The following is a 57,112-nucleotide window of genomic DNA, read 5'->3' on the forward strand; positions in this document are numbered from 1 at the left end:
CTCACTGCGCAGCAGCTGCAGGGCTTCGACGCGGTGGTGCACCTGGCGGCGATCTCCAACGATGCGATGGGTAAGCGTTTCGAGCTGGTCACCGATGCGATCAACTGCCGCGCCAGCGTGGCGGTGGCGCAGGCGGCCGCGCAGGCCGGCGTGGGGCACTTCGTGTTCGCCTCCAGCTGCAGCGTGTACGGCGCCGCCGCCGATGGCACGCCACGGTCGGAAACCAGCGCCATCGCACCGCTGACGGCGTATGCGCATTCCAAGATCGATACCGAGCGTGCGCTCGCACAGCTGGACACCGACATGGTGATCACCTGCCTGCGCTTTGCCACCGCCTGCGGTGCCTCACCGCGTCTGCGGCTGGATCTGGTGCTCAACGATTTCGTCGCCGGCGCGGTGGCCAACGGCACCGTGGAGGTGTTGTCCGATGGCTCGCCCTGGCGGCCGTTGATCCATGTGCGCGACATGGCGCGCGCCATCGACTGGGCAGTGAGCCGTACACCCGCGGCCGGCGGGCAGTTCCTGTTCGTCAATGCCGGGTCGGAGCGATGGAACGTGCAGATCCGCGATCTGGCCCATGCAGTCGGCGTGGCGATTCCCAGTGCGCACGTTGCAATCTCCACCAGCGCGCCGACCGACAACCGCTCCTATCGCGTGGACTTCTCCCTGTTCGAACGCCTGGCGCCGGAACATCAGCCGCAGGAAACCCTGCGTTCGACCATCACCGAGCTGCGCGACGACCTGCAGCGCGCCGGGTTCAACGATGGCGACTTCCGCCAGCGGTCGGACTTCATTCGTCTGCGCATCCTGCAGCAGCTGGTCGACACGGGCGCCCTGGCACCGGATCTGAGGGTGGCGGCATGATCTTCCACCCCACCCCGCTGGCAGGCGCGTTCGTGATCGAGCCGCAGCAGCGTGGCGATGAACGCGGCTGGTTCGCACGCGTGTTCTGCACCCAGGAGATGGCGCAGGCCGGCCTGGTCGATCAGTTCGTGCAGGTCAACAACTCGTTCAATGCGCAGGCCGGCACCCTGCGCGGCATGCATTACCAACTGCCGCCCGCCGCCGAGGTCAAGATCGTGCGCTGCATCCGTGGTGCACTATGGGATGCGATCGTGGACCTGCGCCCGGATTCACGCACGTATCTGCAGTGGTACGGCATTGAATTGACTGCCGACAATCGCCTGGCCCTCTACGTGCCGCGCGGCTTTGCGCATGGCTTCATCACCCTGCAGCCGCAGACCGAGGCGTTGTATTTCGCCAGTGCGATGTACACGCCGCAGGCCGAGCGCGGCTTGCGCTGGAACGATCCGCGCCTGGGCGTGCAGTGGCCGCTCGAACCACAGCTGGTGTCCGACAAGGATGCCGCCTGGCCGGACTTCAACGAACACCAACACGGCATCCCCACCCTTGCCGGACTCACCCAGCGGGAGCGCGCATGAACATCGATCGTCTATTGCAGGCCCGTGCTGTCGAAGGCCGCCCATTGCGTGTCGGCCTGTACGGCGCCGGCTTCATGGCACGCGGCATCGTCAACCAGATCGCGCACTCGGTGCCGGGCATGCAGGTGTCGGCGATCTGCAACCGCAGCGTGGACAAGGCACTGGAGGCCTACCGCCAGGCCGGCCAGCACGCGCGCGTGGTGGATGGCGCCGGCGAGTTGAAGCGCCAGATCGCTGCCGGCATTCCTGCGGTGACCGACGACCCCGCACTGTTGTACGAATGCGATGGGCTGGATTGCCTGATCGATGCCACCGGGGCCATCGACTACGGCGCGCGCATCAGCCTGGGCGCCATCGCCCATGGCCGCCACATGGTCACGATGAATGCCGAACTCGACGGCACCGTCGGCCCGCTGCTCAAACGCAAGGCCGACGCGGCCGGGGTGATCTTCAGCGCCTGCGATGGCGACCAGCCCGGCGTGCAGATGAACCTGTACCGGTTCGTACGCTCGATCGGTCTGACGCCGCTGCTGTGCGGCAACATCAAGGGCCTGCAGGACCCGTATCGCACACCGGCCACACAGGCCGGTTTCGCCGCGAAGTGGGGCCAGGACCCGCATATGGTCACCAGTTTTGCCGACGGCACCAAGATCAGCTTCGAGCAGGCGATCGTGGCCAATGGCACCGGCATGTCGATCCTGCAGCGCGGCATGACCGGCCATGAGCATCGCGCACATGTCGACGAACTGACCCGGCGCTACGACATCGAGGCCCTGCGTGCGGTCGGCGGGGCGGTGGATTACGTGGTCGGCGCCCTGCCCTCGCCCGGCGTGTTCGTGCTGGCCAGCCACGACGATGCCAGGCAGCAGCATTACCTCAATCTCTACAAGCTCGGCGAAGGCCCGCTGTACAGCTTCTACACGCCGTACCACCTGTGCCACTTCGAGGTGCCGCTGTCGGTGGCGCGGGTGGTGCTGCTGGGCGATGCAGTGCTGCAACCCCTGGGCGCGCCGTTGGTGGAAGTGATTGCCACCGCCAAGCGCGACCTGGCCATCGGCGAAACCATCGACGGGCTCGGCGGCTACATGAGCTACGGCCAGTGTGAGCGCGCCGACGTCACCGCAAACGCAAGGCTGCTGCCGATGGGCGTGGCCGAAGGCTGTGTGCTCCGCCATGCGGTGCCCAAGGACCAGGTGCTGACCTACGACGATGTGCAGTTGCCGGCCAATCGCCTGATCGATCGCCTGCGTGCCGAGCAGGCCAGCGTCTTCGCCGACGCTGCGGAACTGGCTGCCTGAGCGCGCAGACAGCGGCCTGCGGCCGCGTGCCGATGCCGCAGCCGACGGCCGCGCTGCCTGCCCGTCCCACCATCGGCGTGCTGCAGGCCGGGCGTGCGCTGGCCGCCACGATGGTGGTGCTCAGCCACAGCGTGCTGCCCACCACGCACCTGGTGCAGCCGTTACCGGCATGGCTGGCCGCAGCGCTGGCGCACGGCTACCTGGGCGTGGATTTCTTCTTCGTGCTGTCGGGCTTCATCATCTACTACGTCAACCATGCCGGTGCGGGCACGCCGGGCTGGAGCCGCGATTACGCCGGCAGCCGTCTCAGCCGCATCTATCTGCCGTACTGGCCGGTGGGGATCGCGCTGGCGCTGGCCTATACGTTGCGGCCCAGCCTGGATGATGGCGACACCGGCTGGTCATGGCTTGCCACGCTGACCCTGCTGCCGGTCGGCGGGCAGTCCGCATTGGGCGTGGCGTGGACGCTGGGTTACGAGCTGGTGTTCTACGCACTGGCGTGGCTGTTCTTCCGCAGCGGGCATCCGCTGCGCTGCGCGCTGCTCTGGGCGAGCCTGACGCTGCTGCATGCCGCCGTTGGCGCGCCGTTCGCGCAGCCGGTGGAGCTGTCCTGGCGGGCGTTGCTGCTGCATCCCATCACGCTGGAATTCGTGTTCGGCATGCTGGCGGCACGCGCGGTCTTGAGCGCTGCACCGTGGATGGTGTGGGTCAGCCATGCAGTTGCGGTGGTCGCGTCCGCGTGCTTCGTGCTCGATGGCATGCAACGCGTGCATTCGCCGCTGTTCGGCCTGGCGATCGCCGGAGCAGTGGTCGGCCTAGTGCGCGCGGAGTGGCGTGGCTGGCTACGTATCGGCCCGGTGCTGCTGTTGCTCGGCAATGCGTCGTATGCGATCTACCTGGTGCACATGCCGCTGATGTCGCTGGTGGCACGCACCACGCGGCGGATGGGGCCGCTGGCCACCTGGCCGGTGAACCTGCTGCTCAGCGTGGGCGCCGCACTGCTGCTCGGCGTGCTCTATCACCTGTGCTACGAGCGCATCGCGTTGCGGCATGCGCGCCGCCTTCTGCGTTGAAACGTCACGATGCCGCCGCGCGTGGATTGGCGCTCGCGGCGGTCCGCAGATCGCGCTCAGCCCACTGCCTGCTCCAGCACCCTGCCGACGCGATCGTCGCACTGCGCTGCCGCCTCGGATAAGGCAGCGCCCACCAGCAGCAGGGTCGGCAAACCGGGCAGCATTGCCGCAGCGGTAATCCCCAGCTCGCCCAGCGTGGTGAGCCGGCGTTGCTGCTCGGGCCGGGTGGCGGCCTGCACGATGGCCGCCGGCGTGCTGGCCGGCAGATGCACCAGCAAGGCGCTGGCCAAGGCCTCGGCACGCCGCAGGCCCATGTAGATGCCCAGCGTCGTGCCGCTGGCGGCCAGTGCGCCCCAGTTCGGTTCGCCGTGATCGTGCGTATGCGCGGTGACGAAGGTGATGCCATGGCAATGGCTGCGATGGGTCAGCGACACCTCCAGCGCGGATGCCGCGGCGAATGCGGCACTGACGCCGTTGATGATCTGCACGCCCACACCGGCGCGGCGCAGGAAGCTGATCTCCTCGCCGGCGCGCCCGAACAGCAGCGCATCGCCGCCTTTGACGCGCACCACGCGCAAGCCCTGCAAGGCGTAGCGTCGCATCAGTCGGCAGATGAAATCCTGCGGCGTCGAGCGGCAACCGCCACGCTTGCCGACCCGGATCACCCGCGCCTGTGGCGCGAGGTCGACGATCTGCGGGTTGGCCAGATCGTCCAGCAGCACCACTTGCGCGGCCGCCAGCGCCTTGACCGCCTTGACGGTGAGCAGGTCCAGATCGCCGGGGCCGGCGGACAACAACACCACATCACGTACGCAGGAAGGAAGGACTGACATGAGAAGGTCTCGCAGGATGTGGAGGTCAGGAATGCCGCTCAGGCGTGCCGTGGTTGCCGGCACAGCCGGGTGAGTTGCGGGACACAGGAGCCGCAGACCGTGCCGCAGCCCAGGCGTTGCTTGAGCTGGGGCAGATCGGCACCGTCGTCGATGGCGGCATGGATCGCAGCAGTCGAGACCTGCATGCAGCTGCAGACGATCGGGTCGCTGGGCGCGCCCTGCGTCTGCGCAAATACCGCCAGCCGCGGACCACGCCACGGCAGGCCCGCCAATGCGGTGCGCAGTAATGCCTGGTTGGCCTCGCTGGGCTGCGCCGCGGTGAGCAGCAGGCCGTCGATATGGCTGTGGCCATCCTGCATGCGCCAGCCCACACGACGCATCAGCCCGCGGCGCAGGTCGCGGTACTCCAGCACGTCGGCGCCGGCCGGCAGCTGCAGTGCCGCAACCAGACGGTCGAGCCAGCCGGCATCCGGGGCGCGCTCGCAGGCCGCATGCAAAACTGCCCAGTGCCCGCCGGCCCCCGCCAGCGGCTCGGCATGCAGCCGCAGCGATGCATAGCCGCAATCGCGCAACAGCGGCTGCAGCGCCTGTTGCAGGGCCAGCGCATCGCCGCGCCGCGCCGCCAGCAGATGCCAGCCGAACACCGCCTTCTCCACCCGCACCGCCGCATGCTTGAGCTCGGGCTGCTGCGAGCGCGCGTCCACCGCCGGGCTGCTGACTTCGTTGATGCCGCCGCTGGACAGGTGCTGCCCGCTCCAATGCATCGCGGCGAACACGGTGCCCGAGCGCAGCTCGTCGGAGAGTTCCAGCGGCAGCACCAGCGCACCGCGCTTGCTGGCGATCTGCACCAGCTCGCCAGCGACCAGGCCGCGTCGCGTCGCATCGTCCGGATGCATGCGCAAGGCCGGTTCGGGGCTATGCGCAAACGCCGCCGGTACGCGTCCGCTGCGCGACATGCCATGCCATTGGTCGCGCAGCCGTCCGGTCAGCAGCCGCATCGGGAAACGTGCCGAGGTCGGCTCGGCCACCTTGCGATACGGCGTGGCGTGGAAGCGCGCGCGCCCGTTGCCGGTGGCGAACACGCCATCGGTATAGCGCCGTGCCTGCCCGTGTGCGGCGCCGGCAGGGAATGGCCACTGCTGCGGCCCGCCATCCAGCAGCGGGTAGTCCAGCCCGCCGATATCCAGGTCACGGCCCACCGTCAACGCGCGATGCTCGTCGAAGATCTGCGCGGCGCTGTCGAACCCGAACAGGCCTGCGCCGCTCGCTGGTGCAAGACGCGCCTCGAGCCGGCGCGCCACTTCACTGGCGATCCACCAGTCCGCGCGCGCCTGGCCCGGCGCGTCCACCGCCTTGCGCACGCGGGTGATGCGACGCTCGGAGTTGGTCACGCTGCCGTCCTTCTCGCCCCAGCTGGTGGCCGGCAACAGCACGTCCGCATATGGCACGGTGTCGGTGCCGGAGAACGCGTCCTGCACGATCACCAGCTCGGCCTGTTCCAGTGCGGCGCGAATGCCATCCACCTCCGGCATCGAATGCACGGGGTTGGTACACACGATCCACACCGCCTTCAGGCTGCCGGCACGCAGGCGCTCGAACAACTGCACGGCCGGTGTGCCGGCCGTGGCACTCAGCCGGCCGGCCGGCAGATGCCACAGGCGTTCCAGTTCCGCACGGTCCTCGGCATTGCCGATCTCGCGATGCGCCGCCAGCATCGTCGCCATGCCGCCGACCTCGCGCCCACCCATCGCATTGGGCTGGCCGGTCAGCGAAAACGGGCCCGCCCCCGGCTTGCCGATCTGCCCGGTCGCCAGATGCAGGTTGATCAGCGCCAGGTTCTTGTCGGTGCCCTGCGCGGACTGATTCAGGCCCATGCAGTACAGCGACAAGGCCGCCGGGCTGCGCCCGAACCACTCGGCCGCCTGCACCAGGTCCTCATGCGAGATACCGCAGATCTCGGCGCTCATGCGCGGGGTGTATTCGCGCAGCAGGTGCTTGAGTGCGTCGAAGTCCTCGGTATGGGCCGCAACGAAACGCGCATCCACCAGACCCTCCCAGATCAGGTGATGCAGCATGCCGTTGAACAGCGCAACGTCGGTTCCGGGCTCGATTGCCAGGTGCAGGTCGGCCATGGCCGCGGTGTCGGTGCGACGCGGGTCGATCACGATCCAGCGAATCCCGGGATTGCGCGCGCGTGCATCTTCCAGGCGGTGAAACAGCACCGGATGCGCATACGCCATGTTGCTGCCGGCAAACAGCACGGTCTGCGCCAGCTCCAGATCCTCGTAGCAGGTCGGCGGACCGTCGGCGCCCAGCGCGAGCTTGTAGGCGGTGACCGCGCTGGACATGCACAGGCGCGAATTGGTGTCGATGTTGTTGGTGCCGAGCAGGCCCTTGGCGAGCTTGTTGAAGATGTAATAGTCCTCGGTCAACAACTGGCCCGAGAGATAGAACGCCACCGCATCCGGGCCATGCTGCTCGATGATCGCCGCCAGCTTGCCGGTGACGTGGTCGAGCGCCTGATCCCAGCTCACTACCGCCCGCGGCGCCTGCCGATGACGACGCAGTTCGGGCGCGAGTACCCGCCCCTGGGTGCTGGCGACGGTCTGCGGCAAGGCCAGGCCCTTGCTGCACAAGCGGCCATGATTGGCCGGATGCAGCGGGTCGCCTTCGATCCCGACGATGCGTTCGCCAGTGGCATCGTGCTCGCTGTGGATCAGCACCCCGCAGCCCACGCCGCAGTAGCAGCAGGTCGAACGCGTGATGCGATGCATCGGCGAGGATGGCTGCGGCGGCACCGCCTCACCGGTCAAGGCTCGCTGCTGGCCGTCGCTCATGCGGCTGGCTCGGCGATGGCATCCGGCAGCGATACCGGCTGCAACACGATCCACACCGCATCGGCCTCCACCTTGACCGGGTAGCGCGGCGCGCAGCCCACATCCGGTGCACAGGCCTGGCCGCTCTGCAGGGCGATCGCCCAGCCGTGCAACGGGCAGGTCACCGTTTCGCCGGCCACGATGCCTTGCGACAACGGCCCGCCCTTGTGCGGGCAGCGGTCGCGCAACGCAAACACCTGGTCGCTGGCGGTGCGGAACAAGGCGATCGGTGCAATGCCGTCGACTTCGAGCACGCGCGCGCCCAATGCAGGCAGGTCCTGCAGCGCGCACACGCGGATCCAGGCGGTCTGCTGCATGTTCATTCCTCCACCGTCGCGGCCGGCGCGGCGATGCGCAGCGGTTGGTACTCCTGCCGACGTTCGCCGGCGATACGCGCCTTCCACGGGTCGACCAGGCCTTCCAGCGAATACAGCAGGCGCTCGTACAAGGCACGCCGGTTGGCCGCGTCGTCCACCACTTGTGCGCGGATGTAATCCAGCCCCACCCGTGCGATGTAGTGCACGGTGCGATCCAGGTAATACGCCTGCTCGCGATACAGCTGCAAAAACGCACCGGTGTATTCGCGCACGTCCTCGGCGGTGCTCACCTTGACCAGGAAGCGGGCCACCTCGGTCTTGATGCCGCCATTGCCACCGACGTGCAGCTCCCACCCCGAGTCCACCGCGATGATGCCGACATCCTTGATGCCGGATTCGGCGCAGTTGCGCGGGCAACCGGACACCGCCAGCTTCACCTTGTGCGGGCTCCACATATTGGCCAGCATGGTTTCCAGGTCGATGCCCATCTGCGTGCTGTTCTGGGTGCCGAAACGGCAGAACTCGCTGCCCACGCAGGTCTTCACCGTGCGGATCGACTTGCCGTAGGCGTGGCCGGAGGGCATGCCCAGATCGCGCCACACATCCACCAGGTCTTCCTTCCGGACCCCGAGCAGATCGATACGCTGGCCACCGGTCACCTTGACCATCGGCACGGCGTACTTGTCGGCGACATCGGCAATACGGCGCAGCTCGCCCGCATTGGTCACCCCGCCCTTCATCTGCGGAATCACCGAGAAGGTGCCGTCCTTCTGGATGTTGGCGTGCGCACGCTCGTTGATGAAGCGCGACTGCGGATCGTCGATGGCCTCGTGCGGCCAGCTCGACAACATGTAGTAGTTGATCGCCGGCCGGCAGGTCGCGCAACCATTGGGCGTGCGCCATTCCATGAAGGCGTAGGCCTGCGCATGGGTCAGCAACCTGTGCTCGCGAATGGCGCGACGCACCTCGCCATGGCTCAGATCGGTGCAGGCGCAGACGGCCTTGGTTTTCGGCGTTTCCTGGAAGTTGGAACCCAGGCAGTTCATCAGGATCTGCTCGACCAGCCCCGTGCACGAGCCGCAGGAACTGGCCGCCTTGGTGTGCTTCTTCACCTCATCGACGGTGAACAGCCCCTGCTCGCTGATGGCCTTGACAATCGTGCCCTTGCACACGCCGTTGCAGCCGCAGACCTCGTCGCTGTCGGCCATCGCACTGGCGCGGTCCTGCCCGCCGGTGCCGGCATCTCCGAGTGCGCTCTCGCCGAAGATCAACTGGTCGCGCTGCGCCTGGATCGGCGTGCCGTCCTTGAGCAGCTTGAAGTACCAGCCGCCATCGCTGGTGTCGCCGTACAGGCAGGCGCCGACCAGCACATCGTCGCGGATCACCAGCTTCTTGTAGACCCCGCCGGCCGGATCGGACAGCACGATCTCCTCGCAGCCATCGCCGCCCATGAAATCGCCGGCCGAAAACAGGTCGATCCCGGTGACCTTGAGCTTGGTCGAGGCCACCGAACCGCGGTAGATGCCGATGCCGAACTGCGCCAGGTGGTTCGCGCACACCTTGGCCTGCTCGAACAACGGTGCCACCAGGCCATACGCAATGCCACGGTGGTTTGCGCACTCGCCCACCGCATACACGCGCGGATCGAAGCTCTGCAGACTGTCGTTGACCACGATGCCGCGCGAGCAATGGATGCCGGCTTCCTCGGCCAGGCGCGTATTCGGGCGGATGCCCGCCGCCATCACCACCAGGTCGGCCGGGATCTCGCTGCCATCGGCAAACTTCACCCCGACCACCTCGCCCTGCGCATTGCCCAGCAAGGCACTGGTTGCGGTACTCAGCTTGAACTCCAGCCCGCGCGCGCGCAGCGCCTGCTGCAGCAGGTTGCCGGCCACCGGGTCGAGCTGGCGCTCCAGCAACCACCCGGCCAGATGCACCACGGTCACGTCCATCCCGCGCAGCTTCAAGCCATTGGCCGCTTCCAGGCCGAGCAGGCCGCCACCGATCACCACCGCATGCTGCTTGCTGCGCGCGGTCTCGATCATCGTGCGCGTGTCCTGGATATCGCGGTAGCCGATCACACCGTTCAAATCGTTGCCGGGGATCGGCAACACGAACGGCACCGAACCGGTGGCGATTAACAAGCGGTCGTAGTCGGCCTCTGTGCCATCGGCGGCGATCACGCGGCGACGCACCCGATCGATGCGCGTGACTTCCTTGTTCAAGTGCAACTGGATGCCGTTGTCCCGATACCACTGCAATGGATTGAGCACGATGTCGTCGAACTCCTGCTCGCCGGCCAGCACCGGCGACAGCAGGATGCGGTTGTAGTTGGGGTGCGGCTCGGCCCCGAACACGGTGATCTGGTACATGCCCGGCATCAGCTTGAGCAGTTCCTCCACGGTGCGGATGCCGGCCATGCCATTGCCGATGACGACGAGTCTGGGTTGCTTCATTGCCTGGTTTCCTGTCGACATGTCAGACCCGCGCCGCGCCGGCGCTGGACCATTCGCTACGCCACTGCGTCTTGACCCCGGCCAGCAACGCCCAACCACCGAGTGCGAACGCAGCGAACACCCACATGCCGATCGCGTAGCTGCCGGTGTGCTGCTTGAGCACGCCCAGGCCCGCAGCCAGCGCAAACCCGCCGATGCCGCCGGCCATGCCGATCAAGCCGGTCATCACGCCGATGTCCTGCGCAAACCGCTGCGGTACCAGCTGGAACACCGCGCCATTGCCGGCGCCCAGGCACAACAAGGTCAGCACGAACAAGGCCAGCGTCACCATCGCACCGCCCGCACCGACACCTGCGATGCCCACCAGCGCAGCCACCAGGAGATAGACGGTGAGCAAGGCACGCGTGCCACCAACGCGGTCCGCAATCACACCGCCCAACGGACGCATCACCGACCCCGCCAATACGCAGGCAGCCGTCGCCCAGCCCGCAGTGCGCGCATCGAAGCCGAACTGGTCGTGGAAGTAGCCCGGCAACGCGCTGGCAAACCCGGAGAAACCGCCAAAGGTCACCGAATAGAAAAACATGAAACGCCAGGCATCGCGGTTGCCCACCAGCACGCGGCCGTAGTCGGACCAGCGCTTGCGTGCGACCGGTGCAGGCGCCTCCTTCGCAATCAAGACAAACACGATCAGCGTCAGCAGCAACGGGATGCATGCCAGTCCGAATACATTCTGGTAACCGAACGCCAACGCCAGCATCGGTGCGAACAACGCCGCCAATACGGTGCCGGAATTGCCCGCACCGGCAATGCCCATCGCCGTGCCCTGATGCTCGGGCGGATACCAGCGCGAGGCCAGCGGCAGCGCAACCGCGAACGAGGCGCCGGCAATGCCGAGCAACACGCCCAGCAGCAACACCTGCCCCATGCTGTGCACGCCGAACTGCCAGGCACCAAACAACGACGCGATCACCGCAAGCTGTGCGGCAACGCCCGCACGCTTGGCGCCGATACGATCGGCCAGCATGCCCAGCGCCAGCCGCAACACGGCGCCGCACAGGATCGGCACCGCCACCATCAGGGCGCGCTGCTGCGTATCCAGTCCCAGCGATTGCGCAATCGGCACCTGCAGCGGACCGAGCAGATACCACACCATGAAGCTCAGGTCGAAATACAGGAAGGATGCGAACAAGGTGGGCGTGTGCCCGGATCGCCAGAACGAGCGCTGCATAGAGACCTCTTCGAATGCGATGGCCAAAAAAAAACGGCGCCCCTCCGGTAAAACCGGAAGGACGCCGTTGTCCTGGATGCGTGCGGATCGCCGTTGATCCGCTGCATCGTGTGTGTGTTGTTGCAGGTACGCCGTTGCACCTGCACGTGAGTGCCAAGCAATCAACGTGCCAACTTGCGCACCCGGGCATCATGCCGCTGCAAGTCACTGGAAAATGGTGGCTTTCTTGCAATGCCTGCAGTTCGCCAACGATCTGTCGAGGAACGGATGCAGCGTGCCGTTCCCGGCTTTCGTGCGCCGATGCACCAATAGCGTGCGTCGGTTGGTGCGCGCCCTGCCCCATCGCATGGCTAAGAGCGCCGAATACATCTGGTGCACTACAAGGGCGCGGTGTCCTTATTAGATGCAGTCAAATGTTCAGGTCAAAGCTTGGCTAGTCGAGGGCGCGATGCCCTCACCGCTTGCGGGACATGCCGTGAATCCATCCCTGGACGCTCGGTGGCGGCCTCCATGCCGCCACACGGTCCCGCAACCGGCGAGGACACCGCGCCAGACAGTTGGTCGGCGCTTAGTTGAAAAGCTGTCTGTATTGTGGCGTGCATCAGACATGGAGCCGATGCTTCATGATCGAACGAGGCGCATCCAGCACTGCTCTTGCCATGCACACCGACCCTCTCCACTGGCCCTTGCCCGCTCACCGTCGCGGGACCCTGAGCGGCATGGATGCCGCGCCGGAGCCTACAAGGACGTACTTGCGCGTGTCCCGCGATGGTGAGCGGGCAAGGGCCCTGCAACCAAGCGGCAGACCACATGCCTCGCGCCGTTGCCATTGCAGTTGCCGTTGTAATTTTTTGCCGCTGCTTCCGCTTCCGCCCGATCCAATGCATCCAGCCAATGCACTCCGGCCTGGCTAACCGCACGACCCTCATGTCAGCCACGCTCAGCGCGAATCGAACAACCGATTGCTGCGGTGATCGCCCTCCGGCACGGCCACGCCGATGCGTGCGGCCGCGCGCCGATAGCTGTCCAGTCGATGGATGTCGCGCAGCCGCGCGATGTCGTCTTCTTGGATGTCATGCCAACCCCAGCGTTGAAACTGGGTCAGGAACCACTCGCCGTCCGATAGCCATGGCATGTTGACCGCGCCATCGCGGTGAAAGGCCAGCGCCGTCCCATCGTTCGCATATGCCTTCGCATCGGCATCGGCCTCGGCATCCAGGCAGGCCGCCAGATGCGCAGCCGACACACCGATATGCTGCGGCTCGGCCAGCCACTGCGCACATTGCGCGCGATTTGCCGGGTCCGCATCCAGCCAGCGGCAGGCCTCCAGCACGCAGGCGGTCAGGCGTTCGGTCAACTCGGGTTGCAGCGCGGCGAATTCGCGCCGGCAGGCCAGCACTTTTTCCGGATGGCCAGCCCACAGCTCGCCACTGCGGATCACGCGTCGACCGCTGCCCTGCGCCTGCGCAACCGCCGCCCATGGCTCACCGGAGCAATAGCCATCGACCAGGCCACTGGCCAAGGCGTCCGGCATCTGCGGCGGCGGGATGCTGAGCACGTCCACTTCGCGCATCGGGTCCACGCCGCGTGCGGCCAGCCAGTAGTACAGCCATAACGCATGCGTGCCGGTGGGGAAGGTCTGCGCGAACACGGCGCGGCGACCCAGGCTGGCCAGCGCCTGTGGCAAGGTCTGCCCGTCGGCCAAGGCCTGTGCGAGCGCAGGTGCCAACGTGATCGCCTGGCCGTTGTGGTTGAGCGTCAGCAACAGCGCCATCGGGCACTGCGGCCCGGCAATGCCCAGGTCGATCGCATAGACCAGGCTGGCCAGGGTGTGCGCTGCATCGACCTCGCCCGCCAGCAGACGGTCGCGTACGCCGGCCCAGGACGCCTGCCGTTGCAAGTGCAACTGCAGCCCATGCACGTGATCCAGGCCCAGTCGTTGCGCCGCGACCAGGGGCGCGCAATCGATCAGCGGCATGTAGGCCACGCGCAGTACGGGGAGGTCGGCTTGGCTCATGTGGTCATCCCAGCAACTCGGCCATGGCCACGATGCGTCGCGCCACTTCGGCCAGTTTGACGCCCTGCTTCATCGCCTGCTGGCGCAGCGCCGCGTAGGCGTCGGCCTCGCTCAGGCCGCGTTTTTCCATCAACAGGCCCTTGGCGCGATCGATCAGCTTGCGGTCCTGCAGCGCCTGCTGCACATCGTCCAGGCGCTTGCGCATGCTGCTTTCCTGCGCAAACCGCGCAAGCGCCACCTGCACGATCGGCGCCAACCGCGCCGGCGCCAGGCCATCGACCACATAGGCAGTGACACCAGCGCCGACGGCCGCATGGATCAAGGCATCGTCGCCATCGCCGGAAAACATCACCACCGGGCGCGGCGCGTGGGCATGCAGCATCGACAGTTGCTCCAGGGTGTCGCGCGAGGGCGAGTCGACATCGATCACCACCACGTCCGGCTGCTGACTCTGTACCGCATGCAGCAAGGCACCGACCGATGCCACATCGTCGAGCACCGTGTAGCCGGCGCGCGTCAATGCCTGACGCAGTTCGCCGATCGGCTTTTCGGTATCGTTGACCAGCAGGACACGCATTGGCGGCAGCGAGGCGTGGACGTGGCCTGATGGTGCCATGCAACATGCCGTCGATGCGAGCCATCCTTTCGGAGTACGTCTGATGCCGTTGTTCCCGTTGTTCGCAAACCTGCAGGCGCGCGCCGTGCTGGTCATCGGCGGTGGCGAAGTCGCCACGCGCAAGGTGCTGGCGCTGCTCAAGGCCGGTGCGCACATCCGCCTGTACGCGCATGCGCTCTCGCCCGAACTGGCAGAGCTGATGCAGGCCGGCCGTTTCGAACAATTGGGCGGCCAGTTCGATCCCGCCTGGATCGATGACGTGTGGCTGGTGGTCGCCGCCACCGACGATGGCGCGTTGAATCAACGTGTCGCCGCTGCCGCCGGTGCGCGTCAGCGCCTGGTCAACGTGGTGGACGATGCGGAGCTGTCGACCTATCAGGTGCCGGCCATCGTGGACCGCGATCCGCTGGTCATCGCCATTTCCTCCGCCGGTGCCGCACCGATGCTGGCACGCCGCCTGCGCGAACGGCTTGAGCGCGAACTGGATGTCTCGGTCGGTCGCTTCGCCGGCCTGTTTGCGCGTCACCGCGAGCGCATCCGCAGCCAGTTCCCCGACATGAACCGGCGCCGGCGCTGGTTCGACCGCGTCATCGACGGCAACGTGCCGCTGCTGCTGCAGGCCGGCAACGACGACGCGGCCGAAAGCGCCTTCATCGCCGCACTGGACGATGCCGGCGCGGTGCCGGCACGTGGCAGCGTGCAACTGGTCGGCACCGGCCCGGGCGATCCCGGCCTGCTCACCCTCAAGGCGCTGCGCGCGATGAATCTGGCCGACGTCCTGCTGATCGGCGACGACATCCCCGAGGCAGTGCTGGAACTGGCAAGGCGTGATGCCTCACGCCGCGGCTTGCCGCACGATGCCGCGGCACAGCACGATGTCTTGCTGGAACTGGCCACCGAAGGCCTGCACGTGGTCGCATTGCGCAGCGGCGCCGGTTACAGCGATACCGATGCTGCCGCAATCCAGGCCGCGCTGCAGGCACGTGGCCTGGCGTGCGAGCGTGTGCCCGGCATTGCTGCGCGGCTTGAAGCCGGCGCATAAGCGGTGCGCGCGCGCGGCCACCGCCACCTCAGGCTTTCGGAAAGCGCTTGCGCGCACTGTCGCGCACATCGATATCGAAGGTCACCTGCAACGCCGTCTGTTCGGCGTGGCCAGCACCGGCATCGAAGCTGAAGCGCAGTCCCTCGCGGCTGGGCAATTGCCTTGCATGGTCCTCCAATGCATCGCGCGGCACCGACAACTGCCAATGGTCGGTGGCGCAGTTGCAGGCCGCGTGACCGCCGGTCAGGCTCACGCTGTGGCGCACCAGTCGCGCGCCCTGCCCGCTCGGCAAGCGGCTCAGATTCTCAACACTACGCCCGGCAAGCAACTCGGCCAATTCGGCTTCGTCGATGCGAAAGCGCAGCTGCTGACCTTCAATCTGGATTTTCATGGATGAGCTGACTCCACTGCTCGGGCGTATTGCAATTGACGAACGCGGCGCGTTCGCTGGCGGTGACAGCCACGCGATGGCACTGCAATGCGGTCTGCAGGGCGCGCAGTGAGCGTGACGGCCCGGCGCCGGCCATCAGCGCAGCGAGTGCCTCACGCACAGCGGCATCCAGGTACAGCCGCATCGGCAACATCTGGTCTTCGAAGGCAACGCAGCGCTGATGTGGCGGGGCCAGCAGCCGCTCCAGCAATGCCCTGGACAGCAGTGGCATGTCGACCGGGACCACCACCAGCGTCACTGCATCGGCCAGCCGATCGATGACGCTGGCCAGGCCGCCAAGCGGCCCCAGGTCCGGCTGCACGTCGGCAATCCCGGCATAGCCCGGGCGATCGCCGCTGATCACCACATCGCGCGCGCCGGCATCACGCAGCAAGGCCTGCATGTGCTCCAGCAATGGACGGCCGTGCCACTGCAGCAGCGCCTTGTCCTGCCCCATCCGAGAGGACCGGCCACCGGCCAGCACCACACCCGTCCAGGCAGGCGTGGCGCTCATGCCGCCTGCCCGCCGGCACCACATCGCGCCACGTGCCGGCGCACGCTCATGGCACAAGCGCCGGTGCGGCCGGCTGCAGATGGCCCAGCCCGAACACTTGCGCCGTCGTCGCGGGCGCGGCGCCCGCGTCCTGCGGTTCCAGCACTGCCCAGACATTGGCCTGCAGCAACGGCGCCACGCGGAACGACTCCTGCTGCGGCAGGATCTGCACGCAGAGCACGCCGGCAGCGCTGCAGGTCAAGCGTGCGCGCAGGTGCTGCCGCCAGAGTGGCCGTGCCTGCATCGGCGTCTCCAGCGCAACCTGCAAGCCGCGCTCGGCCGGCATGCCAAGCAAGCCGCGCAACGCCGGCTCGACGAAAAAACGCAGCCCGGCGGCGCTGGCCATTGGATTGCCCGGCAGGCCGACATACAGCACGCCGTCCTCGAAGCGCGCCAGCAACACCGGCTTGCCTGGCCGCACCGCAACCTTGTGGAACAGCACCGCCGCGCCATGCCGTGCCAAGGCATCCGGCACGAAATCGTAGCGACCGCGCGACACCGCGCCCGTGCTCAGAATCACATCGGCGCCCGCATTGCGCGCCTGCGCAAGCGCCGGATCGAAGCCGGCAGCGTCATCGCCCACCTGTCCATGCCACACGACTTCGGCACCGGCTGCACGCAGCTGGCTGAGCAGATAGCTGCTGGTGCCATCGCGGATCTGACCAGGCTGCAGCAGCTGCGCCGGATCGCCGACCAGTTCGCGGCCGGTCGCAATCAGGGCCACACGCGGACGCCGCACCACCTGCACACGCGCACACCCCAGCGCGGCCAACAGCATCAGGTGGGCGGCGCGCAGCACGGTGCCGGCCGCGATCACGCGATCGTGCAAAGCCACATCTTCTCCGCGTCGCCGAATGTGCTGGCCGGCGTGAAGATCGGTGCGCAGACGGATGCGGATGGGCCGTGGGCCATCATGCGCCAGCACGTCCACCTGCTCGATCGGCACCACTGCATCGGCACCCGCAGGCAAGCCGGCACCGGTCATGATTTCCCAAGCGTGGGCAGCCGCGATGCCATCGGCATCTTCACCTGCGGCAACGCTGCCGCCGATGACGTGTTCGCTGCCGGCGGTTGCACCGCGGCCGGCGGTGGACAACGCAAATCCATCCATCGCACTGTTGTCGAACACCGGCAGCTCGGCCGGACTCGACAAGGCCTGCGCAAGCACCCGTCCCTCGGCATCGGCACTGTCCACCCACTCGCCGGCAAGCACGGCGATCTGCTGGTGGACAATCGCAAGTGCGTCGGCGTAGCTGATCATGAGCAAGGCACGGTCGAGCGATGGATGACCTGGCTAGGATACCGGCCCCCGGCGCGGCCGGTACAGGTATGGCGGTTGCGGCATCGCTGCGTCCTGCTGCACGCACATGCCTGTCTGGCCGATGGCGCGCGTCGCTTGAAGCCGCTAGAACGCCATGCCCACATGGCACCTCGCACTATTGCACGCCGTTCCCCACGGTAGCCGTTCCGCATGCAACCCGTCGACCTTGTGGGCTGGCTCGCCAGTACCATCCTGATTGCCACCTTGATCCGCCAGATCTACAAGCAATGGCGCTCGGACGCAGCGCACGGCGTGTCGCGCTGGCTGTTCATCGGCCAGATCAGCGCCTCGGTGCTGTTCATCCTCTACAGCTACCTGGTCGGCAATGCAGTGTTTATCGTCAGCAACGTACTGATCCTGCTGACCGCCCTCACCGGGCATGTGCTGCACCGGATCAAGCAGCGTCGGATGGAGCGTCGCCATGCCAGCGGGACCGGCTAACCCTGCCGCATTATTCAGCGCGTTTCTTCGCCCGCTTGCGCGGCTTGGCGGGTGCGGTTGACGTGCTGGTGGCGGGCGGCGTTGGCGTCTTCTTCGTCCCGATCTTGGGCGCCGTCTTCGCGGTCGGCTTGCGCACCGCAGCTGCCTTTGCGACGGGCCGTTTACGCGGCTTGGACACAGCCTTGGCCTGCGGTGCCGGCCCGGCTACCACGTCCGGCACACGCACGCTGATCCATGTCGGCGCGTGATCGCTGGCTTTTTCCAATGCACGGACCCACTTGTCCACGCCGGCGTCCTGCAGTCCGGGCGCCAGGGTGCGATTGAGCAGCAAGTGATCGATGCGCAGGCCGCGATCACGCGCAAAATGCTGGCGAAAATAGTCCCAGAAGGTATAGATCGGCGTCTGGCCGTGGACGGCAAGCAGGCTGTCGGTCCAGCCCTGGTCGAGCAGGGTCCGATACGCCTGGCGGCTCTCCGGCTGCAGCAATGCATCCTTGCGCCAGCCTTTGGGATCGTAGATGTCGGCATCGGTCGGCACCACGTTGAAGTCGCCGATCAGTGCGACCGGGTGTGGCAGGTCCACCAGCGTCCTGGCATGCCGGATCAGGCGTTGAAACCATGCCAGCTTGTAGTCGAACTTCGGCCCGGGCTGCGGATTGCCGTTGGGTAGATACAGGCAGGCCACCACGACCCCGTGAATTGCCGCTTCGAGATAACGGCTCTGCGTATCGCCACGGTCCCATGGCAGCCCCCGACGGATTTCCACCGGATCGGCGCCACGCGCCAGCAATGCCACGCCGTTCCACGACTTCTCGCCCTGCCAGATCACGCCGTATCCGGCATTACGGATCGCCTGTTCCGGAAAGGCGTCCTGCGTGGCTTTCAGTTCCTGCAAGCCGACGATGTCCGGTTGCTCGCGCTGCAACCAGTCCAGCAAATGCGGCAGACGGCTAGTGATGCCATTGACGTTGAAGGTCGCGATCTTGCGGGTGGTGGCGGGCATGGGCGAACGGCCAGATGAGCGGAATGGAACAGCATTGCCGGCCTGGCATTAAGCAGATGCTCAAGCGGAGTGAAGCTCCGTCGCGTGCTGGCATAGGTGCCCACGCCTAGCAGACGATCAGCCTGTGGCACCGGTCTTGACCGACACCCTCGAAACCTTGACCGCCCGTTGCAACGGCAACCGGGCGGTCAGTCACTTGCCGGCAATACGCACAGGCCTCAGCGTCCAGCACCCTTGGTGCCGGCCTGCAGGGCCTTGGCTGCCGCCAGATGGTCGGCGACATGGCTACGCGTGGTCTGCAGATGCGTCAGCACCTGCGGCGTTTTGGCAGCGGGAATCAGCTGCTTGTCCAGCGCTGACAATGCATCGGTGTGGTCCTTGACCATCGCCGTGACGTAGGCGGCCTCGAATGCTTTGGCGTCGAGCTTCTGCAGCGTCGCCAGTTCGGTCTTGCCCTTGCTCATCTGCGCCTTGGCACTGGCAGCAGACACATCCGGCGACCATTTGGCCAGCTTCTGATTGTTCTCGGTGTGCTCCTTGACCATCTGCATCGCATAGTCGCGCACGCCGCCTTGCACCTGCTTCTGCAACGCGAGATTGGCCGCGTTGATTTCGCTGGTATTGATGGCGCTCAAGGTGCCCAGCGCCTCGCGCTCCTTCGCGTTCGGCATGCTGTTGGCCGCCTGTTGCTCGGGGGCGGCCGGCATGTCGGCCTGCGTTGCAGTCTGCGCATGCGCAGCGACGGTGACGCCCAAATACAGGGCCAGCGCTGCAAACATCGGGTGACGTGCTTTCATGAGAATCTCCACGCTAGAGGATGTGCCTCCATGCTGGATCTCCTCGCGTGACCCGATCGTCGAACCGGTGTCGACGATCGGAGAAAAAACCTTGCTGCAACGCACCGCACTTCACCTCAAGTGAAGGTCACGAAGTTCTTCTACGGCGTCGTCGGCTGCAGTGCGGTGCGCCAATGGATCCCGTGGCGATCGCGTATGGTTGGGATCGTCGGACTGCTTGCAATCCTCGGCAGCCCGACACCCGCGTTGCGATCGAACGCAGGACGCACACGCGCCGCGGGCTCGAGCCTCCACCGGTTCCGCGTGGCGGCCTGACGCTGTGCTGGCAGTAATTGCATGCCGATACGGCGACCGGCGCAGGCACCGCTGCGGGCAAGCCGGCGCTACAGTCATGCCGCGCCGGCTTGCTGCCGGTCGATGCTGGAGATGCGCGGATCGGGCGTAGGCCAATCTAGCTCACCGCAACGCCCACGCATCGAGGACTGCGGGCTCAGGCGCCGGGATCCGCAGGTCCAAGCTGATTGGCCGCTAGGATGTCGTCGATCCGCTTGACGATTTGCGCCGCCTGCTCCTGCGAGCCCGCGGCAGCGGTGATCTTCTCTGCACGTGCGTGGAAGACATCCCAGAAGTCGTCCGGATGCTGGCGACGCATATCAGGCAATGCATCGGCAAGTTGTTTCAGTTGCGCGTCGATATCAGGTGTCATTGAGGGTCTCCTTGTACGACCACGCTACCGCCGTGCTGGTGAGCCTGATGCCAACATGGCAATCCCGTGCATCGCATGCCCTGCGTTTGCGCGACAATGGCGCCATGAGCAGCCACGACATCTCCCCTGCAAACGCCCGCCTGCGCGCCCTGCAAGGTGCCTTGCTGGTCGATATCCGGCAGCTGCACGAGCGTGCCGGCGGCCAGGCCGAAGGCGCGTTGGCCATTGCGCAACGCGATCTGGAAACCGCACCCGCACAGCACCTGTCGGAGCAGGCGCGCGAGATCGTGCTGATCTGCCAGAGTGGCAAGCGCTCGGCACACACGGCGGAGATCCTGCGCGCACAGGGCTATACGCAGGTGTCTTCGGTGCTCGGTGGCACCACCGCATGGACGAGCGCCGGCCTCCCCCTGGTGCGCCCGACCCTGCCGCCCGACGAGCAGGATTTTCTCGAGCGGTATTCGCGCCATCTGCGCCTGCCGCAGGTCGGTCTTGAAGGACAGCAGCGCCTGGCGCGTTCGCGCGTGTTGCTCGTCGGTGCAGGCGGGCTCGGCTCGCCTGCGGCGTTCTATCTCGCCGCCGCCGGCGTCGGCCAGCTGCGGATCGTCGATGACGATGTCGTGGACCGCAGCAATCTGCAGCGCCAGATCCTGCATGTCGAGGACAGCGTCGGCATTGCCAAGGTTAGCTCGGCCGCACAGCGCATTGCCGCGCTCAATCCACGCGTGCAGGTCCAAGCGCGGCAGGCGCGCGTGACTGCCGACAATGTCGACGCCTTGCTCGAGGACGTGGATGTCGTGGTCGACGGAGCCGATAATTTTCCTGCGCGTTATTTACTCAACGACGCCTGCGTCAAACTCGGCAAGCCGCTGGTCTACGGCGCGGTACAGCAGTTCGAAGGGCAACTGAGCGTGTTCGATGCCGGCCGCAAGCGCGGCCAGGCACCGTGCTATCGCTGCCTGTTTCCCGAGCCACCGCCAGCCGAATTCGCGCCCAGCTGCGCCGAAGCCGGCGTGCTGGGCGTGCTGCCCGGCGTGATCGGCCTGCTGCAGGCCACCGAGGCAATCAAGTTGCTGCTCGGTATCGGCGACACACTCACCGGACGCTTGCTCAGCTTCGATGCGCTGGCGATGCGGTTCCGCGAGATCCGCCTGCCGCCCGACCCGCAGTGCCCGGTCTGCGCACCTGGCGTCGCATTCGCCGGTTATGCCGATTACGCCGCGTTCTGCGGCAGCGCAATCGGCTGATAGCGGCGGCCGAACGGACATCGGCGGCATTGGTTGCCGCCGATCCCCCGTGCGCCGGCTTGCTGGGTAAACAGTCGTTCCCTCAGCGTCGCCGACACCATGTAACGCACCGTTGGCGGATGCGTGCGAACGGCGCGGAAGCAACCGCATGGACCAGAAACCGGGGCACCTGCCGCATCGTGCAGCGGCCGCGCCCGCTGGCGTCAGGCACGGTATTTCCTGCTGGCGGCGCCTGGTTCACCAAGGGATCACAGCGCGTAGGGAATCACCCGCACGATCTCGCCCGCCTCGAAGCGCCGCGCCTGTTCCGGCAGCACGATCAGGGCATTGCTGTCGGCCGCGCCACGTAACAGATGCGATGCATCGCCGCGGTGCGGCAACGCGCTCAGACGTCCGTCTTCGCCGCACTCCAGGCGCCCGCGCAGGAACTCCAGGCGCTCGTGGCGTTTTTCCCATGGGCTTGCCAGCGCCGCATGCCAAGACGGACGCGGCTCGCTACGTCCCTGCAGGCCATCCAGCAACGGCACGCCGTAGGCGATCAACGTCGCCAGCACCGAGACCGGGTTGCCCGGCAGGCCCAGCAGCAGGCAGCGCCCAATCTGGCCCAGCACCGCCGGCATGCCCGGGCGCATGCGCACGCGCCAGAAGTGGATGCGGCCCAGTTCGCCGATCAGTTGCGGCAGATAATCCTTCTCTCCCGCCGAGACGCCGCCGCAGGTGATCACCACGTCGAAGGCCGCAGCCGCATCTTCCAGCATCGTGCGGATACGCTGTGGATCGTCGGGCAGGGTCGGCCAGGCGGTCGGCGCATAGCCCAGTGCCCGCAGCTGCGCCATCAGCATGTCGCGGTTGCTGTTGTAGATCTGTCCCGGCCCCAACGGCATGCCCGGCTCCACCAGCTCATCGCCGGTGGCCAGCACCGCAATGGTCGGCCGCGGCGCCACTGCAAGCCGCGACAGGCCCAGCGCAGCCGCCAGTCCAATCCGGGCAGGCGTCAACACCTGCCCGCTCTGTATCACCAGGTCGCCCGCGCGCACGTCGCTACCGGCCTGGCGTACCGCCGCACCCAAGGCAGGCACCGTGCGGAAGCGCACCACGCCATCGCGCTCCTGCGCATCTTCCTTCGGGATCACGGTATCGGCGCCATCGGGCAGCGGCGCACCGGTGGTGATGCGCAGGCACTGGCCCGCGCTCAGCGTGCCGGTCCAGCGCTCGCCGGCGAATTGTTCACCGACCAGTTGCAATGACGCATCGCCAGCAGCAGCATCGGCATGCCGCAACGCAAAGCCATCCATCGCGCTGTTGGCGGAGGGCGGCAATGCAAGCGGCGCAATCAGATCGGCAGCGCAGATGCGCCCATCGGCACGCGAGGTGGCGATGTTTTCGTCAGGCGGACGGCTGTTGGCTGCGACAGCCTGCAGGATCTGCAATGCCTGCGCATAGGGAATGCGGGAAGGATAGTCGGTCATGGCACGCAGGATACCAGTGCGACACGACGGCCCGGAGCGCCCGGCACCGCGCGTGCAGGTGCCGCAAGCAGGTCAATGCCACTACCCCCCGATGTGGTACGCGCCGCATCGCCATGGCAAGAAAGGGTCCGGCACTCACTCCACCTGACGATCGCGCGCCACGCGTGGCTGGTGCCTGCCGCCCTGCCGGCACCCGCACATGCCCTAAGTGCCCTGCTTACTTGCCCTTGACGTGCTTCATCAACCGTCTTTTGCGCGCCACCTGCCGGTCGGTGAGCGTGTTCTTCTTGCCCTCGTACGGATTGGCACCCTCGCGGAAGATGAAACGCACCGGCGTGCCGACCAGCTTGAAGCGCTTGCGGAAGAAGTTTTCCAGATAGCGCTTGTAGGACTCCGGCAGCACCTTCAGGCGCGTGCCATGCACGATGAAGGTCGGCGGATTTGCGCCACCCGGATGCACGTAACGCAGCTTGGAGACATGGCCACGGATGCTCGGCGGCGGATTGGTCTCGTAGGCGATTTCCAGCGCCTGGTTGACTTCGCTGGTGCTGAACTCGTGCGTGGCCGACGCGTGTGCGCGATGGATCGCCTGGAACAACTCGCGCATGCCCGAGCCGTGCAGCGCGGAAATCCGCACCGCCTCGGCCCAGCTGACGAAGCCCAGCTTGCGCGACAGCAGGTCTTCGGCCTGCGCACGCTGGTAGTCGCTCTGCCCGTCCCATTTGTTGATCGCCACCACCAGGGCACGACCGGCATCAAGGATCGCCCCCAGGATGGTCGCGTCCTGATCGGTGACGCCTTCGCCGGCATCGAGCATCAGCACCGCGACCTGGCATTGCTCGATCGCCTGTAGCGTCTTGAACGCGCTGAATTTCTCCACCGCTTCCTCGACCTTGCCACGGCGACGCAGGCCGGCCGTGTCGATCAAGCGGTACTGGCGCCCGTCGCGGTCCATGTCAACGGCGATCGAATCGCGCGTGGTGCCCGGCACTTCCGAGGCGATCATGCGCTCCTCGCCGAGCAGGCGATTGACCAGCGTCGACTTGCCCACGTTCGGGCGGCCGACAAAGGCGATGCGTACACGTGCCGGGTCGGTGTCCAGCAACTCGCCGGCACCTTCCTCGGGCAGGCGTGCGCCGACTTCCTCGAGCAACTCGTCGATGCCCTGCCGATGCGCGGCAGACAGCGCCACCACGTCGGAGAAGCCGTAGCGCGCGAATTCCGAGCGCACGGTCTCCTCGTCGGTGCCGTCGATCTTGTTGATGACCAGCACGGTCGGCCGTGCCAGCTTGCGCAGCCAGGCCAGGATCTCGTCGTCGAGCGAGGACGCACCTTCGCGGCCGTCGACCACGAACAGCACCAGATCGGCTTCGCCGGCAGCGGCGCGGGCCTGCCGCGCGGTGGCGCCGGCCAGGCCTTCCTCATCGCCGGCAATACCGCCGGTATCGACGACGATGAACGGACGCTCCTCGTCGAGACGGCAGACCCCGTAGTTACGGTCGCGGGTGACGCCGGGCTGGTCGTGGACCAGCGCATCACGGGTGCGCGTCAGCGCATTGAAAATGGTGGACTTGCCGACATTGGGCCGTCCGACCAGGGCGACCAGGGGCAGCATCGCGAAGTCCTTATTGTGCCAACCGGAAGGCGGTGATATCGCCATCGGTGTTTTGTACCAACAGAATGCCATCCACGACGATCGGCTGCGCCAGCAGCGTGTCGCGTCCAGCGCGAGCGCGCGCGGCCAGTGCACCATCGCTGAGCTTCAGCCAGTGCAGATAGCCTTTGTAATCGCCGACCACGGCGTAATCGCCCTGGATGGCCACACCGGTCAGGGAGCGACGTGCCAGCGCGGCCTGCGACCACATCGCCGCGCCGCTGCTCTTGTCCAGGCCCCACACCGAGCCGGCGTTGTCGGACACCACCACCACCGCGGACGACACGCCGACGCCACCGGCGCCGCCGTGATCGCGCGTCCACAGCGGACGACCGCTCGGGCCTTCCAGTGCGAGAGTCTCGTTCTTGAAGCTGGTCGCATACAGCGTGGTGCCGTCGAGTACCGGCGCGCCGTCCACATCGGACATGCGCTCCAGCTCGGTGCGGCCTTCCGGCACACCAATCGCCTGTTCCCACAACGGGCGGCCGTCCTGCAACGCCAGCGCGCTCAAGGTACCGCTATCGTTGCCGACGAACAGCACACCCGGGCCGGTCACGATCGGTGCATTGCCGCGCACCGACAGGGTCGGGCCTTCTTCGGCATGGAACCAGCGACGTTCGCCGGTGGCTGCGTCGAAGGCAGTGACGCGACCATCGTTGCTGCGCACCAACACCAGGTTCTGTGCAATGGCCGGTGCAGCGATGACTTCGTTCGGCACCTTGGCCCGCCACTTTTCGGTGCCATCGGCCTGGTTCAACGCAATCACGTCGCCAGACAGCGTGCCGATCACCACCAGGCCATCGCCGACGCCGGGGCCACCGGACAGGCGCTGCTTGAACTTGCGATCGTTGCGCTCTTCCTTCTTGGGCTTGTATTCCCACACGCGCTTGCCGGTCTGCAGGTCCAGTGCCTGCACGCCCCCGGTGATCGCCGAGGCGTACACCTTGCCATCGGCCACCGCCGGACGCTGGCGCACGCCGATATGGCCTTCGCCCTTGCCCACGCCGGTGGACCAGATCTTGTCGACCTTGACCGACGGCTCGAACTTGACCAGCTCGGCAGGTTCCTGCGCTTTCTTGGCGGCAGCGTCCTTCCCTGCAAACCAGCCCTTGACGGTGCTGCAACCGGCCAGCGACACGCCCATCAGGGCGATCAATGCAATGCGCTTGTACATATCAACCTGCTTCATCAAATCGGCTCCGCCGGATCGGGCACCTTGCCGCCCACATCCATCAGCTTGGTTTCCAGCAAACGGCGCTGCGGCGAGGCCACGTCCACCGTGGTCAGGGCCTTGGCGTAGAGCGCACGCGCTTGATCCGGCTTGCCCTGCACCACCAGCGCATCGGCGCGGATCTCCAGGCTGGTGTGATCCTGCGCATCGGCCAGCAGCGTGATCGCTTCGTCCGGCTTGCCGCTTTCGGTCAGCACGCGCGCCAGGCGCTGCTGCACGATCTGCTTGAGCTCGCCTTCGGCGGGCACGTCGCGCAAGGTCTTGATCGCCTCGGCATGCTTGCCGGCATCCACCTGGGCCTTGGCCAGACGCAATGCAGCCAGCTCGGCGTAGATTCCACCCTTGCCGTCATCAAGCGCCACGATGTCCTTGGCCGCCTTGTCCAGGTCCTTGCCCTGGATGGACTTCACCACCGCCTCGTAACGGGTATTGGCTTCCACCGATTGAGTGGCGGTGTGCTTCTGCCACCACTGCCAGCCCAGGATCAGGGCCAGGCCCAGTACGACGCCGCCAATCAGCCCTGCGCCATTCTTTCTCAACCAGGAACGAACGCGTTCGCCTTGTTCGTGTTCGTCCAGCAGATCGTCGATCGCCATGCGTACTCTCGCTCCGTCATCCCGGAGGCGCGGAACATCAATAGGGAGAAATGAAAAACCGCAGTCCGCTTCACTCGGAAGCAGGTACCACGGAGCCGTCGGAGGATACCGCAAAACGGGCGACGTTAGCGCGCTGGAACGGTCTCACGTCGACGATACTGCCGCCTTGCTGAACCTCTACCGCCGACGCGTTGCCCAGCACGACCCGGCCCACCTGCCCGGGCGAATAACTGCGACGCTCGCCGGCACGCACCAGTGCTTTTTCGACCGCGCTGCCATCGGGCGCCAGAATCTGCACCCAGCTGTCGCCACTGAAGCTCAACGACAGACTGCCGCCAGTGGCGGACGCCGCTGCAGGCGTCTCGACCTCCGGCGTGGCGCGCGGCACTGGCGTCATCGAGGCGATGTACGGGGCCGGCTGCTCGCGCGGCGCGCCGGCCGCCTGTGTTGCAGCGTTGGCCGGGGTACCGGCCCTGGGCGTTTCGGGCATGCTGTCCAGCGACACCGTGCTGGGCACCGTGCCATCCAGGTGCGAGCGGGTCGCATACCACACCGGCACCGCGAACACGCCGGTGATCACCACATACATCGCCTTGCGCGCCGTACTTTCCAGGATGCGCCGCGCCCGCGGCGTATGCGTATGACTGACCAGCTTGACCGGCTCGATCGGCGCAATGGTGGCCTGCTTCAGCAATGGCTCCAGGTCCACATGCAGCAGGCGCGCATAGCTGCGCAACTGACCACGCACAAAGACCGGCGCGCCCAGGCGCTGCCATTCTTCCTGCTCCAGCGAGCGCACCACATGCGCCGGCATGCGCAGCTTGCCGGCGACTTCGTCCACGCTCAGACCTGCCGCTTCGCGCGCGTCGCGCAAATGCTGTCCGCAGCCCTTTTCCTGCTCGAAAGGGTTCGGATTGGAATCACTGATCACAATGCATTGGCCCCGGAGTTGGCGGTCGCTGCGTCAGGAAATTCCCTGACCAACCGCTGTTGGTAACGGCTGGCAGCTACCTTGTCGCCCAGCCCTTGCTCAATCTGAATGGCGAGTTGTAACACGGAAGCGGTTGCCGGTGCAGCCGCAAGCCGTCGTTCGATAAAGGCGCGCGCTTCGAAATAATTGCGACGTGTCGCTTCCGAACGCGCCATCGACTCGAGTGCGTACGGATTGACTGGATCCAGTTCCAGCGCTTTCCGCAAGTCACTGGCTGCACGTTCCGGCTGCCCCGCCTTGAGCGCGCAACCGCCTGCATTGCCCAATGCAGAGGCGGGCGAGGCGTAGTTTCTGTCGGTCAGGGCGCGATCGAACCAGAGCAAGGCTTCGGCCGGCGAGCCGTTCGCGCACAACCATGCGCCGTAATTGTTCAAGACATCGCCACGCTGGGGTGCAAGTTCCGCAGCCCGGCGGTAAGAGGCACCGGAGCCGGAAACATCGCCCTTGGCACCCTGAATCAGCGCGAGCAACCCAATGGCATCCACCGATTGGGGATCTTTCTTCAAGGCTGCACGGACCTGTTCCTCGGCAGCGGCATAGTCGCCTATCTGCAGCCGGTTATTGGCCAGACCGAGCTTCTCCTGCACCGCCAGACGATTCTTGGTTGCGTTGCTGTCGCGGAACGAGTGCACCTGCGCGACCTCCTCGACCGTCTGGACCGAGCCCGCCTTTGCATTGCGACCACCGCAGCCGACCACGCTCAGCGCGATCGCCACGGCCGCCATGACGGCAAGATCACGCTGCCGCATCTCGACCGGCCTGCCCTTCCAGGGTGCGCAGGAAGTCCGCCTGCCGACGGGTGCGGTCCATGACCTGCCCCTTGAGCTGCCCACAGGCGGCGTCGATGTCGTCACCGCGGGTACGGCGCACCATCGTCAGCACTTGCGCATCGAGCAGGATCTTCTGGAAGGCGCGGATCTCGGTCTCGCCCGAGCGCTCATAACGCGTGCCCGGGAATGGATTGAACGGGATCAGATTGACCTTGCCGGCGTCCTTGGACTGCACCGCATTGTCGAACTGCCGCATCAACCGGGCCAGCTGGCGCGCATGCTCGGGCTGGTCGTTGATGCCCTTCATCAACGTGTACTCGAAGGTGACCGAATCGCGCTTCTTGTTGCCGCGCAGATAGCGCGCGCACGACTCCATCAGCTCGGCGATCGGGTACTTCTTGTTCAACGGCACCAGGCTTTCGCGCAGCGTGTCGTTGGCGGCATGCAAGGAGACCGCCAGCGAGACATCGCTTTCGGTCGAGAGCCGGTCGATCATCGGCACCAGGCCCGAGGTCGACAGCGTCACCCGCTTGCTGGCCAGGCCGTAGCCCAGGTCGTCGCGCATCACGCTCATCGCACGCACGACGTTGTCAAAATTCATCAACGGCTCGCCCATGCCCATCATCACCACATTGGTGAGGCGGCGCTGCTGGTGCGGCACGTTGCCCAGATGGCGCGCGGCCACCCACACCTGCCCGACGATCTCGGCAGTGGTGAGGTTGCGGTTGAAGCCCTGGGTGGCGGTCGAACAGAAGGTGCAGTTCAGGCCGCAGCCGACCTGGGACGACACGCATAGCGTGCCGCGCCCCTTGTCGGGGATGTAGACGGTTTCGATCGCGTTCTTGCCGTCGGTGCCCATGGCCAGCAGCCATTTGTGGGTCCCGTCGGTGGACGGCTTGTCGAACACGACATTCGGGACGAGGACCTCGGCATGCTGGTGCAACTTCGCACGCAGCGCCTTGCCGAGGTCCGTCATCTGGTCGAAATCGGTGACGTAGCGATGGTGGATCCACTTCATCACCTGATGGGCACGGTAGCGCGCTTCGCCGAGCGTGTCGGCGAAGAAGCGCTCCAGTCCCTCGCGGTCGAGGTCGAGCAGGTTCTGCTTGCGCAGTTCCGGGGCACGGACGGGAACGTCCTGCAGCACGGAGGGGATCACGACCTCATTCACGATTCGACTCTCTCGGCCTCAGCGCGAGACCACTTCGGTGGCGGCAAAGAAATACGCGACTTCGTTGGCAGCGTTCTCGACCGAATCCGAGCCGTGGGCGGCGTTGGCATCGATCGAGTCGGCGAAGTCGGCGCGGATGGTGCCCGGCGCGGCGTCCTTGGGATTGGTCGCGCCCAGCAGGTCACGGTGTGCGGCAACGGCGTTCTCGCCTTCCAGTGCCTGGATCATCACCGGGCCGGAGATCATGAACTCGACCAGCGCGTTGAAGAACGGACGCTCGCGGTGCACGGCATAAAAGCCTTCGGCTTCGCGACGCGACAGCTGCTTGTACTTGGATGCCACGATCTTCAGGCCGGCCTTTTCGAAACGGCTGTAGATTTCGCCGATGACGTTCTTGGCAACGGCGTCGGGCTTGATGATGGACAGGGTGCGCTCCAGCGCCATGGGAAGATCTCCGTTGGGCGGGCCACTGAAGGCCCGAGATTATCATGAAAAAAACCCGCGTCAAAACGCGGGCTTAGGCTTCTTTGCGATGGTCAATTCTATCTCTTCATCGCTGCATTTGCACACCGCCCCCTGAATCGTGCTGCGCTGCCGCATGACCGGCGCGGCGGCCAGCCCGTAGACTCAAACAATCGTTTGATTGAGTTTCCTCCCGCGCATGCCCAAGCCCGCCCACTTCTCCACCAAGGACCGCATCCTCGGCGCGGCCGAGGAGCTGTTCGCCCAGCATGGCTTCGCCGGGACCTCGCTGCGCCAGCTGACCACCCAGGCCGACGTCAATATCGCCGCGGTCAACTACCACTTCGGTTCCAAGGAAAACCTGGTCAACGAGGTGTTCCGCCGCCGCATGGACGAGATGACCGCAGCGCGCCTGCAGCAACTGGAGGCGGCCAGGAAGTCGCAGCCAGGCGAGCTCACCGCGGTACTCGCGGCCTTCGTCGAGCCGGCCCTGGCGATGGCCCAGGACCGCCAGAGCGGCGGCGCGTTCGTGCGCGTGATTGCGCGCGCCTACGCCGAAAAGAACGACAACTTGCGCAAGTTCCTGTCCGACCACTACGGGCATGTGCTGCGCGAATTCGGCAAGGCCATCGCTGCCTGCGTGCCGGGCCTGAGCAAGGAGGAGCTTTACTGGCGCCTGGATTTCCTCGCCGGTGCGCTCACCTATGCCATGGCCGATTTCGGCCTCATCAAGCGGCCGGCCGGCGTCAGCGAGGCCGACCACCGCGCGCGCGCCGCGCGCGAACTGATCCGTTTTGCAGAACCGGGTTTCCGTACCCATTCCACACCGTAGTCGCTCACACCAAAGGCTCATCGCTATGTCCAATCCGTTGCTAGTCCGTCGTGCTGCCGTGCTCGGTGCCGGCGTCATGGGCGCGCAGATCGCCGCGCATCTCACCAACGCCGGTGTCGACACCGTGCTGTTCGACCTGCCTGCCAAGGAGGGTCCTGCCGACGGCATCGTGCTCAAGGCCATCGCCAACCTCGGCAAGCTCAGCCCTGCCCCGCTCGCCAGCAAGGCGCTGGCCGAGGCGATCACCCCGGCCAACTACGAGAGCGGCCTGGAGCAGTTGCGCGATTGCGACCTGATCATCGAGGCGATCGCCGAGCGCATGGACTGGAAGCAGGACCTGTACAAGAAGATCGCCCCGTTCGTGGCCGAGCACGCCGTGCTGGCCTCCAATACCTCGGGCCTGGGCATCAACAAGCTCTCCGACGTACTGCCCGAGCAATTGCGCCACCGCTTCTGCGGCGTGCATTTCTTCAACCCGCCGCGCTACATGCACCTGGCCGAGCTGATTCCCGCAAGGGGCACCGACAAGGCCGCGCTGGAAGGCCTGGAGAGCTTCCTGGTCACCACGCTGGGCAAGGGCGTGGTGTATGCGAAGGACACCCCGAACTTCATCGGTAACCGCATCGGCGTATTCTCGATCCTGTCCACCATCCACCACACCGCCGAGTTCGGTCTGGGCTTCGACGAAGTCGATGCGCTGACCGGCCCGCTGGTCGGGCGCCCGAAGTCGGCGACCTACCGCACCTCGGACGTGGTCGGCCTGGACACCATGGCGCACGTGATCAAGACCATGGGCGACACCCTGCCCGACGATCCGTGGCATCAATATTTCAAATCGCCCAAGTGGCTGGATGCGCTGATCGGCAAGGGCGCGCTCGGCCAGAAGGTCGGTGCCGGCATCTTCCGCAAGGTCGGCAAGGACATCGTGGTGCTGGACCTGCAGAAGCAGGATTACAGGACCGCCGACCGCAGCGCCGCGCCGGAAGTGGTCGAGATCCTCAAGATCAAGAACCCGGCCGAGAAGTTCGCCAAATTGCGCGAGAGCCAGCACCCGCAGGCGCAGTTCCTGTGGGCCACGTTCCGCGACCTGTTCCACTACAGCGCCTACCACCTGGCCGATATTGCCGAGACCGCGCGCGACGTGGACCTGGCGATCCGCTGGGGCTACGGCTGGTCGCTCGGCCCGTTCGAGACCTGGCAGGCCGCCGGCTGGAAGCAGGTGGCGCAGTGGATTGCCGAAGACATCTCCAACGGCAAGAGCATGAGCAGCGCACCGCTGCCGAACTGGGTGTTCGACGGCCGCGACGGCGTGCATGCAGCCGAGGGCTCTTACAGCCCGGCACGCGATGCCAAGCTGCCGCGTTCGGCGTTGCCGGTATACAAGCGCCAGCGCTTCCCCGACCCGTTGCTGGGCGAGCAGTTCTCGCCGGGCGAGATGGTGTTCGAAAACGACGGCGTGCGCATGTGGCACGACGGTGACGACATCGCCGTGGTCAGCTTCAAGACCAAGATGAACACCGTCTCCGATCACGTGCTCAATGGTCTGCAGGAGGTCGTCGGCCGCGCCGAGAAGGACTTCGCCGGGCTGGTGATCTGGCAGCAGAAAGAGCCCTTCTCCGCCGGCGCCGATCTGGCCGGTGCGCTGGGTCTGCTGCAGGCTGGTAAGGTCGATGCGTTCGAAGCGCTGGTCGCCAACTTCCAGGCCACCAGCCAGCGCATCAAGTATGCGCAGGTGCCGGTGATTTCGGCGGTGCGCGGGCTGGCGCTGGGCGGCGGCTGCGAGTTCCAGATGCATAGCGCCAAGACCGTGGCCTCGCTGGAAAGTTACATCGGCCTGGTCGAAGCCGGCGTCGGCCTGCTGCCGGCCGGCGGCGGGCTGAAGGAAATCGCCGCGCGTGCCTCGGTGGCGGCAGGTCCGGGCGGCGATGTGTTCGCCGAGCTGAAGAAGACCTTCGAAACCATCGCGATGGCCAAGGTCTCCAATTCGGCGGTCAATGCCAAGGAGCTGGGCCTGCTGCGGGCCACCGACAAGGTGGTGTTCAACGGCTTCGAGGCCTTGCACATCGCCAAGGCCGAAGCGCGCGCACTGGCCGAGGGCGGCTACCGCGCTCCGCTGCCGGCACGCCGCATCCAGGTCGCCGGCGACGTCGGCATCGCCACCTTCAAGATGCTGCTGGTCAACATGCTGGAAGGCCGTTTCATCAGCGAATACGACTATGAAATCGCCACCCGCATCGCCACGGTGATGTGCGGCGGCGAGGTCGATCGCGGCGCGCTGGTCGACGAAGAATGGCTGCTCAAGCTGGAGCGCAAGCACTTCGTCGAACTGGCCCAGCAGGAAAAGACCCAGGCACGGATTGGGCACATGCTCAAGACGGGTAAGCCACTCAGGAACTGAGAATCGGGAGTGGGGAATCGGGAATGGGTAAAAGCCCAACCGACTCCCCGCTTCTCCCCACTATTCTGCCGGGTAATGAAAATGGCGAACTCAGGCGAATCCGCACTTGCGATTCCCGACTCCCCATTCTCGATTCCCGGCTATCGGAGATAGCCATGAGCAAGCAGATTCAAGAAGCCTACATCGTCGCCGCCACGCGTACGCCGGTGGGCAAGGCGCCCAAGGGCGTGTTCCGCAATACCCGTCCCGACGACATGCTGGCGCACGTCTTGCGCGCAGTGGTGGCGCAGGCGCCGGGCATCGACCTGTCGCGCATCGACGACGCCATCATCGGCTGCGCAATGCCCGAGGGCGAGCAAGGCATGAACGTGGCGCGCATCGGCGTGTTGCTCGCCGGCCTGCCCAACACCGTGGCCGGCCAGACCATCAATCGCTTCTGCTCGTCCGGTATCCAGGCGGTGGCGATGGCCGCCGACCAGATCCGCCTGGGCAATGCCGACCTGATGCTGGCCGGCGGTACCGAGTCGATGTCGATGGTGCCGATGATGGGCAACAAGGTCGCCATGTCGCCAAACGTGTTCGCCGACGACCATGTCGCCATCGCCTACGGCATGGGCATCACCGCCGAGAAGGTCGCCGAGGAATGGAAGGTCTCGCGCGAGGATCAGGATGCGTTTGCACTCGCTTCGCACCAGAAGGCGATTGCCGCCATTGCCGCCGGCGAGTTCCGCGACGAGATCACTCCGTACGAGATCCTCTCGCACCAGCCCGACCTAGCCGGTAATGTCATCGCACTGCGCAAGCGCCTGGTGGACACCGACGAAGGCCCGCGCCCGGACAGCTCGCTGGAAGGCCTGGCCAAGCTGCGCCCGGTGTTCCGCAATGGCCAGTTCGGCGGCAGCGTCACCGCCGGCAACTCCTCGCAGATGAGCGATGGCGCCGGTGCGGTGCTGCTGGCCTCGGAACAGGCGATCAAGGATTACGGCCTGACCCCGTTGGCGCGTTTTGTCAGCTTCTCGGTGGCCGGCGTGCGCCCGGAAGTGATGGGTATCGGCCCGATCGCGGCGATCCCCAAGGCGCTCAAGCAGGCCGGCCTGACCAAGGACCAGCTCGACTGGATCGAGCTCAACGAAGCCTTCGCCGCGCAGGCACTGGCGGTGATCCGCGACAGCGAACTGGATCCGTCCAAGGTCAACCCGCTCGGCGGCGCCATCGCCCTGGGCCACCCGCTGGGCGCCACCGGTGCGATCCGTGCCGCCACCCTGGTGCACGGCCTGCGCCGTCGCCAGCAGAAGTACGGCATGGTCACCATGTGCATCGGCACCGGCATGGGTGCGGCCGGCATCATCGAAGCGCTGTAAGTCACCAATCGCGAGATCGGCTGCCAAGCCGATCTCGCAACGCTGACGCGGCTGTCAGTCAACCAAGGCGTGCGCAAGCACGCCTTCTTTATGCGCCAGTGCGGGCGGTCGTCAGCGGATGCAAGCGGCACCATGCATCCGTTGCACGCCCGACAGGCACGCCGGCCAAGCGTCGCATTTGAGCAGGGCTCATGATCTGCGCATTGACTGCCGCCCGGCGGCATCTGCGGCAAGAACGCCCAGAACGTGCCAGCCGTTCGATAGCCAGCGTGGCGCGCACGCAATGCCACCGCATCCCAGTCTTCGCTTCTCGCGAGCGCACGGCAGACCCAAGCCTAACGCGCCACCAGCCACTGACCGGTACGCGCACCGGCAAACACCAGCGCCAGTCCGGCCACCAGCGTGATGGCCAGATACACGCCGATCATCGCGGACCGATCCGTGCGTGCAAACACCAGGCATTCCATCATCAGCGACGAGAACGTGGTCAGCCCGCCGATCACGCCGACGATCAGCAAGGCCCGTAGCGGCCAGCTCGACGGGCCGCGCGCATCCAGCCAGACCAGCAGCACGCCGGCGACGAACGAACCGAGCAGATTCACCGTCAACGTGCCCCACGGAAATCCGTTGCCGAAGCGCTGCAGCAATGACGCGCCAATGGCAAAGCGCAGGCCGGAACCCAGCGCACCGCCGGTCATCGCCAACAGCAATTGCTGCCACCACACCGGTGCGTTCATGCGCGCACTCGGCAGGCGGCCGAAGGGGTTTTCAACGAAGTGTCGTGCATGGTCAGCAGCATCCAGTTCCTGAGCGAGAAAAGATGCCGGGGCACAGACCTGCCGCCCCGGCGGGGGTGGGCAGGCATCATCAGCGCGCAGACTGCGTGCGGTTCAAGGAGGAATGCCATCTCCTGCACGGCCGATTATGCCGTGGGCTTGCCGACCTTGTCAGCCCGCGCCTGTTCGCGCGCGGCGCGCAGACGGTCGAGCTTTTCCTTGAGCTTGATCTCCAGTCCGCGCGGCACCGGGTTGTAGTAGACCCGCTCGCCCATCGCATCCGGAAAGCCGGTCTGGTCCAGCGCGATCCCGCCTTCGGCATCGTGGTCGTACTGATAGTCCTGCCCGTAGCCGAGCGTCTTCATCAGCTTGGTCGGCGCATTGCGCAGATGCAGCGGCACCTCCTGCGTGCCGGTGGCGCGCACCTCGGCCTTGGCCTGGTTGAAGGCGGCATAGCCGGCATTGGACTTGGCGGTGCTGGCCAGATACAGCACCAGCTGCGCGAACGCCAGTTCGCCTTCGGGGCTGCCCAGACGCTCGTAGATGTCCCAGGCTTCCAGCGCCATGCTCTGCGCGCGCGGATCGGCCAGGCCGATGTCCTCGATCGCCATGCGGGTCAGCCGCCGCGCCAGATAGGCCGGGTCGCAGCCGCCGTCGAGCATGCGCGTGAGCCAGTACAGCGCGGCATCGGGATTGGAACTGCGCACCGATTTGTGCAGCGCCGAGATCTGGTCGTAGAACTGCTCGCCGTTCTTGTCGAACCGACGCGTGCGGTCGGCCAGCACCTGCAGCAGCGTCTGCGGGGTGATCTGGCCACCCTCGCCGCCTGCCAGTTCCGCGGCAATCTCCAGCAGGGTCAACGCGCGGCGCACGTCGCCGTCGGCGGCGCTGGCAATTTCCAGCAGCGAGGCATCGCTGACCTGGAGCGTTTCCTGCCCCAGCCCGCGCTCTGGATCATGCAGGGCACGTTGCAAGGCCTCGACGATGTCCTGCGGCGAAACGCCCTCCAGCACGTGCACGCGACAGCGCGACAACAATGCCGAATTCAATTCGAACGAGGGATTTTCGGTCGTCGCACCCACGAACAGGATCGTGCCGCGCTCGATATGCGGCAGGAAGGCATCCTGCTGCGCCTTGTTGAAGCGGTGCACCTCATCGACGAACAACACCGTGCGGCGGCCGCTGGCGAAACGCTGCGCGGCCTCGGCCAGGACCTGCCGCACCTCCGGCAAACCCGACAACACCGCCGAGATCGCCTTGAATTCGGCATCGGCGTAATGCGCCAGCAGCAGCGCCAGGGTGGTCTTGCCGCAGCCGGGCGGGCCCCACAGGATCATCGAATGCACGCGACCGGATTCCACCGCGCGTCGCAATGCGCTGTCGGGGGCGAGCAGTCGCTTCTGCCCGACCATCTCGTCAAGGGTGCGCGGACGCATGCGCTCGGCCAGCGGGCGCAGATGCTCGCCGTCTACGCTGAGCAGATCGGCTTCGGGAGCGATGGGGAGCTTGGTTCGTGCCACGCGGCATTGTATCGCGTCAGCCAGCGACCTTCTGCGAAGAACGCCATTGGCTGAGTGGATGCTGCAGGCGACGGCTTACTGCGCGTCGCCGACCACGTCCACGCCCTTGCCCGGCGTGTAGCGGAAGGTGTCGGCAGCGAATGCCGGATTGCGCTTCCAGCCGCTGAAGCTGATCGCAGTGCGCTGGCCGACCGCATCCACCACTTCCATCCTGGCCAGGCCATCCTTGCCGAACCCCAGCGAGGCCATCTGGAAGCTGGCCTCGGTGTCGACCTTGGGCGTCAGCGACAGCCACTGCAGTCCGTCACGTGGCGCCGCCTCTTCGCTGACGTCGTACTGCTTGTCCAGGCGCGCCGGGTCGATCAACGCGACCAGGGGGCTGTTCTGTTCTTCGCTGCCCTGCGCGCGCACGGTCACCTGCTCCAGATCCGGGTCGAACACCCAGACCTTCTTGCCGTCGGCCACGATCAACTGCCGGTAGGGCTTGGCGTACTCCCAACGAAACTGGCGCGGCGCCGACAATGCCACCCGCCCGCTCGCGCGCTCCTTGACCCGACCATTGGCATCGGAAACCTGCTGGCTGAACTGCCCGTCCAGGCCTTTGAGGCCGCGCGTGAACGTATCCAGCTCCTGGCGCGCGCCGGCGAACGCGGTGCCGGCGAACAGAGCGGTGGCGAGGACGGCATAACGGAGCTGGCGATGCATCGCAGTTTCCAAAAAAGGGAATGCGGGAATTCTGATACTTCGTAGATGAATGGGCGAGCGCTATCGCGTGATGCGTTCAGACCACGGCGACGGCCGGTCAGTCCATTCCCTGTGCGGTCTGCACCCTGGACAGATCGCCATACACGATCTGCCCGCGAAAACCGCGCCGTACCTGCTGGTAGAGCTCGCGAAACGCGCGGTAATCCTGCGGCTGACACAGCGCCTGCGGCCCACGCACTGCAGCGCGCTGCAACCGGTGCACCGCCGTCACCGTCTGGCCCTGGCGCGTCCACTCGACGGCATACTCGCCAGCGGCATTGCGAAAGCGGCTGCTGCGCGGGATCGCGATGATCGGCACCGTCGCCGGAAAGCTCACCACATAGGTCTCTTCGCGCACGCTGTCGTTGCAGTAGAACGGGGTCAGGTTGTCTTCGGCCGAGGTGGTCGTGTAGATGCCACGAGTGGATTCGGCGCCGGGCATATCCGGCAAGGTCATGCCGCCGACCACCGAAAAATCCACTGCGTCGTCGGCCTGGAACGCGTAGCGATAGTTGAACGGCGCATCCAGGTCCAGCGGGTCGCCCTGGATCAGCAGATCGCCGGTGCCATCGAAGCCGGACTGCGCAATGATCGACTCCTCGATGCGATTGCGGTTCTGCGCATTGAGCTGCACGAACATCGCCCGCAGCCCCACCTCGCCGGTCTGCCCGCTGTCGAGCGTGGTCAGGCCGTGCAGCCCGCCCTGCGGGGTAAAGCGGTACTCGGTACGCGCGACGTAGCGGTTGACCTTGCGGTCGTTGGGCGGGGTATGCGTGACCTTGCCGTCCAGCGTATGCACCACCGGCGCGCCGAGATCGCCGGCCGGCAACTGGCCGAAACGCGCATAGGGATTGGTCGAATCCACATACAGGTCGAACGCCGGGATGTAGGTGATGGCGTGGTTGAAGCGCCCAAGCACCGGAATCGGCGGCAGTGTCGGCCCACCTTCGGCACCGATCAGCACCGGCGTGCTGGCGATGCCCTTGGCCGCCAGCAAGGCTTCCAGGATCACGGTGTGGTCCTTGCAGTCGCCATAGTGGTTGGCCAGGATGCTGTCGGCGCCATTGGGCTCCAGCCCGCCGTTGCCCAGGTACACCGCCACGTAGCGGATATTGCGCGCCACCCACGCGTACAACGCGGCGGCCTGCGCGCGCGGCGCGTCGATACCGCGGGTCACTTCGTCGGCCAGCGCCTGGATCGCCGGCGTCACCGCGGCGGCGCGGCCGCCCTTGACGTGATAGGCCAGGCCCATCTGTGACCAGCTGTCGAAGGTGCTGGCCATCAGGGTGGGGCTGAATTCCCAGGTCGCCGCACTCCAGTTCTGGTTCTTCATCGGCGTGGTGCGCTGATAGCGCCACTCCCAGCGCGCCTGGTCGCCGCGCACCACCGGCCTGGTCCCGCCCTGCAGCCCGCGCACCGACAAATGCATCGGCAATGCCTTCGGCGCCACCAGGGTGACCACTGCATCGTCGTATTGCGCGAACACGCTGAAGGTTTCCCACAGGCTGAAGTACCCGGGGAAGTACGGCGTGTTCTGCGCCCGCCGCACGCGATAGACGATGCGCGCACCCGGCGCCAGATTCGGGAACACCACCACCTTGACCTTGCGGTCGGCATACATCGCCGCCGCGGCACTGGAATAGCTTTCCTGGGTGTAGATCTTGTCGGGCGCCACGTCCTGGCGCAGTCCTTCGGCGGTGACGGTATAGGCCTGCAGCACCTCCAGGGTCTCCATCTTCTCGCTGTAGCTCAGCCGCACCTGGCTGAACTGCTCCACTGCCGATTTGGTCTTCAGCAGGATCTCGTACTCGTCGGTTTCAACGCTGCTGGCGTCGGCACGCACTTCGTAGTCGGCGCGGTAGCGCACGAAGCTGTAGTTGGTGTCGGCCTGCGCGCGCGCCGCAGCGGCAGCAGGGGCAGGCTGTTGCTGGGCCTGGGCCTGGGCCAGCAACGGCAATGGGATCAGCAGCAGGAGCAGCAACACGGAACGACGCAGCATGGGCCTTGAATCGCGGCGGACCGGAGCGGCCCTCGTGCAACAGGGTAGCCGGTGCACGCCGCAGCGTCAGGCACCGGTCTCCAAGATCACCGCATCCCTGCGCGCGAGCATGCACAGGCAGCCCGGATCAGCGCGCAATCCGCTGCCACCGGCAGGCGGATTCCACCGCGTTGCCGGCCGCCGGTTACTTGGGCGGCGGCGGCGCCAGCACGGTGCGGTCGCCATTGTGCTCGGGTTGGCTGACCACGCCGGCCGCTTCCATCGCTTCGATCAGGCGTGCGGCGCGGTTGTAGCCGATCTTCAAGCGCCGCTGCACGCCGGAGATCGAGGCACGCCGGGTTTCGGTGACGATACGCAAGGCTTCGTCGTACAAGGGGTCGGACTCGTCGCCGCCACCACCGCTGCTCTCGGGCAAGCCGGTCGCACCGACTACGGTGCCGTCGCCCATGATCTGCACTTCGTCCAGCACGCCGTCGACATACGACACCGGCCCGCTGGCCTTGAGATGCTCGACCACCCGATGCACTTCCTCGTCGCTGACGAAGGCGCCATGCACGCGGTCCGGCAGCGCCGTGCCCGGCGGCAGGTACAGCATGTCGCCGTTGCCCAGCAGCGCTTCGGCGCCGGACTGATCCAGGATGGTGCGCGAGTCGATCTTGGAGCTGACCTGGAACGCCACGCGGGTCGGGATATTGGCCTTGATCAGGCCGGTGATCACGTCCACCGACGGCCGCTGCGTGGCCAGGATCAGATGGATGCCGGCCGCACGCGCCTTCTGTGCCAGGCGCGCGATCAGCTCTTCGACCTTCTTGCCGACGATCATCATCATGTCGGCGAATTCATCGATGAAGATCACGATGAACGGCAGTGTTTCCAACGGCCGCGGCGCTTCGCCCAGTTCGGGGTTGGGCTTGAACAGCGGGTCCATCATCGGCTGACCGGCGTCGATGGCGTCCTTGATCTTCTTGTTGAAGCCGGCCAGGTTGCGCACGCCCACCGCGCTCATCAGCTTGTAGCGGCGCTCCATCTCGGCCACGCACCAGCGCAGGCCGTTGGCGGCCTCCTTCATGTCGGTAACCACCGGTGCCAGCAGATGCGGGATGCCCTGGTAGACGCTCAGTTCCAGCATCTTCGGGTCGATCATCAGCATCCGCAGTTCCTTGTGCGAAGCCTTGAACAGCAGGCTCAGCACCATCGCGTTGACCGCCACCGACTTGCCCGAGCCGGTGGTACCGGCCACCAGCAAATGCGGCATGCGCGCCAGGTCGGCGACGGTCGGGCGTCCGGCGATGTCCTTGCCCAGGGCAAGCGTCAGCGGGCTGGCCGACTTGTCGTATTCCTTGGAGCGCAGCAACTCGGACAGGAAGATCATCTCGCGGCTGACATTGGGGATCTCCAGGCCGATCACCGACTTGCCCGGGATCACATCCACCACGCGCACCGACTTGACCGACAGCCCGCGCGCGATGTCCTTGTCCAGCGAGCTGATCTGGCTGACCTTGATGCCCGGCGCCGGCTCGATCTCGAAACGGGTGATCACCGGGCCCGGATAGGCCCCGACCACCTGCGCCTCGATGCGGAAGTCCTTGAGCTTGAACTCGATCTGCCGCGACAACGTCTCCAGCGTCTCTTCCGAATAGCCCTTGGCCTGCGGCTTGGGGTCGTCCAGCAGCGCGAGCGGCGGCAGGTCGGAACCGTCGGTGCTGACGCCCTGGAACATCGGGATCTGGGTATCGCGCTTGGCGCGCTCGCTCTTTTCCACCACCGGTGCCGGCGGCGGCTCGATCTTGACCGGCTCGCGCTTGGCCTGCTTGACCGCATCGACCTTGCGCACTTCCTCGCGCTCTTCGCGCATCACACGGGTCTGCTGCCACTCGCTGGCCTGGTGGGTCTTGCGCTGCATCAACGGGCCCAGCGCCAGCACCCAGGTGCCGATGCGCTCCATCACCGCAAACCACGACAGGCCGGTGGCCAGGGTGATCGACACCAGCAGCAGCACCAGCACGAACAGGTTGGCACCCAGCGCCCCGAACCCGGCGCTCAGCGAATTGCTGACCAAGCGCCCGAGGATCCCGCCGGCCCCGGCCACATCGCCGTTGAACAGGCGCAGATGCAGGAAGCCGGTCGAGGCGATCAAGAACCCGACCATGCCGACCAGCCGCAATGCCGGCCCCAGATCGGCTTCGGCCTGCCCTTCCTTGTCCATGCCGAACAAGGCGATCCAGGCCACCGCACCCAGCACCACCGGCAGCAGGAAGGCCACATAACCGAACAGCTGCAGCAGTACGTCGGCCGTCCAGGCGCCGACGCGGCCGCCCATGTTGTGCACCGGCGCGACCACGCTGCCGGTCTGCGACCAGCCGGGATCGGCGCTCGAATAGGTGAACAGGCTGGCCAGCAGATACAGCAGCAGCGGCGCCACCGCGATCAATGCCAGATCGCGCCAGAGCTTTTGCCGACGCGGATTGTCCGCCACCGCTGTCTTGCGCGAGGACGTCTTGCCCTCAGCGGGCTTGCTGCGTTCGGGAACCTGCTTTGCCACCTGTAGCCAGACCTTAGAAAAATGCTGTTAGTGGTTGATAATAAACGACCGAGCCCGCGGTTTCAGCTGTTGTATGAGCGTCGCCTGCCCGGGCACGCGCCGGTCAACAAAAAACGCCGCACGAGGCGGCGTCGATTACGCGTACGGGGTGGACCATGCCATCTGCGGTTCAAGCAGTTCCATCGCGCCGCCTTGATTCACCGGGTGGGGACCGCCACTCTATGCCGCCACAGGGGCGCGAATTCAGTCGCCTGCCCTGCCAATTCCTAGACCGCGAGTATACATGAGCGCCTCTTCTGCCAGTCCCGCCAAGCATTCCCGCCTGCTGATCCTGGGCTCCGGCCCGGCCGGCTGGACCGCCGCGGTCTACGCCGCCCGCGCCAACCTCAAGCCGGTGGTGATCACCGGCCTGCAGCAAGGCGGCCAGCTGATGACCACCACCGAAGTCGACAATTGGCCGGGCGACCCCCACGGCCTGATGGGCCCGGACCTGATGAGCCGCATGCAGGCCCATGCCGAGCGCTTCGAGACCGAGGTGATCTTCGACCACATCCACACCGCCGACCTGTCGCAGCGCCCATTCCGGCTGATCGGCGACGGTGCCGAGTACACCTGCGACGCACTGATCATCTCCACCGGCGCCACCGCCAAGTACCTGGGCATCCCCAGCGAGGAAGCCTTCAAGGGCCGCGGTGTGTCTGCCTGCGCCACCTGCGACGGGTTCTTCTACAAGGACCAGGACGTGGTAGTGGTCGGCGGCGGCAACACGGCAGTCGAGGAAGCGCTGTACCTGTCCAACATCGCCCGCAAGGTCTACCTGGTCCACCGCCGCGACACCCTGCGCGCCGAAAAGATCATGCAGGACAAGCTGTTCGCCAAGGTCGCCGCCGGCAAGATCGAGACCGTCTGGCACCACGCCATCGATGAAGTGCTGGGCAACGATGCCGGCGTCACCGGCGTGCGGGTCAAGTCCACCCTCGACGGCAGCACCCGCGAGATCGTCGCACACGGCTTCTTCGTCGCCATCGGCCATCACCCCAATACCCAGCTGTTCGACGGCCAGCTGGCGATGAACAACGGCTACCTGGAGATCCGCTCCGGCCTCAACGGGGCAGCGACCGAGACCTCGGTGGCCGGCGTGTTCGCTGCCGGCGACGTTGCCGACCAGCACTACCGCCAGGCGATCACCTCGGCCGGTTTCGGCTGCATGGCCGCACTGGATGCCGAGCGCTATCTCGACAAGAGCGCCTGAGGTGGCCGCTGACCGCCGGCCGCGCCGCGCGGGCAGCGCCGATGCCGGCGGGCCGGGCGCATGAGCGTCACCGCCCGCTGGTGCCGCCGGCTGGACGAGCTCCCGGCCGGTGCCTGGGACGCGCTGCACGACGGCGCGCACCCGTTCATTTCCTATGCCTTCCTGGAGGGCCTTGAACGGGAGGGCTGCCTGCGCCCCGACTGGGGCTGGAATCCGCTGCACCTGACGCTATGGGACGGCGACACGCTGGTCGCTGCGGCGCCGGGGTACCTGAAGAACAACTCGCACGGCGAGTTCGTATTCGACCACGCCTGGGCGCATGCGTATGCGCGTTATGGCCAGGAGTACTTCCCCAAGTGGCTGTGCGGGGTTCCCTACTCGCCGGTGACCGGCCCGCGCCTGCTGGGGGCACCGCGATGGCGCCCGCAGTTGCTCGCGGCGATGCGCGAGCTGGTGGAGCGCAGCGGGCTGTCGTCGGCGCATGTGAACTTCTACCCGGCCGACGAAGATGCGGCCTTCGATAGCGACTGGCTGGAGCGCAACGACCTGCAGTACCACTGGCATAACGCCAGCGACTGGAGCGACTTCGAAACCTTCCTGGCCGCGATGGACCACAAACGGCGCAAGAACATCCGCCAGGAGCGCGCCAAGGTGCAGCGGGCCGGTGTGCAGCTGCGCGTGGTCCATGGCGATGAAGCCAGCGACGCCGACCTGGAAGCGATGTATGGCTTCTATCTCAAGACCTTCAACGAATACGGCAACTCGCCTGCGCTGACGCCGGAATTCCTGCGTCATCTGGCCCGGCACCTGCCGCGCCAGCTGGTGATGTTTCTGGCCGAGCTGGACGGGCGCCCGATCGCCGGCGCGCTGTGCCTGCGCGGGCGCGACACGCTGTACGGGCGTTACTGGGGCGGCGAAGCCCTGCCTGGGTTGCATTTTGAAACCTGCTACTACCAGGGCATCGACTACTGCCTGCGCGAAGGCCTGACCCGCTTCGAGCCGGGCGCGCAGGGCGAGCACAAGATCGCACGCGGCTTTCTGCCCACCCTGGTCCGCAGCCGTCACTGGATTGCCGACCCCGGCTTTCGCGAGCCGCTGGCGCACTGGTGCGCCGACGAACGCCAGGCGGTCGCCCGGCACGCACGCGAGCTGTCCGAGCACAGCCCGTTCCGCGATTGAACCCGCGCGGCAGCCAGGCCGGCTGCACCCGCCCTGATCGCAGGCAGGCCTCCTGCAGGCGACACGCGACGCGCCCCGTCCAAGGACAGTCGTCAGCCCGGTAAGAACTGCACGCCCGGCAGCGCGTGCTCGTGCACGCATGCCGCGGCGCGTATCGAGGACGCAGTGCAGCGTGCCGGGGACTGCGTGCCCGGGTGCGCCATGGACGACAGGCTCTACACTGCGCGCATGTCCCGCACCCTTCCCTACCTGCTTGCGACCGACCCGGCCGCGCCCTTCCCGCCGGCCGAACAGGCGCTGCGCGAGCCGGACGGCCTGCTTGCCATCGGCGGCGATCTGTCGCCGCAACGCCTGCTCAAGGCCTATGCCGGTGGCGTGTTCCCCTGGTTCTCGGACGGCCAGCCGATCCTGTGGTGGAGCCCGGACCCGCGCATGGTGTTTCGTACCGATGGCGTACGCCTGTCCTCGCGCTTCCGGCGCCAGTTGCGCAGCAGCCGCTGGATGCTGCGCGCCGATACCGCCTTCGCACAAGTAATCGCGGCCTGCGCGTCGATTCCGCGCGCCGGCCAGGACGGCACCTGGATCACCACCACGATGCAGCAGGCCTACCTCGAACTGCATCGGCTGGGCCATGCGCATTCGCTGGAAGTGTTCGATGGCCCACGCCTGGTCGGCGGTATCTACGGAGTGGCGATCGGCCAGATGTTCTTCGGCGAGAGCATGTTCAGTGCCGTCAGCGGCGGCTCCAAGGTGGCGCTGGCGGCGCTGGCCGCGCACCTGCACGCCTGCGGTTGGCCATTGCTCGATGCGCAGGTGGAAAATCCGCACCTGATACGCCTGGGCGCGCAGCGCCTGCCACGTGCAGACTTCCTGCAGCAGGTACGGCTGCAGGTCGGCCAGACTGCGCTGCCGGGCAGCTGGTCCGAACGCTACGGCGAGCGGCCTGCCAGCGCGCTTGCTGAAGTCCGCTTAACATAAAATTTGCACCGCGGGGAGATGGAGCGTAAAATGCTGTCCCTTACGGCCCTCCCGGGCCAGCCGTGATTGCACAGGATTACATGTCGAAAGACGACTCCATTGAATTCGAAGGCAGCGTCAGCGAGACGCTCCCCAACACCACGTTCCGGGTCAAGCTGGAAAACGGGCATGAAATCATCGCCCACATCTCCGGCCGCATGCGCAAGAACTACATCCGCATCCTGACCGGCGACCGGGTCAAAGTTGAGATGACTCCGTACGACCTGACCAAGGGTCGTATTACCTACCGCATGAAGTAAGCGGTTCTGGTGTGAGACGCGAGGCGGCCAATGGCCGCTTTTTGTCGTGGCCGGGATCTGTGTATTTGGCAGGCATGGCTGGCCGATGTCGTCGGCTTGCCCTGCATTCGCTGGTGTCATTGGCGTTTGTGCCCAGCCGATCCATTGCCTCGGTTCCGAGGCGTGCGGTTGTCGCTGGTGGTTTGCCGCTCCTCCGCGATCGCTGCGGCTGTGCGTCCCTCCCGCTGTGCGTCTCCAGGGACATAAAAAAACCGCTCCTTCGAGCGGTTTTTTCACTTCAGGACTGCAGGGCGATCAGTCGACGGTCGCCGGCAGCAGACGCTCCGGTTCCGGATGCGCCTCCACCACCAGCTCGCCATCCTTGACGTCGATATTGACCCGACCGCCTTCCACCAGCTTGCCGAACAACAGCTCGTCGGCCAGCGGGCGCTTGATCTTCTCCTGGATCACCCGCGACATCGGGCGCGCACCCATCAGCGGATCGAAGCCGTGCTGGGCCAGCCAGTCGCGCGCAGTCGGCGTGGCCGACAACGACACGTGCTTTTCCTGCAGCAACATTTCCAGCTCGATGATGAACTTGTCCACCACGCGCAGGATGTGGTCAAAGCCCAGCGGCTGGAACTGCACGATCGCATCCAGGCGGTTGCGGAACTCGGGCGTGAACCCGCGACGGATCGATTCCATCGCATCGGTGGAGTGATCCTGCTTGGTGAAGCCGATCGACCGCCGCGAGGCCTGGGTGGCGCCGGCATTGGTCGTCATCACCAGGATCACGTTCTTGAAGTTCGCCTCGCGACCATTGGTGTCGGTGAGGATGCCGCGATCCATGACCTGCAACAGGATGTTGAAGATGTCCGGATGCGCCTTCTCCACCTCGTCCAGCAGCAGCACGCAGTGCGGCGTCTTGACGATCTTCTCGGTCAGCAGGCCACCTTGGTCGAAACCGACATAGCCAGGAGGCGCGCCGATCAGGCGGCTGATCGAATGCGCTTCCATGTATTCGGACATGTCGAAGCGCACCAGCTCGATCCCCAATTGCAGCGCGAGCTGCTTGGTGACCTCGGTCTTGCCGACACCGGTGGGACCGGCAAACAGGAAGTTGCCGATCGGCTTCTCCGGATTGGCCAGGCCCGAGCGCGCGAGCTTGATCGAGCCGGCCAGCGTCTCGATCGCCGGGTTCTGGCCGAAGATCACCATCTTCAGATTGCGCTCCAGATGCTGCAGCACGTCCTTGTCGGTCGCGCTGACCTGCTTGGCCGGAATCCGCGCCATCTTGGCGACGATGGTCTCGATCTCCTCGATATCGATCAGCTCCTTGCGCTTGCCCTCGGGCAGCAGGCGCTGACGCGCACCGGCTTCGTCGATCACATCGATCGCCTTGTCCGGCAGCAGACGGTCGCCGATATGCTTGACCGACAGGTCCACGGCGGCCTGCAGCGCATCGTCGGCATAGGTCACGCCGTGGTGCGCTTCGTACTTGGGCTTGAGGCCCTGCAGGATTTCGAAGGTCTCGCCCACGGTCGGCTCGACGATGTCGATCTTCTGGAAGCGACGCGCCAGCGCACGGTCCTTTTCGAAGATGCCGCGGTATTCCTGGAACGTGGTCGAACCGATGCAGCGCAGCTCGCCCGACGACAGCGCAGGCTTGATTAGATTGGAGGCATCCATCGTGCCGCCCGACGCCGAACCGGCACCGATGATGGTGTGGATCTCGTCGATGAACAGCACCGCATTGGGCACCTTCTTCAGCGCCGCCAGCACGCCCTTGAGGCGCTTCTCGAAGTCGCCGCGGTACTTGGTGCCAGCCACCAGCGCGCCCAGGTCCAGCGAGAAGATCACTGCGTCGGCCAGCACTTCCGGCACGTCGTTGTCGACGATGCGCTTGGCCAGCCCTTCGGCGATCGCGGTCTTGCCGACACCGGCCTCGCCCACGTACAGCGGGTTGTTCTTGCGGCGGCGGCACAGCACCTGGATGGTGCGCTCGATTTCGTCGCCACGGCCGACCAGCGGGTCGATCTTGCCGTTGCGGGCCTGCTCGTTGAGATTGGTGGCGAACTCGGCCAGCGCATCGCCCTTGGCCTCGCCCTCCCCGCCCTCGCTCTTGGGCTCGCCATCGGAGGTGGACGGCTGCTCGCCGTCCTCGCCCAGCTTGGCGATGCCATGCGAGAGGTAGTTGACGATATCCAGACGCGTGATGTCCTGCTGATTCAGGAAATACACCGCGTGCGAATCCTTCTCGCCGAAGATCGCCACCAGCACATTGGCGCCGGTGACTTCCTTCTTGCCCGAGGATTGCACGTGATAGACCGCACGCTGCAGCACGCGCTGGAAGCCCAGCGTTGGCTGGGTGTCGCGGCCATCGTCTTCGGCCAGGCGCGAGACCGAGGCCTCGATCGCCTGCTCCAGATCATTGTGCAGACGCACCTGGTCAGCGCCGCAGGCCTTGAGGACGGCCTGGGCGGACGGGTTGTCCAGCAGCGAGAGCAGCAGGTGCTCGACGGTCATGAACTCGTGACGCGCCTCGCGTGCTCGCTTGTAGCACTGGCCGATGGTTTGCTCTAGGTCTTTGCTGAACATTGGTAACTCCGAACGGCTGTTGCCAACAATATGCGGCTTTTGTTGGGATTTACCACAACCCTATCGGATAGGCATGTTCAGACGGCGTTAGCATGTGATTGCAGCCACAGTGTTGCGCTGCTGGAATGATCCGAACGACCGGTCAGGCCTGTTCCATCGTGCACAGCAGCGGATGCTGGTTCATGCGCGAGAATTCGTTGACCTGGGCGACCTTGGACTCGGCGACTTCGCGGCTGTAGACCCCGCAAACGCCACGTCCGCGGGTATGGACATGCAGCATGACCTGCGTGGCCCGCTCCAGATCGAGGTTGAAAAACTGCTGCAGCACCGTCACCACGAAGTCCATCGGGGTGTAGTCGTCGTTCAGCAGAAGCACCTGATAACGCGGCGGTGGCGCCACTTCAGGCTTGCTGGCTTCGACCGTGAGGCCGTGATCGTGTTCGTGTGAGGTCTTACGAGGCATCCGGGCATTATACGGTTCATCGCCGCACGCATTGGACGATTTACGCCGCGCCCCGCACAATTTGTCTCCGATTCCATGGCTGGCCCTTGATGACCGATTCCCTGACCGCGCCCTTGCTGGCGCCGTCGTTCACCACCGACTTGTCCAGCTCCATGCGCGAAGCAGGGTCCAACGGCCGCCTGGGCCGGCGTCACGCGCTGCCCCTCGCCGGCAAGGCGAGCAACCCTTCGATCGAGCAGGACCAGCAGCGATGAGCGCCTCCGGACAACGCTGGCATCCGGATGTCACCGTGGCCACCGTGGTGGTACGCGACGGGCGCTTTTTGCAGGTCGAAGAGCACATCGGTGACCGGCTGCTGTTGAACCAGCCTGCCGGACACCTGGAACCGGACGAAAGCCTGCTCGACGCGGCGGTGCGCGAGACCCTGGAAGAGACCGGCTGGGATGTGCGCCCGACCCACTTCATCGGCACCTACCAGTGGGTCGCCCCGAGCGGCCAGTGCTTCCTGCGGTTTGCGTTTGTCGCCGAGGCCCTGACCCACCATCCCGAGCGCAGCCTGGACACCGGCGTGGTGCGCGCCTTGTGGATGACGCCGGAAGAATTGCGCAGCGCCACCGAGCGGATGCGCAGCCCGTTGGTGTGGGAGGTGGTGGCTGATTACCTGGCCGGCCAGCGCCATCCGTTGGCATTGGTGCGGCACGTCGCATGAGTACGCCGCGCATCGTGGTCGGGGTCTCCGGCGGCGTGGATTCGTCGGTGGCGGCCTGGCGGCTGGCCCAGCAAGGCGAGTCGCTCGCCGGACTGTTCATGCAGAACTGGGCCGACGATGGCAGCGGCGATTGCCGCGCCGAGGACGACCGCCGCGATGCGGTGGCGGTGTGCGGGGTGCTGGGCATTGCGTTCCATTTCCGCGATTTTTCCGGCGAATACTGGAGCGGCGTGTTCGAGCACTTCCTGGCCGAATACGCGGCCGGGCGCACGCCCAACCCCGATGTGCTGTGCAATCGCGAGGTCAAGTTCAAGCATTTCCTGGATGCGGCCCAGGCGCTGGGCGCCGAGCGCATCGCCACCGGCCACTACGCCCGGGTGGCGCACAGCGGCGGGCGCTGGCGCCTGCTGCGCGGCGCCGACCGCGGCAAGGACCAGAGTTATTTCCTGCATCAGCTGGGACAGGCCCAGCTGGCCGCGACGCTGTTTCCGATCGGCGACCTGGAAAAGAGCACGCTGCGCCGGATCGCCCAGGATGCCGGCCTGCCGACGCATGCCAAGAAGGATTCCACCGGCATCTGCTTCATCGGCGAGCGCGATTTCCGCGAGTTCCTGGGCCGTTACCTGCCCGCGCGCACCGGCGAGATCCGCGACCCGCAGGGGCAACGCATCGCCGAGCATCCGGGAGTGTTCTATTTCACCCTGGGGCAGCGCGAAGGCCTGAACATCGGCGGCGTGCGTGGACGCGCCGCCGCGCCGTGGTACGTGGTCGGCAAGGATGTGGCGAGCAATGTGCTGTATGTGGACCAGGACCGTGACAGCCCGCTGCTGCAATCACGCTGGCTGCAGTCCGAGCAGGCCCATTGGGTCACCGGCGCGCCGCCGGCGCGCAGCTTCGCTTGCACCGCACAGACCCGTTACCGGCAGCCCGACGAGCCGTGCACGGTGCAGGTGCAGGACGATGGCAGCGTGCAGGTGCGTTTCGAGCGGCCGCAGCGGGCGGTAACGCCCGGGCAGTCGCTGGTGTTGTACGACGGCGAGGAATGCCTGGGCGGCGCGGTCATTGCCGCCACCGATGCGCCGCTGGAACGCCAATTGGCGGGATCTTCTTTTTCACCTGAGGTAGTGGCTTGATGAGTTCTTCCATGGATCACCGCGTGCTGGCGCTTGCCGGTGTCGCCCAGGCCTTGCAACAGGTGCGGCGGATCGCCGAAACCGGGCATTCGGAGGCTGCGACGGTGCGTACCGCCATGGACAGCGTGTTCCGGGTGGATGCGGCCTCGCCGGAGGCCGTGTACGGCTCGCCAGCGGACCTGGCACCGGGCCTGCGGCTGCTGCATAACTATTTCCACAATCAGGGCCAGGACGAGTTCCTGCCGCGGCTGGCGTTGGCGGTGCTGCAGCTGGAGCGCCGCTTCGTGCGCGACACCACCACCGTCGCCACGGTCTCCAAGGGCATCGAGGCGGCCGCGCGTCAGGCACAGAGCCTGGGCGACAGCGGCCATCCGGACGTATTGAATTCGCTCGGCGGGCTGTATGCGCAGACCATCAGCCACCTGCGCCCTAAGGTCATGGTGCAGGGCAATCCGCATTACCTGGGCCAGGCCGGCGTGGTCGCGGAAATCCGCGCGTTGCTGCTGGCCGCTGTCCGCTCGGCGGTGTTGTGGCGGCAGATGGGTGGCAGCCTGTGGGATTTCCTGTTCGCCAAGCGCGCAATGATCGAGGCGGTGGACCGCGCGCTGCGCTAATCACCTGACAATTCGGGTTGCCACATGCGCCAGCGGTCGCTGGCGCGTGTCAACATCGGTTGAACGGGCGAGACGATGTGGCGATCGTCGCTAAAGACACAGGGGGGACGGCCGATACAGCAACCGTGACTCTGCCGAGAACGCCCATGTATTCACGTCCACTTATCCGTCTGGCCGCCCCTTTGGCCCTGACCTTGCTGTTTCCCTTCGCTGTCGGATTCGACTGGCCCGCTTCGGTGCGCTGGGCGATCCTGGCGACCATGACGCTCAGCTGGCTCGGTTTCGCTGCCTGGGTGACCTACTCCCAGTTCCGGCGTAATCCGGACCAGACCCGCATCCTGCGCGAGCAGGACCAGCTGCTCAACGAACTGCGTACGTTCGTCAGCAACGAAGTCGACGGTTCGCGCTCGGAAGTCGAGCGTGCCCGCGAACTGATCCGCCAGGCCGTGTCCGGTCTTGGTGGCAGCTTCGAAGCGATGAATCGCAAGTCGCGCCAGCAAAGCCAGGCATTGGCCCGCATCGTCGACCGTGCCGGTGACGACGGCAGCGCCGGTGTCGACGTCGCCCGCTTTGCCCAGCACGCCAGCTCCCGGATGGAGCAGCTGGTGGAAGCGCTGGAACAGGTGAGCGGCCAAAGTACCAACACGGTGCACCACATCGATGAGATGGCCCAGCACCTGGATGGCATCTTCGCGCTGCTGGAAGACGTCAAGTCGATCGCCGACCAGACCAACCTGCTGGCCCTGAACGCCGCCATCGAAGCAGCCCGTGCCGGTGAAGCCGGTCGCGGCTTCGCGGTGGTCGCCGACGAGGTGCGCAATCTGTCCGAGCGTTCCACCACCTTCAACGAACAGATCCGCAAGCTGGCGCACAGCTCCAAGGAATCGATCGCCAAGGTCCGTGAAACGGTCTCGCAGCTGGCCTCGCGTCACATGGATCGCTCCCGCGAAGCCCGCCATGAATCGGCGGCGATGCTGGAGAATGTCGCGCAGATCAACGCCTCGTTGGGCGACGGCATGCGCGAAATCTCCGAATGCGCGCGTTCCATCGACGGTAGCGTGGCCGAAGCGGTGCGTGCCCTGCAGTTCGAGGACATCGCCACGCAGACGCTGAGCGGTATCCATACCCACCTGGATCGTCTCACCGCGATCAACCGTGAAGCGGTGGCGCTGCAGGAACTGCTGCATCGCAACGGCGGCGTGTACGACAGCGATCTGGTCGCCGCGCTGCAGAAGGTGTCCACCCGCCTGCGCGACATGCGTGTGGAGTGGGAGCGCCCGCCGCACAAGCCGGTGGCGCAGCAAGGCATGGGTGCCGGTACGGTCGAACTGTTCTAAGACCGCTGCCACGCACTGCCTGATTCCGACATTCCCCGGCCTTCCGGGGATTTGTCGTTCCGCAACAACCTGGTATTCCGCTCATGACGCTACTTGCCCCGCCCACCGATGCATCCACCGCCGTGCTCGAATCAGCCGCGCTGGCGGCTGCACATGCCCAGCGCATTGCACAAAGCGACGCTGCCCGGCCTGCGCTGCGCAGCGTGCGCATGCCGGCCGCGCTGGAACGGCTGGAGCATGCCGCCCGTGCGGAAGTGCAGGCAATGCAGAACCCCCGCCGCAGCTGCAGCGAAGAAGACCTGCTGTTTGCGACCGTGGCCTGGGATCTGGGTCTGGATGGCGCCGCTGTCGGCGTGTCTGGAGCCTGACATCTGTGCAACGGCGGGGCGTGCCTCGGCAGGCGCCCCGCCGGTTGTTTCCACTGCCCGACCTGTGGCGCTGGTACGCCAGGCCGTGCCACCAGGCGTGGGCCCGAGCATGGGCGACCATTCGATTGCAGCACCCGGGTGACCTCTCCCCTGCCCGTCTGCTCGACGACCTCTAAGAATCCCACGAAACAATGTCCCGCTTCGCTCGGCTGATCTACGGCCTGGCTGCAGGACTCTTCCCCCCGCCCCCGTCGCGAGACACGCCGCGAATCCATCGCTCGAGGCTCTTATGCGGTATCCGTGCCGCAGGTTTCGAGGTAGTGAGCGGGCTGCACCGAGACGGCCCTGCTGCTCGAAGCTGCCGCATGTGCCTTCGGTAGTTTGGCGTGTGATAGCTCAGGTGTAGAGCGCCTGGCGCTGTGGCTTGGCTGCAGGGCCCTTGTCTGCCCACCATTGCGGGACACGCCATGACTCCGTTCCTGAAGTCGCTTAAGCGACATCCATGCCGCACAAGGTCCCCCGCGGTGGTGAGCAAGCTGCACCGGCACGACGCAGCTCCTGCTCTGAATTGCAGCGTGTGCCTTTCCGGAAGTCCGATAGGTGAGGTTTAGAGCGCCTAGCTTTGCAGCTTGGCTGCAGGGTCCTTGCCCGCCTGCCATCGCGGGACACGCCGTAAATCCGTCCATGGAGGCTCTGGCGCGGCAGCCATGCCGCTCAAGGTCCCGCGACGGCAGGCGGACAAGGACCAGTCGGGATGGTCGGTGTGCATGGCTGCAAGCGGTGCATGACGTCCGCTCTCCGGATAGCCGGGAGTTAGGGCATCTGCCCAACGAAAGCCGAGCAGCGGGCAGGCTTTTAAAGTAACCGACCAACTCTTGGTGCGGCGTCCCGCCGGTTGACGGACCCTTGGCGGCATGGATGCCGCCAAGGAGCCTCCGCGGACGGATTCACGGCGTGTCCCGCAAGTGACGAAGGCATCGCGCCCTCGACTCATCGAGCTTTTGACTTGCGTATGCGGACAGTCAGACGATTGAACAGCCGGACGACGCCAGGCGCTGCGACAGGTTGCGTCAGCCGGCGATGACCAGGCGTGCACCGAGGCGCATGCCGGCTTCGGCCTCGCGCAGCCACTGCGCCATGTCGCGCGGCGACAGCGGCCGTGAATAGAAGTAGCCCTGGATTTCGTCGCAGCCCTGCTGGCGCAGCAGTGCATCTTCCTGCACCGTCTCCACCCCTTCGGCCACCACCTGCATGCCGAGCGCATGGCCCAGATGCACGATGGCCTGGGTCACTTCGGCGGTGTTGGCGTCGTCGAGCATCCCTTGTACGAAGCTGCGGTCGATCTTCAGGCGCTGCACCGGGAAGCGGTTGAGGTAATGCAGGTTGGAGAAGCCGGTACCGAAGTCGTCCACCGCCAACAGCACGCCATTCTGTTCGAACAGCTCGAAGCAGCGGCGCAGCGCATCCGAATCACGGATCAATGCCGATTCGGTCAATTCCAGTTCCAGGCGCGAGGGCGACCAGCCGTTGTCGCGGCAGATTTCCAGCACGCGCTCGGCAAAGCCGCGCTCGCGCAGCTGCACCGCGGACACATTGACGGCGATGCGGCTGAAATTGAGCCCGGCGCGATCCCAGACCACGGCCTGGCGGCAGGCTTCGCCGATCACCCATTCGCCCAGGCGCACGATCTCGCCGCACTCCTCGGCAATGGGAATGAACTCGACCGGGCTGCACTGGCCATGGCCGGGGCGATTCCAGCGCATCAGCGCTTCGATCGCAGGCGAGGATTCGCCCACCGTATTGACCAGCGGCTGGTAGACCAGGGTGAACTCTTCGCGCTCCAGCGCGCCTTGCAGTGCGTGTTCCAACTCCAGGCGGCGCTGCGCGCGCATCAGCACGTCCTGGCTGTAGTAATGGAAGGTGTTGCGGCCCGATTCCTTGGCTGCATACATCGCCGCATCGGCGGCGCGCAACAGGCTGTCGAAATCCGACAGGCCTTCGCCCTGCAGCGCGATGCCGATACTGGCACCGAGCTTGAGGGTGACGTGGTCCTTGCGCAGCGGCTCGCCAAGGGCGCTGATCAACTTGCGCGCAACGTGGCCGGCGTCTTCCGGTTCGGAGAGATCGCGCAGCAGCACGATGAATTCGTCGTCGCTGAAGCGACCGAACAGGTCGCTGTTGCGCAGATGCTGATGCAGGCGTGCAGAGGCCAGCTTGAGCAGGTTGTCGCCGGTGGCGTGACCGAACGAATCGTTGATGCTCTTGAAGCCATCCAGATCGATCAGCAGCATTGCCAGTACCTGGCCACGCTCGTGCGCCTCGCGAATCGCGTTCTCCGCCTGCTCGCGCAGCAGGAAGCGGTTGGGCAGACCGGTCAGGCGATCGTAGTGGGCCAGCAGCTCGATGCGCTCGTTGGCCTCGCGTTCGCGGGTGACGTCACGGAACAAGGCGACGAAACGCGGCGGCAGGCCTTCGCGGCGGTCCAGCTCGATCAGCACCTGTACCCAGATCCGCTGGCCGGAATTGCGGTAGAAACACAGTTCCAGCTGTTCGGGCAGGCCACCGTCGGAGATACGCAGCAGCGCCGCCTCGAAGGCGTCGCGCGAATCCTGCGTGTACAGCGACAGCGCCTGCTCCAGGGTGATGTTTTCCTTGCGCAGGCCGTGGATGCGGTAGCACTCCTCGGTCCATTGCATGCGCCGGGTGTCGACCTCGATCTCGCAGCCGCCGATCTTGCCCAGCGCAGACACGCGGTTGAGCAGCTCGGTACGCCAGCGGATCAATGCATCGGTCTGGCGCTGCTCGGTGACGTTCTGCAACTGGCCCAGCAGGCGCACCATGGCGCCATTGCCGTCGAACACCGGCTGCGCCCAGACCCGCAGGTGATGCGGATTGATGCTGGCAGGCCCGTTGATCTCCAGCTCGAAATGCACCGGCAGGCCTTCGTGCTTGATCTTGCGCCAGGCACTGCGCAGATGTGCAACCGATGGCCGACCCAGCAGACGCAGGATGTCGCGGATGCCCTGCAGGCGCAGCTCGGTCATGCCGAGCTGCTGCAGGAAATCCGGCGATACCCACAGCGCGTCCTTGAGCGTGTCCCAGCTCCAGCTGCCCATGCTGGCGATGCGCTGGGCCTCTTCGAGCTGGGCCTGCTGCTCGCGCAGCTGCTGCTCGAGTAATTTCTGGTGGTGCACGTCGGTATGCGTGCCGACCATGCGCAACGGGCGGCCGTCGGCAGTCCGCGAAACCACGCGGCCGCGGTCGAGGATCCAACGCCATTGGCCGTCGTGCTGGCGCAGGCGGAATTCGGCCGTATAGGTATCGGTGCGCCCGTCCAGGTGCGCCTGCACGGCAGCACTGACCTGCGCGTGGTCGTCCGGATGGATCAGCCCGGACAGCGCGGTGAGATTGTTCGGTAGCGGCTGCTCGGAGTAACCGAGCATGCGGGTCCAGCGCTCGGAGCGGTAGACCACATCGGCCGGAATATCCCAATCCCACAATCCGTGATCGGCGCTGTCCAGGCCCATTTCCCAGCGGCTGGTGCCGTCGGCGCCCATCGGCTCGGGAATGCTCAGGGTGAAGGCCATGACCTGGCCATGCTCATCGCAGACCGCGCGGAGCCAGCCTTCCAGGCGCCCGCCGCCGGCCCCCGGCAGCACGCAGGCGGTCATGCCGCCGCTGCTGGCCACCTGGGCGCGACTGCTTTCCAGGACTTCCACATAGGCGCCAAGGGTGGCCGGCAATCCCAGCGATTGCGCAACACGGTTGGCCGCCAGAGGCTGACCATGCGCATCCAACAACACCACCGCCGAGGTCAGCGGGTGCTGCAGCATGCTTGCAATGACGCCTGAGTCCACTCTGGAACACTCCGAAGAATCGACCCCTGCCTTCGGAGTCGCAATGGATAACGGCCGTTTCCTGGATTAGTTGAGGCGCGTGTTTCGGGCGCGACCGAACCGGGCCGAGTTGCGGCTAAGATGGTTGCATC

The 57,112-nt window shown here is 66.1% G+C and carries 50 protein-coding genes and 1 riboswitch (1 of these 51 cut by a window edge); of the genes, 21 read left to right on the forward strand and 29 right to left on the reverse strand.

The genetic code is table 11. From position 1 onward, the window contains the following. The 4 genes from CPBF1521_RS11735 to CPBF1521_RS11750 all read left to right on the forward strand — a co-directional run. On the forward strand, positions 1-864 hold an 864-nt coding region (locus CPBF1521_RS11735; protein ID WP_147295455.1), incomplete at its 5' end, for an NAD-dependent epimerase/dehydratase family protein. Next, on the forward strand, positions 861-1,442 hold the full coding sequence (gene rfbC / locus CPBF1521_RS11740) for a dTDP-4-dehydrorhamnose 3,5-epimerase (protein WP_104582634.1): 582 nt from the start codon (positions 861-863) through the stop codon (positions 1,440-1,442). The genes CPBF1521_RS11735 and rfbC, both read left to right, overlap by 4 nt. Next, positions 1,439-2,740 carry an NAD(P)H-dependent oxidoreductase gene (locus tag CPBF1521_RS11745; protein ID WP_115677137.1) on the forward strand — a complete coding sequence of 434 codons (1,302 nt, stop codon included), beginning with the start codon at positions 1,439-1,441 and terminating at the stop codon, positions 2,738-2,740. The genes rfbC and CPBF1521_RS11745 overlap by 4 nt, the downstream gene beginning before the upstream one ends. 32 nt (positions 2,741-2,772) lie before the next feature. Beyond that, the gene (locus CPBF1521_RS11750) at positions 2,773-3,813 is read left to right on the forward strand and encodes an acyltransferase family protein (protein WP_115677138.1); all 1,041 of its coding nucleotides are present in this window, start codon (positions 2,773-2,775) and stop codon (positions 3,811-3,813) included. 56 nt (positions 3,814-3,869) lie between these two features. On the opposite strand, the gene cobA is transcribed toward CPBF1521_RS11750, so the two are convergent. The 7 genes from cobA to CPBF1521_RS11785 form a co-directional block, all read right to left on the reverse strand. Then, positions 3,870-4,616 carry a uroporphyrinogen-III C-methyltransferase gene (cobA, locus tag CPBF1521_RS11755; RefSeq protein WP_181901222.1) on the reverse strand — a complete coding sequence of 249 codons (747 nt, stop codon included), beginning with the start codon at positions 4,614-4,616 and terminating at the stop codon, positions 3,870-3,872. Positions 4,617-4,684: 68 nt separating this feature from the next. Further along, on the reverse strand, positions 4,685-7,483 hold the full coding sequence (locus CPBF1521_RS11760; RefSeq protein ID WP_181901212.1) for a nitrate reductase: 2,799 nt from the start codon (positions 7,481-7,483) through the stop codon (positions 4,685-4,687). Further along, positions 7,480-7,845 carry a nitrite reductase small subunit NirD gene (gene nirD / locus CPBF1521_RS11765; RefSeq protein WP_181901213.1) on the reverse strand — a complete coding sequence of 122 codons (366 nt, stop codon included), beginning with the start codon at positions 7,843-7,845 and terminating at the stop codon, positions 7,480-7,482. The genes CPBF1521_RS11760 and nirD overlap by 4 nt, the downstream gene beginning before the upstream one ends. After that, positions 7,842-10,259, reverse strand: a complete 2,418-nt coding sequence (gene nirB, locus CPBF1521_RS11770) for a nitrite reductase large subunit NirB (protein ID WP_235858446.1) — start codon at positions 10,257-10,259, stop codon at positions 7,842-7,844. The genes nirD and nirB overlap by 4 nt, the downstream gene beginning before the upstream one ends. Positions 10,260-10,317: 58 nt before the next feature. Further along, the gene (locus tag CPBF1521_RS11775) at positions 10,318-11,487 is read right to left on the reverse strand and encodes a nitrate/nitrite transporter (RefSeq protein WP_180497010.1); all 1,170 of its coding nucleotides are present in this window, start codon (positions 11,485-11,487) and stop codon (positions 10,318-10,320) included. 979 nt (positions 11,488-12,466) lie between these two features. After that, positions 12,467-13,543, reverse strand: coding sequence for a CmpA/NrtA family ABC transporter substrate-binding protein (locus CPBF1521_RS11780; RefSeq protein WP_115677141.1), 1,077 nt, complete (start codon positions 13,541-13,543; stop codon positions 12,467-12,469). Positions 13,544-13,547: 4 nt separating this feature from the next. Then, the gene (locus CPBF1521_RS11785) at positions 13,548-14,120 is read right to left on the reverse strand and encodes an ANTAR domain-containing response regulator (RefSeq protein ID WP_024940396.1); all 573 of its coding nucleotides are present in this window, start codon (positions 14,118-14,120) and stop codon (positions 13,548-13,550) included. Positions 14,121-14,202: 82 nt separating this feature from the next. Between CPBF1521_RS11785 and CPBF1521_RS11790 the strand changes: the two genes are divergently transcribed. Continuing rightward, positions 14,203-15,201 (forward strand): NAD(P)-dependent oxidoreductase, encoded by a 999-nt coding sequence (locus tag CPBF1521_RS11790; RefSeq protein ID WP_115677142.1) that lies wholly within the window; start codon positions 14,203-14,205, stop codon positions 15,199-15,201. A 28-nt stretch (positions 15,202-15,229) separates the two neighbouring features. Here CPBF1521_RS11790 and CPBF1521_RS11795 read toward each other — a convergent pair whose 3' ends face one another. Genes CPBF1521_RS11795 through CPBF1521_RS11805 form a run of 3 tightly spaced genes read right to left on the reverse strand, consistent with a single transcriptional unit; the run spans position 15,230 to position 17,445 of the window. Next, on the reverse strand, positions 15,230-15,592 hold the full coding sequence (locus CPBF1521_RS11795) for a hypothetical protein (protein ID WP_115677143.1): 363 nt from the start codon (positions 15,590-15,592) through the stop codon (positions 15,230-15,232). Beyond that, positions 15,576-16,145 carry a molybdenum cofactor guanylyltransferase gene (locus tag CPBF1521_RS11800; protein WP_115677144.1) on the reverse strand — a complete coding sequence of 190 codons (570 nt, stop codon included), beginning with the start codon at positions 16,143-16,145 and terminating at the stop codon, positions 15,576-15,578. The genes CPBF1521_RS11795 and CPBF1521_RS11800 overlap by 17 nt, the downstream gene beginning before the upstream one ends. Before the next feature lie 46 nt (positions 16,146-16,191). Then, on the reverse strand, positions 16,192-17,445 hold the full coding sequence (locus CPBF1521_RS11805; RefSeq protein ID WP_115677145.1) for a molybdopterin molybdotransferase MoeA: 1,254 nt from the start codon (positions 17,443-17,445) through the stop codon (positions 16,192-16,194). Between the two features lie 210 nt (positions 17,446-17,655). On the opposite strand from CPBF1521_RS11805, the gene CPBF1521_RS11810 reads away from it, so the two are divergent. Next, entirely contained in the window at positions 17,656-17,946 is a 291-nt protein-coding gene (locus tag CPBF1521_RS11810; protein ID WP_115677146.1) for a PQ-loop repeat-containing protein, read from the forward strand. Positions 17,947-17,956: 10 nt separating this feature from the next. On the opposite strand, the gene xth is transcribed toward CPBF1521_RS11810, so the two are convergent. The 3 genes from xth to CPBF1521_RS11825 form a co-directional block, all read right to left on the reverse strand. After that, positions 17,957-18,949 (reverse strand): exodeoxyribonuclease III, encoded by a 993-nt coding sequence (xth, locus tag CPBF1521_RS11815; RefSeq protein ID WP_115677147.1) that lies wholly within the window; start codon positions 18,947-18,949, stop codon positions 17,957-17,959. A 218-nt stretch (positions 18,950-19,167) separates the two neighbouring features. Beyond that, entirely contained in the window at positions 19,168-19,746 is a 579-nt protein-coding gene (locus tag CPBF1521_RS11820; protein WP_115677148.1) for a DUF4142 domain-containing protein, read from the reverse strand. A gap of 490 nt (positions 19,747-20,236) precedes the next feature. Next, positions 20,237-20,452 (reverse strand): hypothetical protein, encoded by a 216-nt coding sequence (locus tag CPBF1521_RS11825; protein ID WP_104582649.1) that lies wholly within the window; start codon positions 20,450-20,452, stop codon positions 20,237-20,239. Positions 20,453-20,556: 104 nt separating this feature from the next. Between CPBF1521_RS11825 and moeB the strand changes: the two genes are divergently transcribed. Next, positions 20,557-21,699 (forward strand): molybdopterin-synthase adenylyltransferase MoeB, encoded by a 1,143-nt coding sequence (gene moeB, locus CPBF1521_RS11830; RefSeq protein WP_115677193.1) that lies wholly within the window; start codon positions 20,557-20,559, stop codon positions 21,697-21,699. Between the two features lie 248 nt (positions 21,700-21,947). On the opposite strand, the gene CPBF1521_RS11835 is transcribed toward moeB, so the two are convergent. The 8 genes from CPBF1521_RS11835 to ndk all read right to left on the reverse strand — a co-directional run bounded on the left by CPBF1521_RS11835 (position 21,948) and on the right by ndk (position 30,025). Next, positions 21,948-23,168 carry a molybdopterin molybdotransferase MoeA gene (locus CPBF1521_RS11835; protein WP_115677149.1) on the reverse strand — a complete coding sequence of 407 codons (1,221 nt, stop codon included), beginning with the start codon at positions 23,166-23,168 and terminating at the stop codon, positions 21,948-21,950. A 217-nt stretch (positions 23,169-23,385) separates the two neighbouring features. Next, positions 23,386-24,783 carry a ribosome biogenesis GTPase Der gene (der, locus tag CPBF1521_RS11840; protein WP_115677150.1) on the reverse strand — a complete coding sequence of 466 codons (1,398 nt, stop codon included), beginning with the start codon at positions 24,781-24,783 and terminating at the stop codon, positions 23,386-23,388. A 10-nt stretch (positions 24,784-24,793) separates the two neighbouring features. After that, positions 24,794-26,011: an outer membrane protein assembly factor BamB gene (gene bamB, locus CPBF1521_RS11845; RefSeq protein ID WP_164739796.1), complete on the reverse strand. Its 1,218-nt coding sequence runs from the start codon at positions 26,009-26,011 to the stop codon at positions 24,794-24,796. Further along, entirely contained in the window at positions 26,011-26,649 is a 639-nt protein-coding gene (locus CPBF1521_RS11850; protein WP_104582652.1) for a YfgM family protein, read from the reverse strand. Before CPBF1521_RS11850 ends, bamB begins: the two co-directional genes overlap by 1 nt. Positions 26,650-26,719: 70 nt before the next feature. Next, positions 26,720-27,580 carry a RodZ domain-containing protein gene (locus CPBF1521_RS11855; protein ID WP_115677151.1) on the reverse strand — a complete coding sequence of 287 codons (861 nt, stop codon included), beginning with the start codon at positions 27,578-27,580 and terminating at the stop codon, positions 26,720-26,722. Next, a complete protein-coding gene (gene pilW, locus CPBF1521_RS11860) occupies positions 27,577-28,365 on the reverse strand; it encodes a type IV pilus biogenesis/stability protein PilW (protein ID WP_115677194.1) in 789 nt (262 codons plus the stop codon). Before pilW ends, CPBF1521_RS11855 begins: the two co-directional genes overlap by 4 nt. 10 nt (positions 28,366-28,375) lie before the next feature. Next, positions 28,376-29,581, reverse strand: coding sequence for a dual-specificity RNA methyltransferase RlmN (rlmN, locus tag CPBF1521_RS11865; protein WP_104582654.1), 1,206 nt, complete (start codon positions 29,579-29,581; stop codon positions 28,376-28,378). 18 nt (positions 29,582-29,599) lie between these two features. Beyond that, a complete protein-coding gene (ndk, locus tag CPBF1521_RS11870; RefSeq protein ID WP_024940120.1) occupies positions 29,600-30,025 on the reverse strand; it encodes a nucleoside-diphosphate kinase in 426 nt (141 codons plus the stop codon). A gap of 217 nt (positions 30,026-30,242) precedes the next feature. Here ndk and CPBF1521_RS11875 point away from each other — a divergent pair, with 217 nt between their 5' ends. The 3 genes from CPBF1521_RS11875 to CPBF1521_RS11885 all read left to right on the forward strand — a co-directional run bounded on the left by CPBF1521_RS11875 (position 30,243) and on the right by CPBF1521_RS11885 (position 34,634). After that, the gene (locus tag CPBF1521_RS11875; RefSeq protein ID WP_024940119.1) at positions 30,243-30,875 is read left to right on the forward strand and encodes a TetR/AcrR family transcriptional regulator; all 633 of its coding nucleotides are present in this window, start codon (positions 30,243-30,245) and stop codon (positions 30,873-30,875) included. Positions 30,876-30,900: 25 nt separating this feature from the next. After that, the gene (locus CPBF1521_RS11880) at positions 30,901-33,273 is read left to right on the forward strand and encodes a 3-hydroxyacyl-CoA dehydrogenase/enoyl-CoA hydratase family protein (protein ID WP_115677152.1); all 2,373 of its coding nucleotides are present in this window, start codon (positions 30,901-30,903) and stop codon (positions 33,271-33,273) included. Positions 33,274-33,428: 155 nt separating this feature from the next. Continuing rightward, the gene (locus CPBF1521_RS11885) at positions 33,429-34,634 is read left to right on the forward strand and encodes an acetyl-CoA C-acyltransferase (RefSeq protein ID WP_016901771.1); all 1,206 of its coding nucleotides are present in this window, start codon (positions 33,429-33,431) and stop codon (positions 34,632-34,634) included. 335 nt (positions 34,635-34,969) lie between these two features. Here CPBF1521_RS11885 and crcB read toward each other — a convergent pair whose 3' ends face one another. From crcB to CPBF1521_RS11910, 5 genes are all read right to left on the reverse strand, one after another. Beyond that, a complete protein-coding gene (gene crcB / locus CPBF1521_RS11890; RefSeq protein WP_115677153.1) occupies positions 34,970-35,371 on the reverse strand; it encodes a fluoride efflux transporter CrcB in 402 nt (133 codons plus the stop codon). Between the two features lie 114 nt (positions 35,372-35,485). After that, positions 35,486-35,554, reverse strand: a riboswitch (Fluoride riboswitch). Between the two features lie 2 nt (positions 35,555-35,556). Beyond that, positions 35,557-36,846 carry a replication-associated recombination protein A gene (locus CPBF1521_RS11895; RefSeq protein ID WP_232087975.1) on the reverse strand — a complete coding sequence of 430 codons (1,290 nt, stop codon included), beginning with the start codon at positions 36,844-36,846 and terminating at the stop codon, positions 35,557-35,559. Between the two features lie 159 nt (positions 36,847-37,005). Then, positions 37,006-37,635 carry an outer membrane lipoprotein periplasmic chaperone LolA gene (gene lolA / locus CPBF1521_RS11900; RefSeq protein ID WP_115048362.1) on the reverse strand — a complete coding sequence of 210 codons (630 nt, stop codon included), beginning with the start codon at positions 37,633-37,635 and terminating at the stop codon, positions 37,006-37,008. Between the two features lie 97 nt (positions 37,636-37,732). Continuing rightward, the gene (locus tag CPBF1521_RS11905; RefSeq protein WP_115677154.1) at positions 37,733-39,673 is read right to left on the reverse strand and encodes a DUF3857 domain-containing transglutaminase family protein; all 1,941 of its coding nucleotides are present in this window, start codon (positions 39,671-39,673) and stop codon (positions 37,733-37,735) included. A gap of 184 nt (positions 39,674-39,857) precedes the next feature. Further along, on the reverse strand, positions 39,858-42,215 hold the full coding sequence (locus CPBF1521_RS11910) for a DNA translocase FtsK (RefSeq protein ID WP_115677155.1): 2,358 nt from the start codon (positions 42,213-42,215) through the stop codon (positions 39,858-39,860). A gap of 283 nt (positions 42,216-42,498) precedes the next feature. On the opposite strand from CPBF1521_RS11910, the gene trxB reads away from it, so the two are divergent. The 4 genes from trxB to infA all read left to right on the forward strand — a co-directional run bounded on the left by trxB (position 42,499) and on the right by infA (position 45,923). Continuing rightward, positions 42,499-43,467: a thioredoxin-disulfide reductase gene (trxB, locus tag CPBF1521_RS11915; protein ID WP_104582661.1), complete on the forward strand. Its 969-nt coding sequence runs from the start codon at positions 42,499-42,501 to the stop codon at positions 43,465-43,467. 60 nt (positions 43,468-43,527) lie between these two features. Beyond that, entirely contained in the window at positions 43,528-44,646 is a 1,119-nt protein-coding gene (locus tag CPBF1521_RS11920) for a GNAT family N-acetyltransferase (protein ID WP_115677156.1), read from the forward strand. Between the two features lie 228 nt (positions 44,647-44,874). Then, positions 44,875-45,624, forward strand: a complete 750-nt coding sequence (gene aat, locus CPBF1521_RS11925; RefSeq protein WP_115677195.1) for a leucyl/phenylalanyl-tRNA--protein transferase — start codon at positions 44,875-44,877, stop codon at positions 45,622-45,624. A gap of 80 nt (positions 45,625-45,704) precedes the next feature. Continuing rightward, positions 45,705-45,923: a translation initiation factor IF-1 gene (gene infA, locus CPBF1521_RS11930; protein ID WP_002813418.1), complete on the forward strand. Its 219-nt coding sequence runs from the start codon at positions 45,705-45,707 to the stop codon at positions 45,921-45,923. A gap of 294 nt (positions 45,924-46,217) precedes the next feature. On the opposite strand, the gene clpA is transcribed toward infA, so the two are convergent. Beyond that, entirely contained in the window at positions 46,218-48,500 is a 2,283-nt protein-coding gene (clpA, locus tag CPBF1521_RS11935; RefSeq protein ID WP_104582663.1) for an ATP-dependent Clp protease ATP-binding subunit ClpA, read from the reverse strand. 142 nt (positions 48,501-48,642) lie between these two features. Further along, complete coding sequence (gene clpS, locus CPBF1521_RS11940; RefSeq protein ID WP_104582664.1) at positions 48,643-48,963, reverse strand: ATP-dependent Clp protease adapter ClpS; 321 nt, start codon at positions 48,961-48,963, stop codon at positions 48,643-48,645. Positions 48,964-49,052: 89 nt separating this feature from the next. On the opposite strand from clpS, the gene CPBF1521_RS21505 reads away from it, so the two are divergent. From CPBF1521_RS21505 to CPBF1521_RS11965, 6 genes are all read left to right on the forward strand, one after another. Beyond that, positions 49,053-49,217, forward strand: a complete 165-nt coding sequence (locus CPBF1521_RS21505) for a hypothetical protein (RefSeq protein ID WP_181901214.1) — start codon at positions 49,053-49,055, stop codon at positions 49,215-49,217. Next, positions 49,214-49,672 carry an NUDIX hydrolase gene (locus CPBF1521_RS11945; RefSeq protein WP_104582665.1) on the forward strand — a complete coding sequence of 153 codons (459 nt, stop codon included), beginning with the start codon at positions 49,214-49,216 and terminating at the stop codon, positions 49,670-49,672. The genes CPBF1521_RS21505 and CPBF1521_RS11945 overlap by 4 nt, the downstream gene beginning before the upstream one ends. After that, the gene (gene mnmA / locus CPBF1521_RS11950) at positions 49,669-50,805 is read left to right on the forward strand and encodes a tRNA 2-thiouridine(34) synthase MnmA (RefSeq protein WP_115677157.1); all 1,137 of its coding nucleotides are present in this window, start codon (positions 49,669-49,671) and stop codon (positions 50,803-50,805) included. Before CPBF1521_RS11945 ends, mnmA begins: the two co-directional genes overlap by 4 nt. Next, complete coding sequence (gene hflD / locus CPBF1521_RS11955; protein ID WP_115677158.1) at positions 50,805-51,419, forward strand: high frequency lysogenization protein HflD; 615 nt, start codon at positions 50,805-50,807, stop codon at positions 51,417-51,419. Before mnmA ends, hflD begins: the two co-directional genes overlap by 1 nt. 59 nt (positions 51,420-51,478) lie before the next feature. Continuing rightward, a complete protein-coding gene (locus CPBF1521_RS11960) occupies positions 51,479-52,756 on the forward strand; it encodes a methyl-accepting chemotaxis protein (RefSeq protein ID WP_180496970.1) in 1,278 nt (425 codons plus the stop codon). 83 nt (positions 52,757-52,839) lie between these two features. Continuing rightward, positions 52,840-53,124 carry a hypothetical protein gene (locus tag CPBF1521_RS11965; protein WP_104582668.1) on the forward strand — a complete coding sequence of 95 codons (285 nt, stop codon included), beginning with the start codon at positions 52,840-52,842 and terminating at the stop codon, positions 53,122-53,124. A gap of 1,070 nt (positions 53,125-54,194) precedes the next feature. Here CPBF1521_RS11965 and CPBF1521_RS11975 read toward each other — a convergent pair. Then, positions 54,195-56,981 (reverse strand): bifunctional diguanylate cyclase/phosphodiesterase, encoded by a 2,787-nt coding sequence (locus CPBF1521_RS11975; RefSeq protein WP_181901215.1) that lies wholly within the window; start codon positions 56,979-56,981, stop codon positions 54,195-54,197. A 120-nt stretch (positions 56,982-57,101) separates the two neighbouring features. Between CPBF1521_RS11975 and CPBF1521_RS11980 the strand changes: the two genes are divergently transcribed. Then, positions 57,102-57,112 carry the 5' portion of a sensor histidine kinase gene (locus CPBF1521_RS11980; protein WP_164739794.1) on the forward strand. It continues 2,122 nt past the right edge of the window, so only the first 11 of its 2,133 coding nucleotides appear in the window; it begins with the start codon at positions 57,102-57,104; the stop codon falls past the right edge of the window.

The sequence above is a fragment of the Xanthomonas euroxanthea genome, from assembly GCF_900476395.1.
GTDB lineage: Bacteria > Pseudomonadota > Gammaproteobacteria > Xanthomonadales > Xanthomonadaceae > Xanthomonas > Xanthomonas euroxanthea.

What these genes read in the sequence shown, in the direction of transcription:
- rfbC (WP_104582634.1), top strand. Translation starts at nt 861, where the DNA reads ATGATCTTCCACCCCACCCCGCTGGCAGGCGCGTTCGTGATCGAGCCG.
- CPBF1521_RS11745 (WP_115677137.1), top strand. Translation starts at nt 1,439, where the DNA reads ATGAACATCGATCGTCTATTGCAGGCCCGTGCTGTCGAAGGCCGCCCA.
- CPBF1521_RS11750 (WP_115677138.1), top strand. Translation starts at nt 2,773, where the DNA reads ATGCCGCAGCCGACGGCCGCGCTGCCTGCCCGTCCCACCATCGGCGTG.
- CPBF1521_RS11760 (WP_181901212.1), bottom strand. Translation starts at nt 7,483, where the DNA reads ATGAGCGACGGCCAGCAGCGAGCCTTGACCGGTGAGGCGGTGCCGCCG.
- nirD (WP_181901213.1), bottom strand. Translation starts at nt 7,845, where the DNA reads ATGAACATGCAGCAGACCGCCTGGATCCGCGTGTGCGCGCTGCAGGAC.
- nirB (WP_235858446.1), bottom strand. Translation starts at nt 10,259, where the DNA reads ATGGCCGGCATCCGCACCGTGGAGGAACTGCTCAAGCTGATGCCGGGC.
- CPBF1521_RS11780 (WP_115677141.1), bottom strand. Translation starts at nt 13,543, where the DNA reads ATGAGCCAAGCCGACCTCCCCGTACTGCGCGTGGCCTACATGCCGCTG.
- CPBF1521_RS11785 (WP_024940396.1), bottom strand. Translation starts at nt 14,120, where the DNA reads ATGCGTGTCCTGCTGGTCAACGATACCGAAAAGCCGATCGGCGAACTG.
- CPBF1521_RS11790 (WP_115677142.1), top strand. Translation starts at nt 14,203, where the DNA reads ATGCCGTTGTTCCCGTTGTTCGCAAACCTGCAGGCGCGCGCCGTGCTG.
- CPBF1521_RS11795 (WP_115677143.1), bottom strand. Translation starts at nt 15,592, where the DNA reads ATGAAAATCCAGATTGAAGGTCAGCAGCTGCGCTTTCGCATCGACGAA.
- CPBF1521_RS11800 (WP_115677144.1), bottom strand. Translation starts at nt 16,145, where the DNA reads ATGAGCGCCACGCCTGCCTGGACGGGTGTGGTGCTGGCCGGTGGCCGG.
- CPBF1521_RS11805 (WP_115677145.1), bottom strand. Translation starts at nt 17,445, where the DNA reads ATGATCAGCTACGCCGACGCACTTGCGATTGTCCACCAGCAGATCGCC.
- CPBF1521_RS11810 (WP_115677146.1), top strand. Translation starts at nt 17,656, where the DNA reads ATGCAACCCGTCGACCTTGTGGGCTGGCTCGCCAGTACCATCCTGATT.
- xth (WP_115677147.1), bottom strand. Translation starts at nt 18,949, where the DNA reads ATGCCCGCCACCACCCGCAAGATCGCGACCTTCAACGTCAATGGCATC.
- CPBF1521_RS11820 (WP_115677148.1), bottom strand. Translation starts at nt 19,746, where the DNA reads ATGAAAGCACGTCACCCGATGTTTGCAGCGCTGGCCCTGTATTTGGGC.
- CPBF1521_RS11825 (WP_104582649.1), bottom strand. Translation starts at nt 20,452, where the DNA reads ATGACACCTGATATCGACGCGCAACTGAAACAACTTGCCGATGCATTG.
- moeB (WP_115677193.1), top strand. Translation starts at nt 20,557, where the DNA reads ATGAGCAGCCACGACATCTCCCCTGCAAACGCCCGCCTGCGCGCCCTG.
- CPBF1521_RS11835 (WP_115677149.1), bottom strand. Translation starts at nt 23,168, where the DNA reads ATGACCGACTATCCTTCCCGCATTCCCTATGCGCAGGCATTGCAGATC.
- der (WP_115677150.1), bottom strand. Translation starts at nt 24,783, where the DNA reads ATGCTGCCCCTGGTCGCCCTGGTCGGACGGCCCAATGTCGGCAAGTCC.
- bamB (WP_164739796.1), bottom strand. Translation starts at nt 26,011, where the DNA reads ATGAAGCAGGTTGATATGTACAAGCGCATTGCATTGATCGCCCTGATG.
- CPBF1521_RS11850 (WP_104582652.1), bottom strand. Translation starts at nt 26,649, where the DNA reads ATGGCGATCGACGATCTGCTGGACGAACACGAACAAGGCGAACGCGTT.
- pilW (WP_115677194.1), bottom strand. Translation starts at nt 28,365, where the DNA reads ATGGCGGCCGTGGCGATCGCGCTGAGCGTGGTCGGCTGCGGTGGTCGC.
- ndk (WP_024940120.1), bottom strand. Translation starts at nt 30,025, where the DNA reads ATGGCGCTGGAGCGCACCCTGTCCATCATCAAGCCCGACGCCGTTGCC.
- CPBF1521_RS11875 (WP_024940119.1), top strand. Translation starts at nt 30,243, where the DNA reads ATGCCCAAGCCCGCCCACTTCTCCACCAAGGACCGCATCCTCGGCGCG.
- CPBF1521_RS11880 (WP_115677152.1), top strand. Translation starts at nt 30,901, where the DNA reads ATGTCCAATCCGTTGCTAGTCCGTCGTGCTGCCGTGCTCGGTGCCGGC.
- CPBF1521_RS11885 (WP_016901771.1), top strand. Translation starts at nt 33,429, where the DNA reads ATGAGCAAGCAGATTCAAGAAGCCTACATCGTCGCCGCCACGCGTACG.
- crcB (WP_115677153.1), bottom strand. Translation starts at nt 35,371, where the DNA reads ATGAACGCACCGGTGTGGTGGCAGCAATTGCTGTTGGCGATGACCGGC.
- CPBF1521_RS11895 (WP_232087975.1), bottom strand. Translation starts at nt 36,846, where the DNA reads ATGCGTCCGCGCACCCTTGACGAGATGGTCGGGCAGAAGCGACTGCTC.
- lolA (WP_115048362.1), bottom strand. Translation starts at nt 37,635, where the DNA reads ATGCATCGCCAGCTCCGTTATGCCGTCCTCGCCACCGCTCTGTTCGCC.
- CPBF1521_RS11905 (WP_115677154.1), bottom strand. Translation starts at nt 39,673, where the DNA reads ATGCTGCGTCGTTCCGTGTTGCTGCTCCTGCTGCTGATCCCATTGCCG.
- trxB (WP_104582661.1), top strand. Translation starts at nt 42,499, where the DNA reads ATGAGCGCCTCTTCTGCCAGTCCCGCCAAGCATTCCCGCCTGCTGATC.
- CPBF1521_RS11920 (WP_115677156.1), top strand. Translation starts at nt 43,528, where the DNA reads ATGAGCGTCACCGCCCGCTGGTGCCGCCGGCTGGACGAGCTCCCGGCC.
- aat (WP_115677195.1), top strand. Translation starts at nt 44,875, where the DNA reads ATGTCCCGCACCCTTCCCTACCTGCTTGCGACCGACCCGGCCGCGCCC.
- infA (WP_002813418.1), top strand. Translation starts at nt 45,705, where the DNA reads ATGTCGAAAGACGACTCCATTGAATTCGAAGGCAGCGTCAGCGAGACG.
- clpA (WP_104582663.1), bottom strand. Translation starts at nt 48,500, where the DNA reads ATGTTCAGCAAAGACCTAGAGCAAACCATCGGCCAGTGCTACAAGCGA.
- clpS (WP_104582664.1), bottom strand. Translation starts at nt 48,963, where the DNA reads ATGCCTCGTAAGACCTCACACGAACACGATCACGGCCTCACGGTCGAA.
- CPBF1521_RS21505 (WP_181901214.1), top strand. Translation starts at nt 49,053, where the DNA reads ATGACCGATTCCCTGACCGCGCCCTTGCTGGCGCCGTCGTTCACCACC.
- CPBF1521_RS11945 (WP_104582665.1), top strand. Translation starts at nt 49,214, where the DNA reads ATGAGCGCCTCCGGACAACGCTGGCATCCGGATGTCACCGTGGCCACC.
- mnmA (WP_115677157.1), top strand. Translation starts at nt 49,669, where the DNA reads ATGAGTACGCCGCGCATCGTGGTCGGGGTCTCCGGCGGCGTGGATTCG.
- hflD (WP_115677158.1), top strand. Translation starts at nt 50,805, where the DNA reads ATGAGTTCTTCCATGGATCACCGCGTGCTGGCGCTTGCCGGTGTCGCC.
- CPBF1521_RS11965 (WP_104582668.1), top strand. Translation starts at nt 52,840, where the DNA reads ATGACGCTACTTGCCCCGCCCACCGATGCATCCACCGCCGTGCTCGAA.